Source organism: Polaromonas sp. (assembly GCF_031411155.1).
Taxonomy (GTDB): domain Bacteria; phylum Pseudomonadota; class Gammaproteobacteria; order Burkholderiales; family Burkholderiaceae_C; genus Polaromonas.
This window is the reverse complement of sequence record NZ_JANOAL010000108.1, coordinates 1-42758: the sequence shown is the minus strand read 5'-3', so window position 1 is coordinate 42758 and position 42758 is coordinate 1. Positions and strand designations below refer to the sequence as shown.

The following is a 42758-nucleotide window of genomic DNA, read 5'->3' as shown; positions in this document are numbered from 1 at the left end:
CTTCGCACAGGAATGGGTGGTGGCTGGCGCGAATTTGGCGGATGGCATCCAGGAAGGTGAATGGAACGGCGAACGGCTGTTCCAGACCGCGAAGTTCGGCACCGAAATGCAGTACCAGCATCTGGTGTTCGAGGAGTTTGCGCGCACCGTGCAGCCCAACGTCGACCTGTTCTTCGCGCCGACCCAGGTCTATGACGCCGATCTCGATCCTTCAATCGTCGCCGAGTTCGCGCATACCGTCTACCGCTTCGGCCACTCGATGCTGACCGAGACGGTGGACCGCTTCGACCCCGGCTTCAACGTCGTCGGCGACGGCAATCCGACTGAAGTGGGCGATCAACAGACCGGCCTGATCGCGGCTTTCCTGAACCCGCTGGCCTACGTTGCCAGCGGCCCCACGCCAGAGCAGGCCACCGGCGCCATCATCCGCGGTCTGACCCGCCAGGTGGGCAACGAGATCGATGAGTTCGTGACGGAGGCCCTGCGCAACAACCTGGTCGGCCTGCCGCTCGACCTTGCCGCGCTCAACCTCGCGCGCGGCCGCGATGCCGGCATTCCGTCCCTGAACGCCGTGCGCCGTGACATCTACGGCCAGACTGGCGACAGCAACCTCAAGCCCTACACCAGCTGGGCCGACCTGGTGCAGCACCTGAAGCACCCGGAATCGCTGATCAACTTCATTGCGGCCTATGGCACGCATGCCTCTATCACCAGCGCCACGACGCTGGCGGCCCAGCGGGCAGCGGCGACCCTGCTGGTTCTCGGCGGCGCCGGCGCGCCGGCCGACCGCCTCGACTTCCTGAACTCGACCGGCACCTATGCCAGCCTGGCAAGCGGAGTGACAACCACTGGTGTTGACGCCATCGACCTGTGGATTGGCGGCCTGGCCGAGGAAAAAATGCCCTTTGGCGGCATGCTCGGTACCACCTTCAACTTCGTGTTCGAGAACCAGCTCGAAAAGCTGCAGGATGGCGACCGTTTCTATTACCTGGAGCGCACGGCCGGCCTGGCCTTCAATGCCGAGCTGGAAAGCAATTCCTTCGCCAAACTGATCATGGCGAACACCAATGTGACGCACCTGCCCGGCGTCGTCTTCACGACGCCGACCTTCACGCTCGAACTTGATTTGACCCGGCAGTTCAACGCGAACGTGGCCAATCTTCCGGGTGCGGACGGCATCCTGTTTGACAATCCGCTGACGCTGATTGATGAGAGCGCCGACAACGTCGCGACGCCTCGTCAAGACCCTCTCGGCGGAACGCCACTCACGCCGCTGGTGATACGGAACAACCCGAACACCGTCGGTGCTGACACGGATTACCTGCAGTACACCGGCGAAGACCATGTTGTGCTGGGCGGCACCGCCGGCAATGACATCCTCATCTCCAGCATCGGCGACGACACGGTCTGGGGCGACGAAGGCAATGACCGCATCGACGGCGGCTACGGCAATGACCAGCTGCGCGGCGGCGCCGGCGACGACATCATCACCGACCTGGGCGGTGACGACAACATCCAGGGCGGCGACGGCAACGACGTGATCCAGGGCGGCAACGGCATCAACCTGATCATTGGCGGCTTCGGCAGCGACTTCATCATTACCGGCGAAGACGCCTCGGAAGCCATAGGCGGCCAGGGCAATGACTTTATCCTGGGCAGCAAGGCCAACGAGCAGGACATGGGCAACGAGGGCGATGACTGGATCGAAAAAGGCACCTCCGACGGCGCGCCTGGCGACAACTTCGACCCGCTCGGCAACGACCGGATCGTCGGCAACGACGTCTTCATCGGCGACGGCGAGAACGACAAGTTCAACGCCGAGGGCGGCGACGACATCATGATCGGCAAGACCGGCTTCGGTGACCGCTACATAGGCGGCTCCGGCTATGACTGGGCCGACTTCAAGGACAACCCGAGCGGCGTCTACATCGACATCAGCAATATCTTCTTCGACCAGCCGGTGATGCCGAGTTCGGCCACGCCGCTTGCCCGGTTCGACATCGTGGAAGGCCTTTCGGGATCGGCGGCGGCTGATGTGCTCAATGGCGATGATTCCGACGCGGTCTCCTTGCGCCTCGCGGGCGCCATGGGCAGCGTGCTGACCAATGTCGCCCTCATCAACAACATGCAGGGCTTCCTCAACAGCATGCTTGGGGGGACGGCCTTGGCACCCGTGACCTTCTTCGATGGCGGCAACATCATCCTGGGCGGCGCTGGCAGCGACATGATCCAGGGCCGCGGCGGTGACGACCTCATCGACGGCGACAACTGGCTCAATGTGCGCATCAGCGTGCGTGCCGGGCACGACGCGAACGGCCCGACCGGCGGCGAGATCGCCTCGTTCGACAGCATGACCAACCTGACGCTGCAGCGAAACATGCTCAACGGGACCTGGAACCCCGGCCAGCTGCAGATCGTGCGCGAGATATTGACGGCGGCTGGCCCTGACTTCGACACCGCGGTGTTCGCCGGCAACCGGGCGGATTACACGATCACGACCGTCGGCGGGGTGACCACCGTGACCGACAACGCCGGCAACGACGGCACCGACCATCTCGCGCATATCGAGCGGCTGCAGTTCGCCGATCAAGCGCTCGTCCTGGGCGGCGTGAACACCGCGCCTGTCGGCGCGCTGACGGTCACCGACAGCACCCCCGCCAGCCCCCTGCGGGTCGGCGACACCCTGAGCGTTTCGGCGAACGGGGTGACAGATGCGAACAACATTGTGCTGGTCACCAACCCGACCGGCGCGATCTCCGGGCCCGTCGCCTACTTCTGGCAGGTCGATCTGGGCACGGGCGTTTTTGAAGACATTGTCAGCGTCAGCGCCGGAGCGGCCGAGCGCGCGCACGGCCCGAGCTTCACGCCCGGCGCCGCCGAGCTGGGGTTCTCGCTGCGTGTGCGGGCCGTCTACAAGGACGCCAATGGCGTGCTGGAACAGGTTTTCTCGGCGCCAACCGCAGCGGTCGCACCGGCCAACCGGCCACCGGTCATCACCTCGCTTGCCGGCGCCCCGACCGCCGCGGTGTCGATTGCCGAGAACACGGCCGCGGTCACCACGGTGACGGCGACCGACGCTGACCTGGATCCGCTGACCTACAGCATCGTGGGCGGGGCCGACGCCGCGAGGTTCACACTCAATGCCACGACACACGCACTCAGTTTCGTGACGGCGCCCGATTTCGAGGCACCGACGGATGCCGGCCCCAACAACGTCTACGACGTCATCGTGCAGGTCTCCGACGGCAGCGCCGTCGACACCCAGGCGATCGCGGTCACTGTCACGAATGTGCCGGGCGTGACCCGGATCGGCACGGCGGGTCCGGATACGCTGACGGGGACAAACGAGGAGGACACCCTCATCGGCCTCGCCGGCAACGACATCCTCATCGGGCTGGGCGGCAACGATGTGCTGGACGGCGGTGATGGCAACGACACGCTCAATGGCGGCACCGGTGCCGACAACATGACGGGCGGTGCCGGCAACGACACCTATGTTGTTGACAACCTTGGCGACGCGACGATAGAGACGGGGGCCGTGGGGTCCGGTACCGACACGGTGCAAAGCGCTATCAACTGGACGCTGGGCGCCAATGTCGAGAACCTGACGCTGACCGGCGCCGCGGTCAGCGGCACCGGCAACGGCCTGAACAACGTGCTGACCGGTAACGCTTTAGCCAATACGCTGAGCGGTGGCGCGGGCAATGACACGCTGAACGGCGGCGCGGGCGCCGACAGCATGACGGGCGGCGCTGGCGACGATAGCTATGTCGTTGACAACCTTGGCGACGTGACGATCGAGGCGGGGGGCGTGGGCTCGGGCACCGACACGGTGCAAAGCGCTATCACCTGGACGCTGGGCGCCAATGTCGAGAACCTGACGCTGACCGGCGCTGCGATCATCAATGGCACCGGCAACGCCGGGAACAACGTGCTGACGGGTAATGCTGCAGCCAACACACTCAGTGGCGGCGCCGGCCTCGACACGCTAAGTGGGGGCGCCGGCAACGACATCCTCAATGGGGGCACCGGCACCGACACGCTCAATGGCGGTCTGGGCAACGACACCCTCAACGGCGATGCCGGCGTCGACATCCTCAATGGCGACGCGGGCAACGACACCCTCAATGGCGGCGCCGGCCTCGACATCCTGATGGGCGGCATCGGCAACGACACCTATGTGGTTGACAACACCCTCGACCTGTTGATCGAGGGCGCGGCGGCGGGGACCGATCTGGTGCAGAGCTCGGCCAGTTGGACGCTGGGCGCCAATCTGGAGAACCTGACGCTGACCGGCGCCACGGCCATCAACGGCACCGGCAATGGACTGGCCAACACGCTGATCGGCAACAGCGGCGCCAACACCCTGAACGGCGCAGCCGGCAACGACAGCCTCAACGGGGGCTTGGGCAACGACATCCTGGTGGGTGGGGCGGGCACTGACAGCCTGACAGGCGGCGCCGGCGCCGACCGGTTCACCTTCAACGCGACGGGCGATTCGGTGGTGGGGCTTGGGCGCGACACCATCATCGACTTCGCCACGGGTGACCTGATCAATCTCGGTGGAATCGATGCCAACCTGAACGTAGTGGGCAACGATGCTTTTTCGTTCATCGGTACGCTGGGATTCTCTGCCGCCGGACAGTTGCGCTACAGCGTCGTTGCGGGGCAAACGGTGATCGAAGGCAACGTGGGCGGGGACTTGCTGCCTGACTTCCAGATTGCCCTGGTGGGCACGCCCACGCTGGTTGCTGGAAGCTTCATGCTCTAGCCAGACACAAGGCGCTCGTGCGCTGCTGTCTTGCACTAGCCACGGCAGCGAACCAAGGCCTCGCCCGCATGGGCGGGGCCTTTTTTTCGGCAAGGGCCTATCGCGCCAGGCCGGACCCCGGCGCGGGTCCGCGGGCCCGGCGTGGGTTAAAGCACGGGGTTTGTGATTTGCCCGTTTCCGAGCCCATGCGTGACCGCTGCATGCGCTTCGTGGCTCCACTCGTACCAGCCACCGTCATAGACACTGATGCGCTCCCAGCCCATCAGCCACGCATAGAAAAAAGCCACCGAAGCGCGCCAGCCGGTGCCGCAATAAAACGCCGTCTGCAGGCCGGGGTGCAGGCCCTCATCGCGCCAGAACCGGCTGATTTCTTCGGCCGGCTTCATCGTGCCATCGGGGCTATGGAAGTCACTCATGTTGTTCACATCGGTGCCCTGGCCGGCCCGGCCCCAGCGCGCGCCGGGAATGTCGCCTTTAGCCAGGATGTAGCGGTAGCCCGAGGTCTTGCCGCTAAATTCATCCCAGGTCCGGATGCTGGCCAGCGCGCCATCGGCCTGCCGCAGCAGCGCCTTGGCCTGGTGGGCGTTGACCAGGTAATGCGGGCAGCCCGGAAAAACGGCGCCAAAGCGGGTCACGGGCGGGTAGTGCCGCGGCGCGCCGTGCGCGCACGGCAGGCCGGCGCGCCGCCAGGCCGCGAAGCCGCCATCAAGCAAACGCACGTCCGTGACCCCGGCATACAGCATCAGGTGCGCGGCGCGCGCCGCCGCCGTCATGTTGCGGCCATACAAAATGACCGTGGTGTCGTGGCGAATGCCCAGGCCCAGCAGCAGCCGCAGCAGCGCCGCGTCGTCCACCTTGTTCCAGAACCGTCCGTCTTCCAGCCGCTGCGTGTCCAGATAGGCGGCGCCGGGGATGTGGCTGCGCCCAAACGCCTCGGGCGCGCCGCAGTCCACCTCGAGCAGACACCAGTGGCTGGCCGGTGCAGCGCGCACCGCCTGGCCCGCCAGCAGGCAGGCCAGCCAGCGGGGCGTGATGAGCTGTTGCCAGCGCGGGAGGTCGTCGCGAAAGTGGGGCACGGGATGGCGTTGGGGCAGGGATCAGCGCTGAGGCGATGCCCGAGCCTTGAAAGAGAGGGTCAGGGGTGGATTTTCTCACGCGGGGCGCGGGCGAGGCGGCGCCCACCCGGTCAGGAATGCAGAACCAGCGCCAAATTTATGATAAATCAGGCCGCTAGCCCAGGTAGTACGTGCATGGATAGCTATCAATTTGATAGTAGATGCTTCATCGCCGGCCCGCTGCGATGACCCTCGCACAAGGGTGCCAATGCGCCCGATTTGCCTGCAAACCGAAGAAGGCATAAAGTCATATCTCACCAAGGATCATCATGGCAACCAGCAGCATTCTCGGCGGCCAGCACCTTCCCGGACACGTCCGGGGCAAGGACACCAACGCACTCGGCCCCAGCGACAACTCCGACAGCGGCAGCGATGCCCAGGGCGCCTACGGCGACGACGAAATGGACAGCGACAGTGACGCCGTGGGCACCGGCGAACGCGCCTCGGTCGGCGCCGGCATGGACCCGTCCGACGCCGACATCCTGCCCGACCATATCGAGGGGGAAGAAGACGAATCGGTACTGGATGACACTTCCGATGATCTCGACGCGGTGGCCGACGTGCATGACCTGGCGGCGGACGAGCCCGATGACGAGGAAGGCGAAGAGTAGGGCGCGTTCGCGTGTGTGCTGAAGGGTTGGGGCCATGTGCGGGTTCGGGTAGGCCACGCCGCTGCCGGTATAAACCGCCGATCGCTAAACCAGAACGCCCGCCATGATCACGCTATACCAGTACGAGCCTGCCTTTGGCCTGCCCAACGCCAGCCCTTTTTGCATGAAACTGGAAACCTGGCTGCGCATGGCCGGCTTGCCGTTCGAGGCGCCGCCGGTCAATCTGCGCGACCTGGGCAAGGCCCCCAAAGGCAAGATGCCCTACATCGAGGACGGCGGCAAAACCTTTGCCGACTCGACACTCATCATTGAGCACCTGAAGCTGGCTTATGGCGACCGCCTTGATGGCTGGCTCAGTGCCGAGCAACAGGCGGTCGCGCTGGCGTTTCAGCGCCTGATCGAAGAAAACCTGTATTGGGCCTTGCTTCACACCCGCTGGGCAGAGCCCGCAGGCTGGGCGCAAACCCGGGTCGCTTTTTTTGCCAAAATGCCGCTGCCCTTGAAATGGTTGGTGCCCACGCTGGCGCGGCGCGGGCTGCTGAAGCAGATGCACGGCCACGGCATGGGCCGGCACAGCGAAGCCGAGATCCACGCCATCGGCCAACGCGACATCACGGCGCTGTCAGACTTTCTGGGCGACAAACCCTACTTCATGGGCAACGAGCCCTGCTCGCTCGACGCCACGGCTTATGCGTTTTTAGCCAACCTGATCGGGCCCCCTGTCGAATCGGCGCTGAAACAGCATGCCCTGACGTTTGCACCACTGCCGGCCTATTGCCAGCGCATGCGCAGCCGGTATTACCCGGACGCCGCTGTGTGATTGCGGCTCTTGGCCAGGCAGGTGCGCAGGGCCGCAAGCCAGTTTGCCAAATGGATTGGCATGAACTTGGCTCTCCCTGCAAAACGGGGAACAACCTCGCACCCGCCCCACCGGGCCAGCCCGGGCCTTGCTCAAAATTGTGGCGTCCAAGCCCAAAGCCATAGCGGCGCTGCATGCGTGATGACCCGGACGCGTGGTTGCAGATGCTATTACTTTAATAGCTGCATGCGCACGCGTTTATTGGGCTAGAGGCCTGTTCTATTCCTAAAACGGGTTTTCAGAGGCTGCGCGAGATTTTTTGCCGGTTGTGGCGGGGTTTTTATGCATTGAATCCACCGCCAGCACCTCAAAGAATCTTCATCCGCCTGGCCTCCCCAGTCAGCTCCGCCCGAAAATCCGGATGCGCAATGCCTATCAGCTCCCGCGCGCGCTGCCCCGCCGACTTTCCGCGCAACTGGGCCACGCCGTACTCGGTGACGACGTAGTTGATGTCGTTCTTGCTGGTGCTGACGTGGGTGCCGGGGCTGAGCACGGGGACTATGCGTGAAATGCTGTCGTTTTTGGCGGTCGAGGGCAGGACGATGAAGGCCTTGCCGCCGCGCGAGCGGTTGGCGGCGCGCACGAAGTCGGACTGGCCGCCGGTGCCCGAATACGGCGAAAAGCCCAGGCTTTCGGAGCCGCACTGCCCGAGCAGGTCGATCTGCAGGGTGGCGTTGATGGCGATCAGCTTGTCGTTCTGGCCCGCCAGCGCGGGGTCGTTGGTGAAGTCCACCGGGTGGATTTCCAGCGCCGGGTTGCGGTCCATGAAGCGGTAGAGCTTGCCGGAGCCGAGCGCAAAGGTGGCCACCATTTTTCCGGGCAGATAGTTCTTGCGCCGGTTCGTGACAGCGCCGCTCTCCACCAGCGTCAAAATGCCGTCGCCAATCATCTCGGTGTGAATGCCCAGGTCGTGCTTGTGCGTGAGTTGCATGACGACGGCGTCGGGGATGCCGCCGTAGCCGATTTGCAGGGTCGAACCGTCGTCGATCATGTCGGCAACGTACTTGCCGATGGCCTCCTGCACCGGGCCTATCTTGGGCAGCCCGACTTCGAGCACCGGCTCGCTGCTTTCGACCAGGGCCGCGACCTGCGAGACATGCACATGGCAGTTTCCATAGGCAAAGGGCACGTTGGGGTTGACCTCCAGCACCACGGCCCTGGCCTTGGCGATGGCGGCCAGGGTGTAGTCGGTACCCAGGCTGATGGAAAAATAGCCGTGGGCGTCCATGGTCGAGGCCATGCTGAAGACGACGTCGGCGGGAATCTGCCCGCGTTCGATCTGGCCCGGTATTTCCGAGAAGTAGCCGGGAATGAAATCGATCCAGCCCGCCTGGCCGCCGGCGCGGGTGGCCGCACCGTAAAAGAAGGCGACGTGGCGGATGTGATTTACCGTCTCCGGGTCGATGTAGGCGTATTTGCGCATCGCCAGGATCTGCGCCACCTTCACGCCCTCAAAATCGCGGCGCTGCTCCGACAGCGCGCTCAAGAGCGCCGGCGGCTCGCCGACACCGGTGGGCACGATGATGAAGTCACCATTGCGCACCTGGCGCACCGCATCCAGAGCGGCCATGCGTTTTTGAAGGTACAGCGCCTGAATCGACATGCTCTTTTCCCCTGCGGCGCCGTACAGGCGCCTGATGGCTGATCATAGGGTCAAGAGCGGGTGCTGCTGTCAGCGTTTTTCAGCGTTTTCAGCGCTTTCTGGATGCGGTCGTCGTGCCAGGGTCACCGTGATGGTTGGCGGCCTCCAGGTTGGCTTCCACCATCTCCAGCGCCTTTTTGGCGGTGCCCTGGGCGGTTTCTATGGCCATCTGACTGGCGCTGACGGCGTTCATGAACATCACCGCCATCGGTTCGGTGGCGGGCATGCTTTTTTCAACGCTGTCAATCACGGCGCCGCACGACTTGACGATGTCGGCACCGGTTTCGGCGGCGATGGTGTAGGCCTGGCTGCGGTAGGACACATACTTCATCAGCATGGGCTGGAACAGGCTGGTCTGCAGGGCCAGCAATTGCTGCGGGTCCTTGGCGCCCAGCATGGCCTGGGCCTGGCTGAGGCTTTCAAACACGGTCGCCTTGGCGGCGGCCAGGTTCAATTCCACCAGCCGGTGGAATCCGTCTATCGCGTGGCTGGTCATGCCTTCCAGCGCTTTCACGTTGGCCTTGCCGGTCTTGGCAAGTTGTTCGGCGGTAGGGCTCATGTCGCTCTCCTGAGTTACTGGGTTACTGGGGGGTATTCAATCGAGGTCCGCCTGGCGATAGCTCTTGCCGACCTGGGGTGTTTTGTGTGGCGGGGGTCAGATTCTAGGTGTGCTCCCGCGCCGGTTTGTAACCTGATGCATGTGGTCCGGCCAGTGAGCTGCCCGTACCATGGGCCAGCCGGCGCGGCGCGGCCCACAGCTTGCCGATGTTCTTACAAACAGACGCAGTTGTCGGGCCAAAGGGTGCGGCGTGGCGGGCTACAGCGTGGCCATGTCCACCACGAAGCGGTACTTGACGTCGTTTTTCAGCATGCGCGCATACGCCGTCTCGATCTGGTCCATGCGGATCGATTCGATGTCTGACACGATGCGGTGCCGGGCGCAAAAATCAAGCATTTCCTGGGTTTCGCGAATGCCGCCAATCAGCGAGCCGGCCAGGTGCCGGCGTTTCATGATCAGCCTGAACACGCTGGGCGAGGGGTGCGGGCTGGCGGGCGCGCCGACCAGGGTCATGGTGCCGTCGAGCTTGAGCAAGGCCAAAAACGGGTCCAGGTCATGCGGCGCGGCGACAGTGTTGAGGATGAAGTCCAGGCTGGCGGCATGCGCGGTCATTTCATCGGCGTTTTTTGACACCACCACTTCCCTGGCGCCCAGGCGCAGCGCGTCATCGCGCTTGCCGGCGCTGGTGGTGAACAGCACCACATGCGCGCCCATGGCGGCGGCAATCTTCACGCCCATGTGGCCGAGTCCGCCCAGGCCGACGATGCCGACCTTGTGGCCGGGCCCGACCTGCCACTGGCGTAGCGGTGAATAGCTGGTGATGCCGGCGCACAGCAAGGGGTGCCACGCCGGCCAGCTCGGCCTCGGGGTGCGAAATGCGCAGCACAAATGATTCGCGCACCACCAGGTGGCTCGAATAGCCGCCAAAGGTGTTGGCGCCCGTGCCCTGTTCGGGGCCGTTGTAGGTGCCGGTAAAGCCGTTGTCGCAGTACTGCTCCAGGCCGTCGGCGCAGGGCTGGCAATGCTGGCAGCTGTCGACCATGCAGCCCACGCCGACCAGGTCGCCCACCTTGAAGCGGGTGACCAGCTCGCCGACCTGGCTGACGCGGCCGACAATTTCGTGGCCGGGCACCGAGGGGTAGAGCGTGTTGTGCCACTCATTGCGTGCCGTGTGCAGGTCGGAGTGGCAGACGCCGCAGTAAAGAATGTCCAGCGCGACATCAAGCGCGCCAGGGGTGCGGCGTTCGAATGTGAAGGGCGCCAGCGGGCTGCTGGGCGAGGTAGCGGCGTAAGCCTGGACTTGGGGCATGGGGATTCCTGCGGGCGGAGTGTTGCCCATGCTAGCGCTTTTCAAAAAAGAAAGTGGGCCGCAAGCGGCCCACTTTTGCTGGCCATCCATCCGGTGACTACCTCAGACCCCGGCGGAGCGCCTGGCAAAACCGTCACTGTGGTGCGGGAATCACCACCAGGTTGCTGTTGGTTTGCGGTTGAACGCGCACTGCGCTGCCGTCTGCCGGCACGACCACGGTCTCGACCTGGCGCACCACGCCGCCACCGGCCACGCTGCCCTGGGTCTGGCCGTAGCCGACGATGCGCGCCTGGCAGGCAATCAGGTCCTCGCCGCTGAACACGTCGCAGCGCTTCATGGCATTGGCGCCAAACCGGCCGCCCGAGTTGTCGAGCTGGCCCGCGCGTTTGGCGGCATTGGCGTTTCTGACCTCGGTGATGCAGGTCGCCTGGCTTTGCTGGGTGCTGCCGTTCATGCAGGCAGCCAACTCGCTTTGGGCGTTGCCGGTGGCGTCAATGCCGGTGGTGCCCGAACGAACCTGGGCGGTCGCCGCGCCAAGCGTCAGCAGGGTGGCGACGCCGCAGCAGGCGGTGGCCTTGATCGTGCTTTTAACCAGGCGGTGAATCCGTTGGTAAGGCAGCACGTTGCGCAGGGGGGTCATCAGCATCATGTCAAACTCCTTGCTTGATACTCTATGACTGCAGTCTGGCCCGCCGCGCGGCACCCGCGTGAAAGGAAAAACTCCCGCCAGGCCGTGTCCCCTGCCGATTGCGACTGTAGGACAGGGCTTTCATGGGGCCGGATTTTGCGAGCCACCGGCACTGGCTATGCTATAAAATTAATAGCAGTATATGCTTGTTGTTATTGGGCTAGAGGCCTAAACAACGGTAAAAACCACCACTGGCCCATGAATAATGCGTACTCTTCGTCGCTAGGCGGGCGTGGTGAACTCGGGGCCCTCGTAGGTTTCGGTCATTTTGATCAGTCCGCTGCTGATGTCCGCGGAAACCCTGGCGATTCGTGACCTGACCTCAGCGGATACATCTGCTGCCAGCGACAGCCGCACGGCTTGCGGGTTGGCCAGGCCAACTTTCCGGATGGCCCCGGCGGGGAAGGATTGCTGCCGAAGGTCACGCACCGCTTCAAAAACACCAATGCCGACGTCGGCAATGGCAGAGCCGACAAAGACCCTGGAATCGGTCTGCACCCAGTCGACGACATTGCCAATCTGGCGCGTGCCTTTTTCGCGGCAGGCCTCGGTCACGCCATTGCGTCCAGCGTTGAGCATGGTGAAAATGACATCGGCGCCGTTGGCAATCTGAGCCGAGGCGATGCGCCTGGACAAGGCGTTGTCGTCCTGGTTGCCCGAGAAGTTGGTCAGAAGTTTCACGTTGGGGTTGGTGTCGCGCACGCCAGCCGCGTAGGCAGCGCGTCCCTTGAGTCCCGGGCGCACCCGGATGCCCGACATGTGGCCGACGACGCCTGTGCGCGTTGTCAGCGCCGCAAGCACGCCCCCCAGGTAAGCCGACTCTTCCTGCAGCACGTCATAGCTGGCCATGTTTGCACTCGTGACCGCGCCCTGTGTCACGACAAACCGTACCGAGGGAAACCGGGTCGCAACCTCAACACAGGCCTCGTTGTTTTGGCCGCCATGCGCCACCACCAGGTCCGGCGCCGCCTCTGCCAGCTTGACCAGCGCGGCCGCCAACAGTTCTTTTCTGGGTTGAATGCCGTCGATATAAGTGGTTGTTACGCCCAATTCGGTGCGGGCGCGTTCCAGGCCGCGCCAGCCGGCTTCCATGAAGCCGCGGTCGTCAACCTGACCGGCGAAAAGTGCGCCCACGCGCAGCGGCCTGGCCGATGGTGTCGCGGTCGAGCAACTGGCAAGGAAGGGAGCGACGGACAGAGCCGCCAGGCCCGAGGCGAATCGGCGGCGGGTCGGGTCGGAGAGATGATTGTTGTTCATGCCGGTCAATGTGTAGGGTCGGTCAGATTTTGGGGGGCAATTAAAAAGAGGCTGGCGCCCTCAGTGCGCTTCGGCCTGCCTGGCAGCCTGGATGGTGGCCTCGGTGTCTTCCTTGGCGCCGTTGAAATACAGGTTGAGCAGCACGGCGGCGATGGACGACAGCAGGATGCCGGACTCGATCAGCGGGTGCAGGCCGTGCGGCATCCACTGTTTGAAGTTCGGGGCAATCAGCGGAATCATGCCGATACCGATGGAAATAGCCACGACCAGCGAATTGAAGCGGTTGGTCTTGAAGTCCACGCCGGCCAGAATCCGGATGCCGGTGGCGGCGACCATGCCGAACATCACCAGGCCCGCGCCACCCAGCACCACGGTGGGCAGCGACTCGACCAGCGCCGCCATCTTGGGCAGAATGCCCAGCACGATCAGGATCACGCCGCCGGCGACGCAGACAAAGCGGCTTTTCACGCCGGTGACGGCGACCAGGCCCACGTTTTGCGAAAAGCTGGTGTAGGGGAAGGTGTTGAAAATGCCGCCTATCAGGGTGCCGAGGCCGTCGGTACGCAGGCCGCGTGCCAGGTCTTTCTGGTCGATCTTGCGGCCCGTCATGTCGCTCAGTGCCAGAAACATGCCGGTGGATTCAATCATCACGACAATCATCACCAGCGTCATGGTGCCTATCAAAATAGGGTCAAACACCGGGGCCGCGATTTCAAAAGGCAGCACGATGTCGACCCAGGCGGCCTTGCCGACTTTTTCAAAGGTCATCAGGCCCATGAGGGCCGCCACCACACCGCCGATGACGATGCCAAGCAGCACCGAAATGTTGGCCAGAAAGCCGCGGGCAAACTTGGCAATCAGCAGGATCGACACCAGCACCAGCGAGGCAATGCCGACGCCGGTCAGGTCGGCATATTTGGGGTTGGGCACGGTGGGGACCAGGGCCAGGCCCTTGGGCAGGGGCGGCAGCGACGAACCGGGCGAGGAGGCCGCGGCGGCGGTGTCGGCCAGCCACTTGGCGTGCTCGGGGCTGACCACGCTGGGTGCGGTCGGGCCGACCGGGTTGCCAAAAATCCAGTTGATGCCGACCCGCATCAGGCTGATGCCGATCACGGCGATGATGGTGCCGGTGACCACGGGCGGGAAGAAACGCAGCATGCGGCTGACCATGGGCGCAATCAGGATGGAGATGACGCCCGCGCCAATGATGGAGCCAAAGATCAGGCCGGCGCCGGCCGTGCCCGGGTTGCTGTTGGCCATGGCCACCATGGGCGCTACCGAGGCGAAGGTCACCCCCATCATCACCGGCAGTTTGATGCCGAACCACTGGGTGGCGCCCAGCGACTGGATCAGGGTGATCAGGCCGCAGCAAAAAAGGTCGGCGGAAATCAGCGTGGCGACCTGCTCGGGGCTCAGTTTGAGCGCGCGGCCCACGATCAGCGGCACCGCAACGGCGCCGGCATACATCACCAGCACATGCTGCAGGCCCAAGGCGGTGAGCTTGCCGGCGGGTAGCCGCTCATCTACGGGGTGGACGGTTTGGGTCATGCGTGTCTCCGGTCATGCACTTGGACAAAATGTACACTGAACTGTATACACTTTGAGCGGCTTCTGGCATGGTGGAAAACCCGAGTCCGTCGCGCTGGCCGGATTACGCAGTCTTGACTATTTCGAGGGGAATCAGCGCCGTTCGCAGCCGGTCCTGGACGGGAGGGGCGCCGGGATTCAGGGCCTGCTCCACATGCCCGATGTGGGCCAGCATGCGTTGCCTGGCCAAGGAAAAATCGCCCGACTCCAGGGCCGCCACGATGTCGGAGTGCTCGGCACAGGACTGCTTGGCGTCATGCTGCGACTGGTACAGCGTGGCCACCAGGGTGGTGTGCGCGGTCAGGTCCCGCAGCACATCGCACAGCATGCGGTGGCCCATGCATTCGGCCAGGCAGACATGAAAGTCGGCCAGCAAAAAAGCGCGGGTCGCGGGGTCGGCATCTTCAATCGCCTGCTCTTCCTGCGCGATGTGCTGACGCAGCTTGCGCACCACGGTTTGCAAGGGCTTGCCGTGAGGCTCGGTCTCGCCCATCGCCGAGAGAATGCCGGCTTCGATGATGCGCCGCGCGGAAAAGGCGTCTCGCGCCTCCTCCATCGAAGGCTCCACCACGTACCATCCGCGGCGCGAGCGGACCTCGACGAAACCGCGCGTCTGCAGTTGCATCAGCGCCTCGCGAATCAGCGTCCGGCTGACGTTGAACAGGTCGGCCAGATCCTGTTCACCCAGGCGTGCGCCCGGGGCCAGCCGCTGGGACAGGATGGACTCGACCACGCGCTGGGCGATTTCGGACTGGCTGGCCATGGGTTTGCTTGCGAAAGTGTGTTGGGAAATCAGGCCAGAACGGGTGCTGGCGCGACTTCTGCGTCGAAGTCGTCCTCGGTGGCGGGCACGGGCAGTCCGTCAAGCACCGCGTGGGCCCGTTCACGGTCAATGTCGCCCTCCCAGGCGGCGACTACCACGGTGGCCACGCAGTTGCCGATCAGGTTGCCCAGGGCGCGCGCAATCCCCATGAACCAGTCCACCGACAGCACCATCACCAGGCCGATGGCGGGAATCTCGGGGATCGCCTGCAGCGTAGCCGCGAGCACCACAATGGCCGAACCCGGAACGCCGTGGGCGCCCTTGGAGGTAACCAGGGCCACGGCCAGGATGGTCAGCAGGTGGCTCATGGAGATGGCTGTGTTGGTCGCCTGCGCAATGAACACGGCGGCCAGCGTGATGTAGATCGAGAAGGCATCAAGGTTGAACGAGTAGCCGGTGGGAATCACCAGGCCCACGGTGGAATCGCGAATGCCCATGCGCTTGAGCTTGGACATGACCTGGGGCAGCACGCTGTCCGACGAGGTGGTGGCCAGCACCACCATCAGCTCTTCGCGCAGGTACTTGAGCAGTTTGAAGATGTTGAAGCCGGCCATGCGCAGGATGGCGCCGAGAATCACGAACACGAAGATCAGCACCGCGCCGTAGAACAGCGCCACCAGCATGCCCAGCTGTTTGAGCGAGCCAATACCGTATTTGCCCACGGTGAAAGCAATGGCGCCCAGCACGCCCAGCGGTGCCAGCTTGATCAGGATGCCCATGATCTTGAAGATCACATGCGACAGCGCCTCGATGAAGTTGGTCACCGGTGCGCCGCGCGTGCCCAGCAGTGACAGCGCGCAACCAAACAGGATGGCGAACAGCAGGACCTGCAACACGTCACCGGTGGCAAAGGCGTTGCCCACGGTCGAGGGAATCAGCTTCATCAAAAACTCGACCGTGCCACCACCGGTGAGCTTGCTTGCGTTGTCGGTGTAGGCGCTCATGGCCGCGGCGTCCAGCGTCTTCGGGTCGACGTTCATGCCCACGCCGGGCTCGAACAGGAAGGCCAGCGCCAGGCCAAGCGCCAGCGCGATGGTGGTGACCACCTCGAAGTAAATCAGCGCCTTGACGCCGACCCGGCCCACGCGTTTGAGGTCACCGGCGCCGGCGATGCCGTGCACCACGACGCAGAAGACCAGCAGCGGGATGATCATCTTGATCAGCTTGATGAAGCCATCGCCCAGCGGCTTGAGCTTGATGCCGGCTTCGGGCCAGACAAAGCCGACGATCACGCCGACGACGAGGGCCAGCAGTACCTGGCCAAACAATGACTTGAAAAACTTCGGCATCGCGGTCTCCTTGTAGTAAAAAGTGGTTGGGTACAAGATTCAAATACAAATCTTGCATACAACGAATGTAGGCAATAAGCCGCCAATCAGGCCTAGGGTTATCCCCACTTTATTGCTGACCTGAAGTCACAACTGTTCGGATTGGATCGGCGTAATGGCCCTGATTTGCGCCGGGGGCCGGGGCAATGCAGACGGGCGCCCGGACTGCATTGCAGCGCGGGCGCCCGGGCCGAGGAGTTGCCGCGTTAGCGGTTGGCTGCCGCGCTGGCCACGGCCAGTGCCGTCATGTTGACGACGCGCCGCACGGTGGCCGAGGTGGTCAGGATGTGGGCCGAGGCGGCCGTGCCGAGCAAAATCGGCCCGACGGTGACCCCCTGGCCGCCGGTCATCTTGAGTACGTTAAACAGGATGTTGGCGGAATCCAGATTCGGGCAGATCAGGATGTTGGCCTCCCCGCTGAGGTTGCTTTCCATCAGGGACGCCTGCCGCACTTCTTCCGACAGCGCTGCATCGCCATGCAGTTCGCCGTCGGACTCCACATCGGGCGCCATCTTGGTGAACAGCGCGTGCGCCAGCCGCATCTTGCGCGCCGACGCGCGGTTGGACGAGCCATAGTTGGAGTGCGACAAAAAGGCCACCTTGGGCGGAATGCCAAAGCGCCGCACCTCATCGACGGCCATCAGGGCAATGCTGGCCAGCTGCTCGGCGCTCGGGTCCTCGTTGACGAAGGTGTCGGCGATGAACAGGGTTCGCTTGTCCAGCATCAGTGCATTCAGCGCGGCAAAGCCGAAAGCATCCTTTTTGAGGCCGATAATGTCGCGCACATGTTCAAGGTGGCCGTCATAGCGTCCCACCAGGCCGCACAGCATGGCATCGGCGTCGCCGAGTCTGACCATCAGCGCGGCGATGGTAGTGGTGGAGCGGCGCACCGCCGCCTTGGCTGCGTCGGGCGTCACGCCCTGCCGACCCAGCAGCCGGTGGTAGGTTTCCCAGTACTGGCGAAAGCGCGGGTCGTCCTCGGGATTGACGCATTCCACGTCGTGGCCAAGCCGAAGCCGCAAACCGGCCTTGGCGATGCGGGCCTCGATCACGGCGGGGCGACCAATCAGGATCGGGTGAGCCAGACCTTCGTCGAGCACCAGTTGCACCGCGCGCAGCACCCGCTCGTCCTCGCCCTCGGCGTAGGCCACGCGCTTTTGTGGGCTGGGCACGGTGCGCGCCGCATTGAACAACGGTTGCATGAGCATGCCGGTCGAGTAGACAAAACGCGACAGTTCCTGCCGGTAAGCGGCCATATCCGTGATGGGGCGGGTCGCCACGCCGGAGTCCTGTGCGGCCTGCGCCACCGCTGGGGCGATGCGCAGAATCAGGCGCGAATCAAAAGGTTTTGGAATGATGTAGTCGGGGCCAAACACCAGCTCCTGCCCGACGTAGGCGCGGGCAACTTCCTCGCTGATGTCGGCCTTGGTCAGATCGGCAATCTGGCGCACGCAGGCCAGCTTCATTTCCTCGGTGATCTTGGTGGCGCCGCAATCGAGCGCGCCGCGAAAGATGTAGGGAAAGCACAGCACGTTGTTGACCTGGTTCGGGTAGTCCGAGCGGCCGGTGGCAATGATGCAGTCCGGCCGCACCGCCTTGGCCAGCTCGGGCCGGATCTCCGGCTCGGGGTTGGCCAGTGCCAGGATGATCGGGCTGGCAGCCATGGTCTTGACCATGTCCTGTGTCAGCACGCCCGGCGCCGAGCAGCCCAGAAACACGTCGGCACCGTTGACCGCATCGGCCAGCGTACGCAGGGAGGTTTCCTGCGCATAGCGGCTCTTTGATTCGTCGAAGCCGCCCGCGCGGCCATGGTAGATCACGCCTTTCGAGTCGCAGACATAGACGTTTTCGCGGCGCACCCCCAAGCCCACCATCACGTCCAGACAGGCCAGTGCCGCCGCGCCCGCGCCCGAGACCGCGACCTTGACCTCTTCAATCCGCTTGCCGACCAGTTCCAGGCCGTTGAGCACGGCTGCCGACGAGATGATGGCGGTGCCGTGCTGGTCGTCGTGAAACACCGGAATGTTCATGCGCTCGCGCAGCTTGCGCTCGATGTAGAAACACTCGGGCGCCTTGATATCTTCGAGGTTGATGCCGCCCAGCGTGGGCTCCATGGCAGCGATGATGTCAATCAGCTTGTCCGGGTCGCGTTCGGCCAGTTCGATGTCAAACACATCGATGCCGGCGAACTTCTTGAACAGGCAGCCCTTGCCTTCCATCACCGGCTTGGCTGCAAGCGGGCCGATGTCGCCCAGGCCCAGGACGGCCGTGCCGTTGGTGATGACGCCCACCAGGTTGCCACGCGAGGTGTATTCGGCCGCCAGCGAGGGGTCGGCCTCGATGTCAAGGCAGGGGTAGGCCACGCCCGGCGAATAGGCCAGCGACAGGTCGCGCTGGTTCGACAGCGGTTTGGTCGGGGTGACCGATATCTTGCCGCGCACCGGGCTGCGGTGGTATTCGCGGGCGGCCTCACGCAGGGCCGCTTCGGCGGGGGACAGGGGGGTGGTCATGGTTGTCTCCAGTACATGGTGTTGCTACAGGAAAAGAGGCTACCGCAAAGCCGCGCCTCTTTGTCATCCGTTGGGGGGTGCGGAGGTATTTTTTTTGCAGGCATCCCTGCAGGCAGTCCGGTGCGAACTGCCTCGCGGGGTGCCGGCCTCAGGCCAGCAGGTCGCGCAGGGTGCGTGCCACCACCTTGGTGGCGCGGCGCAGGTCTTCCAGTTCAAGCCGTTCGTCGGCCCGCTTGGCATGCGATTCCAGCACGCTGCGCGGCCCGGCGCCGTAGATCACGCCGGGGATGCCGGCCTCGGCATACAGGCGCACGTCGGTGTACAGCGGCGTTCCCATGGCGGGAATGGGCTGGCCAAACAGCGCTTCACCGTGTTTCTGGATGGCATCGACCAGCGGTTGGTTGCCGGGCAAGGGTTTCATCGAATTGGCCAGCAGCAGTCGCTTGATCTCGACCGTGATGCCCGTGCATTGGGCCGCCGCATCGGCAATCACCTGGCGGATGCTGGCTTCGACCTCGACCGGGTTTTCTTCCGGGATCATGCGGCGATCCAGCTTGAACACCACCTTGCCGGGAACCACATTGGTGTTGGTGCCGCCTTCGATACGGCCGACGTTGAGATAGGGATGCTCGATGCCGTCCACCCTGGAGGTCACCTGCTTGTACCGCGTGTTTTGGGCATAGAGCGCATTGAGAATATGCACGGCGCCCTGCAGCGCGTCGATACCGGTATCGGGAATCGCGGCATGGGCCATCTTGCCGTTGACCGTCACTTCCATCTGCAGGCAGCCATTGTGGGCCGTGACGACCTCGTAGCTGAAACCGGCGGCAATCATCAGGTCGGGCCGGGTCAGCTGGTTGCGCAGCAGCCAGCCTGGGCCCATTTCGCCGCCAAATTCCTCGTCATAGGTGAAGTGCAATTCGACGCTGCCCTTGAGCCTGGCCTTGAGGGACTCCAGCGCGCGCACCGCAAAGGTAAAGCTGGCGAAGTCGGACTTGCTGACGGCAGCGGCGCGGCCGTACAGCTTGCCGTCCACTATCTCGCCACCATACGGGTTCTGGGTCCAGCCTTCACCGGGCGGCACCACATCGCCATGCGCGTTGAGTGCAATGGTGATGCCTTCACCCGGCTCTGAATAGGCGCGGCGCACGATCAGGTTGGTGATCGATTCCATGCCATAGGCCTTGACATCAGCCTGCGGCACGGCATGCTGCTCGGCCTCAAAACCAAACTCCTTGAGCAGTGCGGCCGTGCGTTCGGCGTGCGGCGCATTGTTGCCGGGCGGGGTGTCGGTGGGGACGCGAATCAGCTCTTGCAGAAAGCGCACTTCCTCGTCGAAGTGGGCGTCGATCCAGCTGTCCAGTTTGTCGTAGTCGGTCATGGTGTTTCCGTAGCAAGGTTGTCAAGAAGTTGCTGAAAGGCCTCGACGGCCAACTGCATGTCGTCGCTCGTCGTGCTTTCCAGCGGGTTGTGGCTGATGCCGGCGTTTTCACCGCGCACAAACAGCATGGCCTGCGGCATGACTTCGTGCAGTTTCATGGCGTCGTGGCCGGCGCCACTGGGCATGCGGTACAGCGGCACGCCCAGCGCGTCCACGGCGCGCTCCCAGCGCTGCTGCCAGGCGGGCGCGCTGGGCGCGGCGGCGGCACGCATGGTTTCCTCCAGCCTGAAATGCACGCCGCGCTTCTCGCAGATGCGCTGCAGTTCGGCGCGCACGTCGGCGGCGCAGGCATCGCGCACCTCGTTGGTGGTGGCGCGAATGTCCAGGCTGAAGCGGCAGCGCCCCGGCACCACGTTGATCGATCCATTGGGCACTTCCAGCATGCCGACGGTGGCCACCAGATGCGGCACGCTGCCGCCGCGTTTTTCAACGTAGAGCGCCAGTTCGGCGGCGGCGGTGGCTGCGTCGCGGCGCCTGTCCATCGGCGTGGTGCCGGCGTGGCTGGCCATGCCGACGATTTCGCCGACATAGCGCACGCTGCCGTTGATGGAGGTTACGATGCCCAGCGGCAGATCGATTTCGTTCAGCACCGGCCCCTGTTCGATATGCACCTCGACAAAGCCGAGGTATTTCGAGGCGTCACGCTGCACCCTGGCGATATCGTCAATGCACAGCCCGGCATGCACCATGGCTTCGCGCATCGTCACGCCGTCGGCGTCTTTTTGCTCCAGCCAGCCCATGTCAAAGTTGCCGGTCAGCGCGCCCGACCCGAGAAACACCGCCTTGTAGCGCTGGCCTTCTTCTTCCGCGAAGCCGACCACTTCAAAACCGTAAGGCAGGCGCCGACCCTGCCGGTGCAGTTCGCGCACGCAGGCCATCGGCACAAAGATGCCGAGGCGGCCGTCATACTTGCCGCCGTTGCGCACCGTGTCGTAATGGCTGCCGGTCAGCAGGCGCTTCGCGCCCGGGTCGCTGCCGTGGTAGACGCCGACTACATTGCCGACCGCATCGATCGACACTTCGTCAAAGCCGCAGTCCTCGCGCATCCAGTGCGACAGGCGCTGCGCGCAGGCGCGGTGCGCGTCGGTGAGGTAGGTCACGGTCAGCTCGCCGCGCTCGGCATAGCCGGGGTCGCTGTGCAGGGCCAGCCGTTCCGACCAGTCCCAGATCAGGTTGCCGAGTTCGGGCGTGTGGCCGAACTTGTCCGCCAGCCGGATTTCGGCGATGCGGTGGATGTTGCGCAGGCACTCGGCCCGTTCAAAATCCGGATGGTTGTCGAGTCGCCGTTCAAAGCTGGCAATGATCTCGGCCTTGCTCAGTCCCAGCCCGCGCGGTCCGCGCACCGCCAGCACGAACGGAAATCCGAAGCGGGCGTTGTAGGCGGTGTTGAGCTGCTGGATTTTTGCGAACTCTTCGGGCGTGCAATGGGTCAGCCCGGCCTTGTTCTGCTCATTGCTCGATTCGGCCGTCAGCGAGTTGGCCATCATGGCCTTGCCGGCAAGCTCGGGGTGGGCCCGAATCAGCGCCAGCTGTGCGTCGCGGTCCGCCTGCGCGACCACCTGGGCCATGGCGTGCTTGAGCTGGGGCAGTGAGCGAAACGGGCGCGCCTTGAGCGCCTGTTCGGCAATCCAGGGGGAATGCTCGTACAGGCCGTCCAGCATCTGCGCCGCCTCGGCCAGCGCGGCCGCATTGAGTTGGGGGAGCGTAAGGGGCATGGTCATCCTTGGTAGGGGTGGGTTTGCTTCCAGTGGCGAGCAATATCGATGCGGCGGCAGACCCAGACGCGGTCATGCTTTTGCACATGGTCCAGAAAGCGTTGCAGCGCCACGATGCGGCCGGGCCGGCCCAGCAGGCGGCAGTGCATGCCTATGCTCAGCATCTTGGGCGACTCGGCGCCCTCGGCATACAGCGCGTCGAAGCTGTCGCGCAGATAGGTAAAGAAATCGTCACTTTGCGAAAACCCCTGCGGCAGGGCAAAGCGCATGTCGTTGGTGTCCAGCGTGTAGGGCACGACCAGCTGCGGCACTACCTCGCCGTCGGTTTTTTTGACCTTCATCCAGAACGGCAGGTCGTCGCCGTAGTAGTCGCTGTCGTACTCGAAGCCGCCGTAGTCGGCCACCAGCCGGCGGGTGTTGACGCTGTCGCGGCCGGTGTACCAGCCCAGCGCCCGTTCCCCGGTGAGCTTTTCGATGATGTCCATGCCGACGCGCATGTGCTCGCGCTCGGAGGCTTCGTCCACAGCCTGGTAGCTGATCCAGCGCCAGCCGTGGCAGGCGATTTCATGGCCCAGCGCCTTGAAGGCCGCCGTCACGTCGGGGTGGCGCTGCAACGCCATGCCGACGCCAAACACCGTGAGCGGCAGGCCGCGCTTTTCAAACTCGCGCAGCAAACGCCACACGCCCACGCGCGAGCCGTATTCGTAGATGCCTTCCATGCTCAGGTGGCGCTCCGCAAAGCTGGGCGGGTTGAACATTTCCGACAGAAACTGCTCGGAGCCGGCGTCGCCATGCAGCACCGCGTTTTCGCCGCCTTCTTCGTAGTTGAGGACAAACTGCAGCGCGATGCGCGCCTTGCCCGGCCACTGGGCGTGCGGCGGGTTGCGGCCGTAGCCGATCAGATCTCGGGGGTAGGACGCTGTGGAATCGTAAGTGGTCATGACAAGGCCATGGAAATATCGTTGGTGGGTACCTTGCGGTCAAAGGCAAGGCTTTCTTCGACGTGCATCAAGTGCTCGGTCATCAGGCGAACGGCCAGCGTTTCGTCCCTGGCGGCCAGCGCCTTGACGATTTCGGCGTGCTCGTCGTTGGAGTGTTCGGCCGCGCTGGCGGTCTGGTACATCAGCGTGATCAGGGCGCAGCGCGAGATCAGCTCGCCCAGCAGCTGAGCCAGCACTTCGTTGCCCATGAGTTCGGCCATGCGCACATGAAAGTCGCCCAGCAGTTCGGTGCGCCCCGGCACGTCCTCGCGCTCCACCGCCGTTTTTTCCTGGGCCACATGGTCTCTGAGGGCCTTGATCTTGGCCGGCGTGACGTCACGCACAAAGGCGCGGGCCATTTCGGCTTCCAGCATGCGGCGCACCGCAAACACCTGCCGCGCTTCGATCACCGAAGGCGCCGCAACAAAGGCCCCGCGCGCCGGCTCCAGCCGGATCAGGCGGTTTTGTGAGAGCTGAAACAGGGCCTGGCGCACCAGCGTGCGCGACACGCCGAAGTGATCGGCCAGTTTTTGCTCGGCCAGCTTGGTGCCCGGATGCAGCCTGTGCTCGACGATGGCCTTGGTCAGGGCCTCGACGATGGCATGGGTGGTAGATGATTCCATGAAGTTATCATAGCCCTAATTCCAAAAACTGTATACACTTTTGGTAAACCACTTTTTTGCAATAGTCATCCACCTTAAAGGAATGCCATGGGATTGAGCACACATGTTCTGGACACCATGCACGGCACCCCGGCCGCCGGCATGAAAGTCACGCTGTACACCACGCAGGGCGAGCAGGCCACGCGGGTCAGAAGTTTTGTCCTCAATGAGGATGGCCGTAATCCGGATGGCCTGCTGTATGACAGCGCAAGCCTGCAGACGGGCACTTACCGGCTGGTCTTTGACGTGGCCGGCTACTTCAAGGCCAGGGGCGTGGCCCTGCCGGAGCCGTCTTTTTTGAACCAGGTGACGCTGGACTTTGGCGTGGCCGACACCCGCCAGCATTACCATGTGCCGCTGCTGGTCAGCCCCTGGAGCTACTCGACTTACCGCGGTAGCTGAACGCCGACTCGGGTCGCAAGAGCCCGTCATCCGTGCGTCATGGGGTGGTGTGACAATCCGGGGGTCATCAACTTTTGGCCCTCCCCATGAATGCAAAGTCAACCGGCACCCTGAGCCGCCGCCACGCCATGCTGCTGTCCGCTGGCGCGGTCGCCAGTTTTGTGGCGCCTGCGGCCATGGCGCAGTCTGCGCCGGCAAGCTACCCGGAACGGGCGGTGAAAATCGTCGTGCCGTTTGCCCCCGGCGCCGGTACCGATGCGATGGCGCGCCTGGTGGCGCAAAAGCTCGGTGAAGTCATGAACGCCACCTTTGTGGTGGACAACAAGGCCGGCGCCTCGGGCGCCATTGGCACGCAGTTTGTGGCGCAGGCGCCAGGCGATGGCTACACCCTGCTATTGGCGGCTTCGCCGTTCACCACGGTGGCGGCCTCCTTGCCCAGCGCCAACTACGACCCGCTGCGCCAGTTTGCGCCGGTCGGCATGATCGCCACCGGCCCGCTGGTCTGGGCTGCCAACAGCCAGCTACCCGTCAGCAACATGAAGGAACTGGTCAAGCTGGCCCGGCAAAAGCCCGGCGCACTCAATTACGGCTCGGCCGGCGCGGGCGGCGTCAACCACCTGGTGCTGGAACTGCTGAAGGCGCGCACCGGCACCTTCATCACGCACATTCCGTACCGCGGTGTGGCTCCCGCCACCATGGACATGATTGGCGGGCAAATCCAGCTCGTCACCGGCACCATTCCGGCGCTGCTGCCGTTCATCAAGAACGGCAGCATCAAGCCGCTGGCGGTGACCAGCGCCAAACGTTCCAGCGCCTTGCCCGATGTGCCGAGCATGACGGAGGCCGGCCTGCCCGGCATTGATGTGGTGAACTACTTTGCGCTGATGGCGCCGGCGGGCACGCCCCCGGCCATCATCACGGCGCTGAACAGCGCCCTCAACAAGGTCGTGGCCCTGCCCGAGGTGCTGGCGCGTTTCAAGGCCGATGCGGTGGAGGCGGCGCCCGGCTCACCGGCGCTGCTGGGCCACTTTATCGAGGCCGACTACCGGGCCTGGCGCAACGTCGTCAAAACGCAGAACCTCAAGATAGAGTGAGTAAAGGGGGACTCTCCCCACCAGCAGGGGCCGCGGAACCGGCTCCGCCGGGCCGCAGGCGCAGCGGCCCCCTCGGGGGGCAGGGAGCTACACGAAGTGAGCGACCGTGGGGGCCTAGTCTTGCCCTTCAGTCAGCGTATCGAGCTGAAACTGCCCGCTTTTGTGCCACAGCCAGGTGTCGGTGTAAACCACTTTTCCGAGGCGGGAAGGCGCCGGAAACGGTGAGGCTTGCCGGATGGTGCGCTCGATTTCCGCGATCACCTCCGGCGCGTGGCGTGGCGCCCGCATCCAGTCGAGGCGGGTGACCCGGCCGACCCGGTCTATTTCGACATTGAGCACGCCCACGGCGTACAGCAGCGGCGGCATTTTTCCCTTGTAAATGCGTTCGGCATTGAGGCCGTAAATATGGCTGGCGCCGTCCTGGCGGTAGGCGCGGGGTGAGCTGGCGCCCGAATTGCGGGCCGAGCCTTTGGCGCCCGTCACGGGCCCAACGACCTCAGGCGCCTGGCTGGCGGAGGGCGGCGATACGGGTGCGCTTTTGCAGGCGCTCACGATCGCGGCGGCGGCCGATGACATCAGGGTCAGCAGCCAGAAGCGTCGGGGCATGGGGTCGGGCATGTTATGTCTCCTTTTTGGGGCTGTTCTGACGCGTGGGGTGTCTTTGGAATGCGCGTCCGAACTCCCTTGCTTTAATGTTAAGGTGGCATCGAGGCGGAACTTATTCTGCCCATTATTTCATCCACCTACGCCAGCAATACGTCACCAATGGTATTTAGCAACACCAGCCACTTTACCGAGACCTTTCTACGCCAGCTTTCGCGCGAGCCTGCGGTACTGGTACGGGTGGACACCACCCAGGGTTCCGCGCCGCGAGAGGCCGGCACCTGGATGGGAGTTTTTGCGGATTCGCTGGTCGGCACCATTGGCGGCGGGCATCTCGAATACGAGGCGATTGCCCGCGCGCGCGCGCTGCTGCAAGAAACGGGCGAGGCGCAGGGCGGGCCCGCTCCGGTTCGTTTTGCCCTGGGCCCGGCGCTGGGCCAATGCTGCGGCGGCGTGGTGTACCTCGGTTTTGAGCGCGTCGGCGCCGGGGATGTGCCCGACTTATCGCAACGGCTGGCCGTCAATGAGGCGAGGGCCTTGCAACCGCTGGCCCTGTTCGGCGGGGGCCATGTGGGTCACGCGTTGGTGCAGGTGCTCGTCCGGCTGCCGTTTACCCTGACCTGGATTGACAGCCGCGACGGCATCTTTCCAGACGAAGTGCCGGCCCGCGTGGTGTGCGAGCATTCCGATCCGGTGCAGGCCGCCGTACAGGGCCTGGCGCCGCAGTCGCGGGTGCTGATCATGAGCTTTAGCCATGCCGAAGACCTGGACGTGGTGGCGGCCTGCCTCAAGCGCCAGCGCGAGCGCGCTGACCTGCCCTACATCGGCCTGATTGGCAGCAAAACCAAGTGGGCCACCTTCCGGCACCGGCTCGAAGCGCGCGGTTTTGCTGCCGATGAACTGGCGCAGGTGACCTGCCCCATCGGGGTGCCCGGCATTCTCGGCAAGGAGCCCGAGGTGATTGCGGTGGCGGTGGCGGCCCAATTGCTGCAACTCAACGGCAAGGGTAAACCCGAGTATTAAATAGCTTTGCAGTTGACAAAAACTGTATACACTTTGTCCTGCATGCCGCAGCGGCGCCGGGTCTTCTCAAGGCCTTCGGTTCGCGGCACATTCTGCTTACAGCGCCCGCGGTGGTGAGCAGGCCCCACAAGGACAAGCATGGAAAGCTACCTTCTCGACTGGGCCAATCTGCTGTTGCGCTGGGTTCACGTCATCACCGCCATCGCCTGGGTTGGCTCCTCGTTTTACTTCGTCTTTCTCGACAGCAGCCTGACGCCGCCGGTCGATGACGACCTTAAAAAGCAGGGCGTCAGCGGCGAGCTCTGGGCCGTGCACGGCGGCGGGTTTTACCACCCCGTCAAGTTCGCGGTCAAGCCGCCGCAGATGCCGGCCCACCTGCACTGGTTTTACTGGGAGAGCTACAGCACCTGGCTGTCGGGCTTTGCCCTGTTTACCGTCTCCTACCTCTGGAGCGCCGGCACCTACCTGATCGACAAGTCCCTGATGAACTGGTCGCCTGGCGCCGCCATTGGCGTGGCGCTGTCGTTTCTGGTGGTGTTCTGGATTTTGTACGACGCGATCTGCCAGCTGCTGGGCCAGCGCAAAAACGGCGATGCCATGGTCGGTGCGCTGGTCGCCGTGCTGGTGTGCGTGGCCTCGTGGCTGGCCTGCCACTGGTTTGCCGGGCGCGCGGCCTTTTTGCTGGTGGGCGCCATGATGGCCACCGCCATGAGCGCCAATGTGTTTTTCTGGATCATTCCGGGCCAGCGCAAGGTGGTGGCCGCCATCAAGGCCGGCCAGCCGGTGGAAGCGATTCATGGCCAGCGCGGCAAGCAGCGCAGCGTGCACAACACCTATTTCACGCTGCCGGTGCTGTTTGCCATGCTCAGCAACCACTACAGCTTTACCTGGAGCCATCCGCAAAACTGGCTGGTGCTGATTCTGATGATGCTGGCCGGCGCCGCCATTCGCCAGTTCTTCGTGCTGCGCCATGGCTACAAGCTGGGCCGCAACCGGCATCCGCTGGCCTATGCGCTGGTCGGCGTGACGGTCATTGTCGGCGCGATCTACGGGCTGAAACCCATTGCTACTGAATCGATAGCAGCAACCGCACGTCCTTCGGGGGCTACAGCCAAGAATGACTACCAAACGGTGCAAAAGGTGCTGGAACAGCGCTGCTACCTGTGCCACGGCGAGCAGGTGCAGATGAAAAACGTGCGCCTCGATTCACCGGCGCTGGTCAAGCAGCATGCGCAGTCGGTGTACCAGCAGGTCGTGGTGACCAAAATCATGCCCATGAACAACGCCACCGGCATCACCGAGGCCGAGCGCCAGCAGATCAAGCAGTGGTTTGAGGCCGGCGCCAAAGTCCAGTAGTAGCGTAGCGAGCACTGCATGGCCCCGCGCCGTGCGAGGTGCGCTTACCCGTCAGCCACCAGGCCCGCGGCGCGGGTCGAAGTCTTTTCAAAGTGGCTGGCCACAAAATCGACAAAGGCCCTGACGCGCCCTGACAGCTGATGCCGCTGCGGGTAGACCGCATGAATATCGGCGGGCGGCGTGCGGTAGTTTTCCAGCAGCTGCAGCAGCCGGCCGCTGCGCAGGTATTTGGCAATGTCCCATTCGGCGCGCATCAGAATGCCGTGCCCGTCCAGCGCCCAGTTCACGGCAATTTCCCCGTCATTGGTGCTCAGGTTGCCGCGCACCTTGATGCTCTCGGTGCGTTTGCCCAAGCTCAGGCGCCACACGCCGTAAGCCTCGTCGCCTTGCCGTATGCCGATGCAGTTGTGCTGCGTCAGGTCGTGCGGAACCAGCGGCGTGCCGTGTTGGGCCAGGTAGGCGGGCGAGGCGCACAGCAGGCGGTGATTGGGGGCGATCTTGCGGGCGATGACACGCGCGTCGGGAGGCTCGCCAAAACGGATGCAGACATCAAAGGCGTCCTCGCTCAGCGGGGGCGGATTGACCGTGAGCTGCAGCTGAACCTGCACCTCGGGGTAGCGCCTGGCAAATTGAGAGATCAGCGGCGCGATGTTGCTGCGGCCAAAACCCAGCGTGGCGTTGACGCGAAGCAGGCCCTTGGGCGCTGCCAACGAGCTGGAGACCAGCTGCTCCATGTCGTCAATGTCGGCCAGAATGCGCCGCGCATGCGCCAGGTAGACCTCGCCCTCGGGCGTGAGACTGATGCGGCGCGTGGTCCGGTTCAGCAGCTGCACGCCCAGGCGGGCTTCCATTTGCGCCAGGCGTTTGCTGATGGCTGGCGTGGTGACATCGAGCTCGCGCGCCGTGGCCGAGAAGCTGCCGTAGCGGGCCAGCAGGCTGAAGAAAGCCATCTCGGACGGGGCGGAAGAGGGTGTGGACATGGGGTAAATATTGTTAATTCAAAGTAAACAATGATGTAACTTTATGACCTTCTAATGGATATTGCAAGCGGTAAAGTTCAGGCCTTACTTACTTTCATTTCACAGGAGACAACCCATGAAGACCTACAAAATAGCCTGCATCCCGGGCGACGGCATTGGCAAGGAAGTGGTGCCTGCGGGCCAGACGGTGCTGGAAGCACTGGCCGCTGCCAGCAGCAGCTTTAAATTTGATTTCGAGAATTTCGGCTGGGGCGGCGACTGGTTCCGCGCCCATGGCGAGATGATGCCGCAAGACGGCCTGGACGCGCTGCGCAACAAGGACGCGATCCTGTTCGGCTCGGCCGGTGACCCGCATATTCCCGACCACATCACCTTGTGGGGCCTGCGCCTCAAAATCTGCCAGGGCTTTGACCAGTACGCCAATGTGCGCCCGACCCGCATCCTGCCCGGCATCGACGGGCCGCTCAAGCGCTGCACGCCGGAGCAACTCGACTGGGTCATCGTGCGCGAGAATTCCGAAGGCGAATACTCCGGTGTTGGTGGCCGTGTCCACCAGGGCCACCCGATCGAGGCAGCCACCGACCTGTCGATGATGACGCGCGCCGGTGTCGAGCGCATCATGCGCTACGCCTTCAAGCTCGCCCAGTCACGCCCCCGCAAGCTGCTGACCGTCGTCACCAAATCCAATGCTCAGCGCCATGCGATGGTGATGTGGGACGAAATCGCGGTGCAGATCTCGAAAGAGTTTCCTGACGTGACCTGGGACAAGGAGCTGGTCGACGCCGCGACCGCACGCATGGTCAACCGTCCCGCCACGCTCGACACTTTGGTGGCCACCAACCTGCACGCCGACATCCTGAGCGACCTGGCCGCCGCGCTGGCCGGCAGCCTGGGTATCGCGCCCACCGGCAACATCGATCCCGAGCGCCGCTATCCGTCGATGTTTGAGCCGATTCACGGTTCGGCCTTTGACATCATGGGCAAGGGCTTGGCCAACCCGGTGGGCACGTTCTGGAGCTGCGTGATGTTGCTGGAGCATCTGGGCGAAGCGGCAGCGGCCAAAACCCTGATGGCCGTTATCGAACAAGTCACTGCTGACCCTTCACTCCACACCGGCGACCTCGGTGGCAAGGCCACGACTGACCAGGTGACGCAAGCGGTGTGCGCGCGCATCGCGGGCGTAGCGCAGCGCAAGGCAGCCTGAGCGTCGCACCGCTTCAAAGCGGCCGCGAGCCACTGCGGGTGGGCACCCCTGCCCGCCTTTTATTCACGAGCAGCCACCAAGAGCTGCCGTGTGGCCAGCCACACAAAAAAACAGGAGACAGACATGATTCGCCGTTTTTTCGGAAAGCTTTACGTCCAGGTGCTGATCGGCGTTACTGCCGGCGTTACCCTGGGTGTGTTCGCCCCCCAGCTTGGGAGTGACCTCAAGCCGCTGGGCGACGTCTTCATCAAGCTGATCAAGATGGTGTTTGCGCCCATCATCTTCGCCACGGTGGTGTTGGGTATCGCGCGCATGGAAAACATGAAGGAGCTCGGGCGCGTTGGCGTGCGGGCCCTCATTTACTTTGAGTTGCTTTCGACTTTTGCGCTGGCACTGGGCCTCGTGGTGGTGAACGTGGTCAAGCCCGGTCAGGGCATGAACATTGATGCGACCCAGCTCGATGCCTCGGCCATCGCGAACTACACGGCGTCCGCTGCCAAGCCAACGACTTTTGTGGACTTCTTGTTGAATCTGGTGCCCACCAGCATTGTCGACGCCCTTGCGAAGAACGACATTCTGCAGATTCTGGTGTTTGCGACGTTCTTCGGCATTGCCCTGTCACATGTCGGCCCGCGCGCCAAGCCGGTGGTGGACGTACTGGATTCCTTTACGCACGGCATCTTCTCCGTCGTCGGAATGATCATGCGTCTGGCGCCGATAGCGGCCTTTGGCGCGATGGCCTTCACGGTGGGCAAGTACGGTCTCGGCTCGGTCGTGTCGCTTGGCAAGCTGATGGGCACGATGTACGTGACCTGCTTTCTGTTCGTGGCCATCGTGCTGGGAGCCATTGCCAGGCTTTCCGGCTTTAGCCTCTGGAAGTTTCTGAAATACATCAAGGATGAGATTTTCACGGTGCTGGGCACCAGCTCATCCGAATCAGTCGTGCCGCAACTCATGCGCAAGCTGGAGAACGCGGGCGTCTCCAAGCCGGTGGTCGGTTTGGTGGTTCCGGCAGGCCTGACCTTCAACCCTGATGGTCAGTGCATCTACTACACGATGGCCGCCATCTTCATCGCCCAGGCGACCAATACACCGCTGACGCTGACTGACCAGCTGGTCGTGCTGGGCGTGTTGTTGCTGACCTCGAAGGGATCGGCAGGCGTCACCGGCTCGGGTTTCATCACGCTGGCGGCCACACTGGCCTCCATGGGCAAGATTCCCGTCGCTGGCATGGTGCTGCTGCTGGGGGTTGACCGATTTATGTCGGAGGCCCGTGCGATTACCAACACCATCGGCAACGCCGTCGGGACGGTGGCCATTGCCCGCTGGGTGGGCGCCGTCGACACCGTGCGGCTGAGGGAAGTGCTTGACGGCAAGACTGATCCGGAAGATCTCGACCAACTGTACGAGGATGTGCAGGCGGTGGAGACGGTGAAAGATTTGAACCACTTAGAACCCCGGTTAAGCCGGTAATACCAGGAGACCATGAGATGCGCCGTTACCGCAACGCCAAAATCGTCGCTACGCTGGGCCCCACCAGCAGCGACCGTGCCGCCATCGAAGCCCTGTTCGAGGCCGGTGCCGACGTGTTCCGGCTGAATTTCAGCCATGGAACGCATGAAGACCATCAGCTGAGACTCAATACCATCCGGGCCATTGAGCGCGAGCGCGGACGACCGATCGGCGTGCTGCTGGATCTGCAGGGTCCCAAGTTGCGTGTTGGCACTTTTGCCAATGGCCCGGTCCAGCTCGCCGAAGGTGACAGCTTTCGCCTCGACCTGGACAGCAAGGTGCCGGGTGATGCCAGGCGCGCATCGCTGCCGCACCCCGAGATTTTTGCCGCACTGACCGATGGGACCGACCTGCTGCTCGATGATGGGCGTATCCGCCTGCGCGTGGAACGCCACGGCAAAGACTTCGCCGAGACGCGCGTTGTCAATGGCGGGCTGCTGTCAGACCGCAAGGGTGTCAACGTGCCGGACGTTGTGCTACCCCTGTCCGCGCTGACGGAAAAAGACCGCAGGGATCTGGACTTCGGGCTCACACTGGGCGTCGATTGGATCGCTTTGTCGTTCGTGCAGCGGCCGCAGGATATTGTTGAAGTCAAAGCCATCGTTAAGGGGCGCGCGGCGATCATCGCCAAACTTGAGAAGCCAGCCGCGATCCAGAGCTTGGATGCCATCGTCGAGGAGGCCGATGCTGTGATGGTGGCCCGTGGCGACCTCGGTGTCGAGATGCCGGCCGAACAGGTGCCCTCGCTGCAAAAGCTCATCGTGCGGGCTTGCCGCAAGGCGGGCAAGCCGGTCATTGTTGCTACGCAGATGCTCGAATCGATGGTGACGGCACCCGTGCCAACGCGGGCCGAGGCCTCGGACGTTGCCACCGCGATCTACGATGGAGCTGACGCCGTCATGCTGTCCGCTGAGTCTGCCTCCGGCAAGTACCCGGTCGAAGCGGTGCGGATGATGGACAGCATCATCACGCGGACCGAGGCCGACCCGCACTACCACGAGGCTATCCAGGCATCGCACACCGCGCCACGCCCGGATGCGGCCGATGCCATTGGCTTTGCGATGCGTCACGTCGCGCGCCTGCTCAATGTGCCGGCCACCGTGGCCTACACCAGTTCGGGCTATTCGGCACTGCGCATGGCACGCGAGCGGCCCCGGGTGCCCATTCTCGGCATGACGCCGCGTGTGGCCACCGCCCGCCGTCTGGCGCTGGTGTGGGGCGTGCACTCGGTGCTGTGCCATGAGGTCATGGACGTGCCGGAGATGACTGAAATTGCCAACCAGACGGTGCTCAAGGAAGGCTTCGGCGAGGTCGGGCAGTCCATCGTGATTTCCGCGGGTTTGCCGTTCAATGAGCCTGGCACCACCAATCTGCTGCGCATCTCCCAACTCCAGTGAACCCCATTAATCCGAACAGGAGCAACCTATGACCACCATCAAGCATGTGCAAGGCTATGAGATTCTGGACTCGCGTGGTAATCCCACCGTCGCGGCGGAGGTCATTCTGACCAATGGGACGCGCGGTTTTGCGGCGGCCCCGTCCGGGGCCTCCACCGGATCGCGCGAGGCGCTCGAATTGCGTGATGGCGACGCCCGGCGTTATTTCGGCAAAGGGGTGCTCAAAGCGGTGGCCCATGTCAATGGGGAAATACGGCAGTCCCTGTTGGGTGCCGATGCCCGCGATCAGGCGGCCATCGATCAGCGCATGATCGAACTGGACGGCACCGCGTCGAAATCGCGGCTGGGAGCCAATGCGATCCTTGCCGTATCGCTGGCCAGTGCCAAGGCGGCTGCCGCGTCCGGCGGGCTGCCACTGTACCGGCATATTGCAGGCGGTGGACCGATTCGTTTGCCACTGCCGATGATGAACATCGTTAACGGCGGCGCGCATGCCGACAACAGCGTGGACCTGCAGGAGTTCATGATTCTGCCGGTGGGGGCACCGAATTTCTCGGAAGCGCTGCGCTGGGGCGTCGAGGTGTTTCACACCCTCAAGAGTGTGCTCAAGGGCAAAGGCCTTTCCACTGCCGTGGGTGATGAAGGCGGGTTTGCGCCCGACCTTGCGTCCAACGAGGAGGCGCTGGAGACCATCATGCTGGCCATCCAGCAGGCCGGTTTCAAGCCGGGAAGGGACATCGCTCTCGGATTGGACGTGGCCAGTTCGGAGTTTTACAAGAACGGCCGCTACGAACTCGCGTCGGAGGGCAAGCACTATGACTCGGCTGCCTTTGTGGATTACCTGGCCCGCTGGGTCGATCAGTACCCGATCGTGACAATTGAAGACGGCATGGCCGAAGACGACTGGGAGGGTTGGAAGCTGCTGACCCAGCGCCTGGGGAAGCAGGTGCAGATCGTGGGTGACGACTTGTTTGTGACCAATACCGCGATCTTGCAGCAGGGTATTGACCGGGGTGTGGCGAACGCCATCCTGATCAAGCTCAACCAGATCGGCACCCTGACCGAGACGCTGGCCGCGATCACGCTGGCGAGTCGTGCGGGCTACAGCGCTGTGGTGTCGCATCGTTCCGGCGAGACAGAGGACACCACCATCGCCGATCTCAGCGTATGCACGGCGGCCACCCAGATCAAGACGGGTTCGCTGTGCCGTTCGGATCGCGTTGCCAAATACAACAGACTGCTGCTGATCGAGTCGGAACTGGGGGTGGATGCCATCTATGCAGGCCGTACTGCGCTCACTGCCTCTGGTGCATCCGTCATAGATCCGGGGCGCTAACGGATTTTGAAGCCAGTTGGAGAGTGCGATTGTTAATTTCAGGTTAACAGTGGTTTCACTTCACCTGTATTTCAGCGGTTTAACCAGCGCCTACAGTTCGACCGCTACTGTTATTTTTATTACTCAGGAGACACTCATGCGCAAATCCATCCTTCGTCCTTCATTCCTACCTTCCATCACCGCACTGGTGTTGAGCGTGGCGGGAACCAGCGCCATGGCGCAAGCTACCACGACCGGATCAGGACAGACCTGGCCGAGCAAACCGATCAGCCTGATCGTGCCGTTCCCTGCAGGAGGAACGACGGATGTGCTGGCGCGCGCAGTGGGATTGGAATTGTCCAAAGCGGTTGGACAGCCCGTGATCGTCGAGAACAAACCCGGCGCCGGTGCCACGCTGGGCGCCGATTACGTCACCAAGGCCAAGCCGGATGGCCACACACTGCTGATGGGCGCGGTGCACCACACCATCGCCACCAGCGTGTACCGCAAGCTGCCCTATGACTTTCAGAAGGATCTGGCACCCATCAGCACCGTGGCGCTGGTGCCCAATGTGCTGGTCGTCAACCCGAATGTGCCGGCCAAAAACGTTAAAGAGCTGCTGGCCCTGGCCAAGGCCGAGCCTGGCAAACTGACCTATGGCTCCAACGGCAACGGCACTGGCCAGCATCTCATCGGCGCGCAGTTTGAGGGCATGGCCGGCGTGCAGATACTGCATGTGCCTTACAAGGGCAGCGGTCCGTTAACCGTTGACCTGCTGGGCGGGCAGATCACGATGTCCTTTGACACCATCACGCCCGTGTTGCCGCAAATCAAGTCCGGCAAGCTCAGGGCGCTGGCAGTGACCACCATCAAACGCTCTCCGGCCTTGCCCGATGTGCCCACGCTGGATGAGGCTGGCCTCAAGGGGTTTGACCTTGGCACCTGGTTCGGCATCCTGGCACCGGCCGCTACGCCCAAGGAAATCGTGACCCGGCTGAACACCGAACTGGTGAAAATCATCAACTCGGCGGAGTTTCGCAAGAAAATGGCGGACATCGGCGCCGAGCCGATCGGCAATACGTCCGAGCAGATGGCGCGGCAGATCAAGGACGATACAGAGCGCTTTGCCAAGCTGGTCAAGGATGCCAAGGTCAGTATTGAGTGACCGCGGCCCCCACGTTTGCTGACTACGTGTAGCTTTCTGCCCCCTCCCCAGGGGGCGTCGCTTGTCCGGGACGGCCCTTCGCGGCGCGGAGCCCCCTGCGCTTTTCACCTGTCAGGCATGGTTACCGGCGGGTTACGGCGGCACAATAAAGGCCCTGACGGGGCAGCGGGTGATGTTTGACGCCGCTGCTCGGTATACAGCCCTTCAACTCATTGCCAAAGACCACCGAATGACCGCACCCAACCCCGCCTCGCAGCCGCGCCAGTTTCTGGAGCATCTCTACCACGCGGCCGTGCAACGCGCGCTTCCCCTGCACAACACGGCCGCGTACCTGCCTCAACCGCCCAAGGGAAGAACCATCGTTCTGGGCGCCGGCAAGGCCGGCGGCTCGATGGCGCAGGCGGTAGAGGCCCTCTGGCCCGCTGACGCGCCGCTGGAGGGGCTGGTCGTCACGCGTTACCACCATATTCCACCGCGGCCTGCCGGTTTGAAGCAGCGCATAGAACTGGTCGAGGCGGCGCACCCGGTGCCGGATGCGGCGGGCCTGGCGGCTGCGCAGCGCATTCTGGCCATGACGCAGGGCCTGACTGAAAACGACCTGGTGCTGTGTCTGATCTCCGGTGGTGGCTCGTCTCTTTTGACCTTGCCGGCCGATGGCCTCACACTGGAAGACAAGCAGCGCATCAACAAAGATCTGTTGAACAGCGGCGCCAATATTGCCGAAATGAATTGCGTGCGCAAGCACCTCTCGCGCATCAAGGGAGGCCGCCTGGCTGCTGCCTGCGCGCCGGCGCGCGTGGTCACGCTCACCATCAGCGATGTGCCGGGCGACGACCCTTCGATCATTGCCAGCGGCCCGACCGTGCCTGACGCGACAACTTGCGCCGAGGCGCTGGCCATTCTTAAACGCTACGGCATTGAAGTGCCTGCCGCCTTGCTGGCGCAGCTGGAAAGCGGTGCGCTGGAAACGCCCAAGCCCGGCGACCCGGCCTTCAGCGGCCATGAGGTGCACCTGATTGCCACGCCGCAGCAAAGCCTGGAGGCGGCGGCCGCGGCGGCCGAAGCGGCGGGCCTGGCAGCCTACATCCTCAGCGACGAAATCGAGGGCGAGTCGCGCGAGGTCGGCAAGGTGCATGCGGCGCTGGCCCGCGCCGTGGCCCTCAAGGGCCAGCCGTTTCAAAAACCCTGCGTCATCCTGAGCGGCGGCGAAACCACGGTCACCATCAAAAAGCAGCCCGAGGGCACCGCCAGGGGCAGGGGCGGCCGGGCCGGTGAGTTCTGCATGGGGCTGGCGCTGGCGCTGCAGGGCCAGCCTGGCGTGTATGCGCTGGCCGCCGACACCGACGGCATTGACGGGGTGGAAGACAACGCCGGCGCCTATGTCGCGCCCGACACCCTGCAGCGCGCGCTGGCACAGGGCATGAAGATCGACCCGTACCTTGACCGCAACGACGCCTATGGCTTCTTCGATCCGCTCGGTGATCTGGTCGTCACCGGGCCCACGCACACCAATGTCAATGACTTCCGGGCGCTGCTGGTGCTCTAAAAAACGGTTTCAGGGTGTTTTAGGCCTGTAGCCCAGTCGCAACGCGCGCATTCAGCTATTAAATTAATAGCAACTTGCAGAGCAAGGCCCGCCGCGAAATGGCTCGCAGGCTAGGGCACCCGGGCCAAAGCCTGATCCAGCCGCCCCTTGAAATCGCAATCCGGGTACAGGGTCAGCATCATCTCAAACCCTTCGCCCAGTCGCCGCCGCCAACCTGGCCCCCGGGCATTCACGTCCACCCACAGTTGCGCGATATCGATGGCGTCATGCAGCAGCAGATAGTCCATCAAGGCGGCTGCCTGCGCCAAATCCTTGCGCGCCTTGGTTCGCTGGCCTTGGGGGCGTTCGCCATAAACCAGCAGCTTGTGCAGTGCATAGCGCTGCGGACGCGGGATGTTGACGACGATGGGGCCGCTGCGCGCAAGCAGCGTGCTTCGCACCGGGTCTTGCAAAGACAGTTCCATGAAGCGCAGGGGTTGCATCGTCAGATTCAGACGCGGAACAGTCACGGGTTCGTCGCCGCCCCGGCCTCGTGACGTTAAAAAATCCAGATCAAAGTCGGGTTCATCGGTCTTTTTGAATGACGTGCGCTTCTGGTTGGGCACAAAGCCCATCTGCAGCGATTCAATGGTTTCACGAGTGTCGAGTTTCAGGTTTTCGGGCAGCGCCAGCGAAACGTTGCGTCCGGCATGGGCAAAGTCCAGGTCCAGCGTCGCTGCGCCCGCGCTCCAGCGTACGCCCAAGATGTTCTGGTAAGCCAAAAACGCATGCGTGCCGACGAGAATCCCGCCGGCAGAAAACAGGCCCGCATCTGCAAGACGCTCAATCACGCGCGCATGTTTGGGGGGAATGTCGGCGCAACCCAATTCCACGGCGGCTCTGCCCAGACGTACCAACTGCTGCCGCGCGAGCTTTGCCGCCGGGTCGGCATGGCGTTGGATCAGGGCCCGGGTTGCGTCATCGTCCGGTCCCACATACGACTGGCGCAGTTCGCCATCGGGCGTTTTCACCTGGTAGTACCAGTAGGCGCGGCCAGAAACCACCTTCTTGGCAAACCCCCCCGGCAAGTCAGCAACGCTGCGCTTCAGGTCTGCCTGGCGAGCCGCGTCGTCCAACCCGGCAAAAGCGGTCTGTGCTGCGACTGAATACTCCTGGTAAAGCGTCATTTATACTACCTTTAAATTTTTAGTAGTATAGTTTAATTCGTGCATGAGCGCGGCGAAAAGATCGACCCGTATCTGGACCGCAGCGCCGCCTACGGCTACTTCGACTCGCCGGGCGATCTGGTGGTCACGGAGCCGACGCATACCAATGGCAATGACTTCTAGGTGCAATTGATCTTGCAGGGTACCGCCGCCGCCAGCCAACGGCTTGAGCAGGTCTGAGCACCGGGTGCTGCTTTGTTAAAACACGCAACGATGTGGTTCTGGCTGCATGGGCCGCTTTGGCACGGCTTCAGCCGGCCGGCGCTTGCTGCCGCCCCCGAACTGACGTTGCGCAGGGTGAAGAATGGCTGGTCGTTGCCGGTAACCCTGGCCGGGTCAAGTCCCACCGTGAGGCGCTCGAATTCCGTGTGGTGGCTGGTTGGCGTTGGCTTCGTCAACCTCAGTGACGGCCCCATGGGCGGCAGATATCTTGCCCTCGACCTGCGGCGGCCTACTTGCTAAAATTTAAGGTGGCCGCACGCCTGAGCGCCGGGCGGGCCGTCGCCGATCCACTGGCACTGAAGGAGTAGTCATGGCTTTGCGCATCAACGACACCGCTCCGGACTTCACCGCCGAGACCACGATCCCCTTTCACAACTGGATAGAGGACAGCTGGGCGATCCTGTTCGTCAGGCCGCCGACATGATCTTCGAGCAGATCGCCTCCGGAGGTTGCCAGTCCTACCTGCTGGGCTGCGCCGACACTTGCGCCGGGGCGCTGATCGATCCCGAGGTCAGCCAGATCGACCGCTACCTGGCGCTGGCGTCGCGCGACGCGCTGCGCATCCGGTTCGTGATCGACACGCACACGCATGCCGACCACTTTTCGGCCGCGCGCCAGATTGCCGACCGTCTGGGCGCGATGACGGTGATGCACCTTGCGAGCCCGGCGCCCGGCGTGGACATGCGTGTCGACGACGGCGAGTCGCTTGTGCTCGGCAGGCTGCGGCTGCAGGTGCTGCACACACCGGGCCACACCGCGGACTCGATGTGCCTGGTCGGCGAAGACCGGGTCTTCACCGGTGACACGCTGCTGATCGGTGCCACCGGGCGGACCGATCTGCCCACGGGCGACCCCGAGGCGTTGTACGACAGCCTGTTCGGGCGCCTTCTCAAGCTCGACCCGGCGCTGCAGGTTTACCCGGCCCACGATTACAAGGGCCGCAGCCACTCGACGATCGGCGAGGAGATCGCCGCCAATCCGCGTCTGCAGCAGCGGGACCGGGCGGCGTTCGTCCGGATGATGAAGAGTCTCGACCTGTCGATGCCCATCCACCTGACGGAGGCCCTGCGCACCAACATGAGCGGTGGCAAGACCGTGGCGCAGATGCTGGCCGAGGCTGCCGCTTGCGTGCCGTTCATGTCCATGGCCGAGTTGCGGGCTCGTGTGGAAGCGGCCCCGGCCGGTCTGATCGTGCTCGATGTGCGCGAACGTGACGCCTATGAGGGTGGGCACATTCCCGGCGCGCGGCTGCTGCCGCGCGGCCAACTGGAACTGCGCGTCAACCACGAGCTGCCGGACCCGACGGCCCGCATCGTCACCTGCTGCGATTTCGGCCGCATCTCGACGCTGGCCGCCGCAACATTGCGTACCATGGGCTTTCAGCGCGTGGTTGCGCTTGATGGCGGTATGAAGAGCTGGATCGAGGCCGGCTACCCCGTGCGCGCGGGGCCGGCAGCCTGACTGCGTGCGAGTGGATACAGGCGGCGGTCCCGAGTCACCGACGCGCCTCGCGTGCAGCGCAGCGGCCGCCACTCGCTTCCGATTGAGGAAGAAGCCGAAGCGCCAATGACTGGCCGCTGGCCCGGGCCCGTCCCGGTCAGGACGCTACGGGCGCGGCTTCTGCGACCTGCTGGTCAGCACCAGCGCAATGCCACCCAGGATCGCCGCGGAGGCAGCAGCCAGGCGCGGTGTGATCGCTTCCGACAGGAACAGCACGCCACCCAATGCGGCGATCAGTGGCACCGACAGCTGCACGGTGGCGGCTCGCAGGGCGGAAAGCCTGCTCAGCGCGGCATACCAGATGACATAGCCGATGCCGGAGGTGAGGGCGCCGGAGGCAATGGCCAGCGCGGCCCCGGCCGCATCGGCGTGAGCGTTGGCGGCGAAAAGCAGGCTCAGCCCGAGGGCGAGCGGCGCCGCCCGCGCGAAGTTGCCCGCCGTGGCGGCCAGCGGGTCGGCCACCCCGCGACCGCGCAGCGAGTACACGCCCCACGCCACGCCGGCGATCGCCATCAACGCAGCGCCCAGGGGCGGCGGCGCGGCCACGCCCGGCGACACGAGGTAGACGAATCCCGCAACGGCCAGGGCGAGACCGAACCAGGCGATGGGTTCGAAGCTTTCGCCTGAACGCAGGCCGACGCTGAACATCGTCAACTGAACCGCGCCGAACAGTATCAACGCGCCCGTCCCCGCGGGCAGGCTGAGATAGGCGAAGGAAAAGAACGCGACATAGGCAAACAGCATGACCGCAGCGAGCCAGTCGGCATGGCCGGGCGGGGACTGTTTCGGCCTGAACCGCACGATGACGGCGAGCGTGATCGCCCCGGACACCAGCCTGATGCTGGCGAAGCTGGCCGGATCGATGCCCCTTTGCTGCAAGGCGAGCCGGCACAACAGCGAATTGGCCGCGAAGGCGAGCATCGCCGCCGCGGTGAGGACGACCGTCCGCAGGGTGAGCCGGCCAGCGCGCTCTTCAGGCATGGGTCGCCACCAGGACGACGGCCCAGGACAGCAGCGCGACACCGAGCGGCGTGCTGAGACGCTGGCCCCAGCGAAGGTTCTTTTCGATTGCCATCACGGCTGCCAGCAGGAGCATCCAGCCGAGGCTGCCGGTTCCAAGCGCGAACATCAACAGCATCAGCGCCCAGCAGCAGCCGACGCAGAACAGGCCGTGGTGCACGCCCAGCGCGAACGCGTGCCGCGCCTGCGCCTGCCCGCGCCAGTGCTCGATCACGAAGCTCAAGGGCGTGCGGCACTTTTCCAGGCACCGGTACTTGAGCCTGCTGAACTGGAAGGCGCCGGCCACGGCAATGGTCACGGCGCCGATCAGCCAGCCATGCCAGGCCAATGCAGGTGCGCTGGCGAGCAAGATCAGCACCGCACCGTGAAGTGCATGCGCCAGCAGCCCGAAGGCGCCCCACACCGTCATGTAGCCCAGGCCGAGCAGCATCAGGAGGCGCCCATGGTCCGGGCGCTGGGCCGTTAACCGGTCGAAGGCGTTGAACAGCGGCAAGGTGGTCGGCAGCATCATGGCCGCCGTCATGAGGATCCACGCGGCGGCGTAGAGCACCATGGGCACGACCACATCGCCGGCCGGAACGACACGGCACAGAAACGCCGCCGGACCGGACGCGGTCCAGTCACCGTGCTCGAGATAGCGTCCGTAGGGGCTGCGCGCCCAGGCCCACAACGTCACCCAAGCGAGCGCAACCAGCGCACCCAGGACCGGCAGGAACACGCGACGGTGACGGGCGGCGCTGGTTAGCGCTGGGCCTGCCGTCGGGTTCATTGGGAAACCTTCGCGCTGCGCGCTGCGGTATTCGCCTTGGGAGCGGCCCGGCGGCTCATGCGTCGAAGACGAAGGTGCTCTGCAGGGCGTTGTGGTTCTTGATGTCGAGGTCAATGCCGAGGGCGGCGTTTTTGGATCGATAGGTTGGGGCCTTGCCAACAAACACTGGCGCCCCCGGCACTGTCGAGAACACGGTGTCGGAGAGCGTGGTCAGCCCGCCCATCGCACCACGGTAGGGCTCGAGTTCGGCGAAGTAGTTCTTGCCGATCTCGAGCTGGCCCTTGCCCTCCTCGACGGTGAAGCGGATCGGCGCCCGCTCCACCGACACCACCTCGCCAATCAGCTTGGCGAGGTCGGCGACCGGCCCGCCCGCCTTTCCGGTGTAGACCTTGAGCAGTGCTGCTTCCTGGGCCTTGGAGGCCTTGTCGTCGACGAAGATGGCGGCCCTCCAGTTGCCTTGCAGGATATTGCCCGGGACATGGGCGACGGCCGCGATGGTGTTGCCGCCCACGTCGACGCCATCGACGGTGCCCTTGTCGATGCGCCAGGCGATGATGGTGTCGCAAGTGCCGTTGTCGGGGTCTTCGC

The 42758-nt window shown here is 63.9% G+C and carries 34 protein-coding genes and 2 pseudogenes; 16 read left to right on the top strand and 20 right to left on the bottom strand.

Annotated features, from left to right (window positions below; translation table 11 throughout):
- The first annotated feature begins 19 nt into the window (after window positions 1-19).
- A complete protein-coding gene (locus RMO23_RS07585; protein ID WP_309680080.1) occupies window positions 20-4771 on the top strand; it encodes a peroxidase family protein in 4752 nt (1583 codons plus the stop codon).
- A 146-nt stretch (window positions 4772-4917) separates the two neighbouring features.
- Here RMO23_RS07585 and RMO23_RS07580 read toward each other — a convergent pair whose 3' ends face one another.
- The gene (locus tag RMO23_RS07580) at window positions 4918-5847 is read right to left on the bottom strand and encodes a rhodanese-like domain-containing protein (protein WP_309680078.1); all 930 of its coding nucleotides are present in this window, start codon (window positions 5845-5847) and stop codon (window positions 4918-4920) included.
- A gap of 308 nt (window positions 5848-6155) precedes the next feature.
- Between RMO23_RS07580 and RMO23_RS07575 the strand changes: the two genes are divergently transcribed.
- Both RMO23_RS07575 and RMO23_RS07570 read left to right on the top strand, forming a co-directional pair.
- Entirely contained in the window at window positions 6156-6497 is a 342-nt protein-coding gene (locus RMO23_RS07575; RefSeq protein ID WP_309680076.1) for a hypothetical protein, read from the top strand.
- Window positions 6498-6600: 103 nt separating this feature from the next.
- On the top strand, window positions 6601-7317 hold the full coding sequence (locus RMO23_RS07570) for a glutathione S-transferase family protein (protein WP_309680074.1): 717 nt from the start codon (window positions 6601-6603) through the stop codon (window positions 7315-7317).
- A gap of 346 nt (window positions 7318-7663) precedes the next feature.
- On the opposite strand, the gene RMO23_RS07565 is transcribed toward RMO23_RS07570, so the two are convergent.
- The 13 genes and pseudogenes from RMO23_RS07565 to RMO23_RS07505 form a co-directional block, all read right to left on the bottom strand.
- Window positions 7664-8959: an acetyl-CoA hydrolase/transferase C-terminal domain-containing protein gene (locus tag RMO23_RS07565; RefSeq protein ID WP_309680073.1), complete on the bottom strand. Its 1296-nt coding sequence runs from the start codon at window positions 8957-8959 to the stop codon at window positions 7664-7666.
- Between the two features lie 88 nt (window positions 8960-9047).
- A complete protein-coding gene (locus RMO23_RS07560; RefSeq protein ID WP_309680071.1) occupies window positions 9048-9557 on the bottom strand; it encodes a phasin family protein in 510 nt (169 codons plus the stop codon).
- Window positions 9558-9815: 258 nt separating this feature from the next.
- Window positions 9816-10866: pseudogene (locus tag RMO23_RS07555) on the bottom strand (NAD(P)-dependent alcohol dehydrogenase).
- Window positions 10867-10999: 133 nt separating this feature from the next.
- The gene (locus tag RMO23_RS07550) at window positions 11000-11515 is read right to left on the bottom strand and encodes a hypothetical protein (protein WP_309680069.1); all 516 of its coding nucleotides are present in this window, start codon (window positions 11513-11515) and stop codon (window positions 11000-11002) included.
- Window positions 11516-11776: 261 nt separating this feature from the next.
- Window positions 11777-12811, bottom strand: a complete 1035-nt coding sequence (locus RMO23_RS07545) for a BMP family protein (RefSeq protein ID WP_309680067.1) — start codon at window positions 12809-12811, stop codon at window positions 11777-11779.
- Window positions 12812-12871: 60 nt separating this feature from the next.
- A complete protein-coding gene (locus RMO23_RS07540) occupies window positions 12872-14359 on the bottom strand; it encodes a nucleobase:cation symporter-2 family protein (RefSeq protein WP_309680065.1) in 1488 nt (495 codons plus the stop codon).
- A gap of 103 nt (window positions 14360-14462) precedes the next feature.
- On the bottom strand, window positions 14463-15161 hold the full coding sequence (locus RMO23_RS07535) for a GntR family transcriptional regulator (RefSeq protein ID WP_309680063.1): 699 nt from the start codon (window positions 15159-15161) through the stop codon (window positions 14463-14465).
- Window positions 15162-15190: 29 nt separating this feature from the next.
- Entirely contained in the window at window positions 15191-16510 is a 1320-nt protein-coding gene (locus RMO23_RS07530; protein ID WP_309680062.1) for a C4-dicarboxylate transporter DctA, read from the bottom strand.
- 245 nt (window positions 16511-16755) lie between these two features.
- Window positions 16756-19059 carry an NADP-dependent malic enzyme gene (locus tag RMO23_RS07525; protein WP_309680060.1) on the bottom strand — a complete coding sequence of 768 codons (2304 nt, stop codon included), beginning with the start codon at window positions 19057-19059 and terminating at the stop codon, window positions 16756-16758.
- A gap of 148 nt (window positions 19060-19207) precedes the next feature.
- Window positions 19208-20440: an ArgE/DapE family deacylase gene (locus tag RMO23_RS07520; protein ID WP_309680058.1), complete on the bottom strand. Its 1233-nt coding sequence runs from the start codon at window positions 20438-20440 to the stop codon at window positions 19208-19210.
- A complete protein-coding gene (uraD, locus tag RMO23_RS07515) occupies window positions 20437-22215 on the bottom strand; it encodes a 2-oxo-4-hydroxy-4-carboxy-5-ureidoimidazoline decarboxylase (protein ID WP_309680056.1) in 1779 nt (592 codons plus the stop codon). The genes RMO23_RS07520 and uraD overlap by 4 nt, the downstream gene beginning before the upstream one ends.
- A 2-nt stretch (window positions 22216-22217) precedes the next feature.
- Window positions 22218-23156 carry an allantoinase PuuE gene (gene puuE / locus RMO23_RS07510; protein WP_309680054.1) on the bottom strand — a complete coding sequence of 313 codons (939 nt, stop codon included), beginning with the start codon at window positions 23154-23156 and terminating at the stop codon, window positions 22218-22220.
- Window positions 23153-23818 carry a GntR family transcriptional regulator gene (locus tag RMO23_RS07505; protein WP_309680053.1) on the bottom strand — a complete coding sequence of 222 codons (666 nt, stop codon included), beginning with the start codon at window positions 23816-23818 and terminating at the stop codon, window positions 23153-23155. The genes puuE and RMO23_RS07505 overlap by 4 nt, the downstream gene beginning before the upstream one ends.
- Before the next feature lie 87 nt (window positions 23819-23905).
- Between RMO23_RS07505 and uraH the strand changes: the two genes are divergently transcribed.
- Entirely contained in the window at window positions 23906-24259 is a 354-nt protein-coding gene (uraH, locus tag RMO23_RS07500; RefSeq protein WP_309680051.1) for a hydroxyisourate hydrolase, read from the top strand.
- Window positions 24260-24345: 86 nt separating this feature from the next.
- Window positions 24346-25353 carry a tripartite tricarboxylate transporter substrate binding protein gene (locus tag RMO23_RS07495; protein ID WP_309680049.1) on the top strand — a complete coding sequence of 336 codons (1008 nt, stop codon included), beginning with the start codon at window positions 24346-24348 and terminating at the stop codon, window positions 25351-25353.
- 114 nt (window positions 25354-25467) lie between these two features.
- On the opposite strand, the gene RMO23_RS07490 is transcribed toward RMO23_RS07495, so the two are convergent.
- The gene (locus RMO23_RS07490) at window positions 25468-25971 is read right to left on the bottom strand and encodes a hypothetical protein (RefSeq protein WP_309680047.1); all 504 of its coding nucleotides are present in this window, start codon (window positions 25969-25971) and stop codon (window positions 25468-25470) included.
- Window positions 25972-26118: 147 nt separating this feature from the next.
- On the opposite strand from RMO23_RS07490, the gene xdhC reads away from it, so the two are divergent.
- Together xdhC and RMO23_RS07480 are read left to right on the top strand one after the other, a co-directional pair.
- The gene (xdhC, locus tag RMO23_RS07485; RefSeq protein ID WP_309680045.1) at window positions 26119-26979 is read left to right on the top strand and encodes a xanthine dehydrogenase accessory protein XdhC; all 861 of its coding nucleotides are present in this window, start codon (window positions 26119-26121) and stop codon (window positions 26977-26979) included.
- A gap of 138 nt (window positions 26980-27117) precedes the next feature.
- Window positions 27118-28335, top strand: a complete 1218-nt coding sequence (locus RMO23_RS07480) for a urate hydroxylase PuuD (protein ID WP_309680043.1) — start codon at window positions 27118-27120, stop codon at window positions 28333-28335.
- Window positions 28336-28379: 44 nt separating this feature from the next.
- Here RMO23_RS07480 and RMO23_RS07475 read toward each other — a convergent pair whose 3' ends face one another.
- Entirely contained in the window at window positions 28380-29315 is a 936-nt protein-coding gene (locus tag RMO23_RS07475; protein WP_309680042.1) for a LysR substrate-binding domain-containing protein, read from the bottom strand.
- A 115-nt stretch (window positions 29316-29430) separates the two neighbouring features.
- On the opposite strand from RMO23_RS07475, the gene RMO23_RS07470 reads away from it, so the two are divergent.
- The 6 genes from RMO23_RS07470 (at window position 29431) to RMO23_RS07445 (ending at window position 37454) form a co-directional block, all read left to right on the top strand.
- Complete coding sequence (locus RMO23_RS07470; protein ID WP_309680040.1) at window positions 29431-30519, top strand: tartrate dehydrogenase; 1089 nt, start codon at window positions 29431-29433, stop codon at window positions 30517-30519.
- A 123-nt stretch (window positions 30520-30642) separates the two neighbouring features.
- A complete protein-coding gene (locus RMO23_RS07465) occupies window positions 30643-31992 on the top strand; it encodes a dicarboxylate/amino acid:cation symporter (protein ID WP_309680038.1) in 1350 nt (449 codons plus the stop codon).
- Window positions 31993-32009: 17 nt separating this feature from the next.
- On the top strand, window positions 32010-33428 hold the full coding sequence (pyk, locus tag RMO23_RS07460) for a pyruvate kinase (protein WP_309680036.1): 1419 nt from the start codon (window positions 32010-32012) through the stop codon (window positions 33426-33428).
- A 28-nt stretch (window positions 33429-33456) separates the two neighbouring features.
- The gene (gene eno / locus RMO23_RS07455; protein WP_309680034.1) at window positions 33457-34764 is read left to right on the top strand and encodes a phosphopyruvate hydratase; all 1308 of its coding nucleotides are present in this window, start codon (window positions 33457-33459) and stop codon (window positions 34762-34764) included.
- 214 nt (window positions 34765-34978) lie between these two features.
- The gene (locus RMO23_RS07450; protein ID WP_309680082.1) at window positions 34979-35908 is read left to right on the top strand and encodes a tripartite tricarboxylate transporter substrate binding protein; all 930 of its coding nucleotides are present in this window, start codon (window positions 34979-34981) and stop codon (window positions 35906-35908) included.
- 229 nt (window positions 35909-36137) lie between these two features.
- A complete protein-coding gene (locus RMO23_RS07445) occupies window positions 36138-37454 on the top strand; it encodes a glycerate kinase (protein ID WP_309680032.1) in 1317 nt (438 codons plus the stop codon).
- 110 nt (window positions 37455-37564) lie between these two features.
- Here RMO23_RS07445 and RMO23_RS07440 read toward each other — a convergent pair whose 3' ends face one another.
- A complete protein-coding gene (locus tag RMO23_RS07440; RefSeq protein ID WP_309680030.1) occupies window positions 37565-38620 on the bottom strand; it encodes a nucleotidyltransferase domain-containing protein in 1056 nt (351 codons plus the stop codon).
- A 39-nt stretch (window positions 38621-38659) separates the two neighbouring features.
- Here RMO23_RS07440 and RMO23_RS07435 point away from each other — a divergent pair, with 39 nt between their 5' ends.
- The 3 genes and pseudogenes from RMO23_RS07435 (at window position 38660) to RMO23_RS07425 (ending at window position 40342) form a co-directional block, all read left to right on the top strand.
- Window positions 38660-38782, top strand: coding sequence for a hypothetical protein (locus tag RMO23_RS07435; protein WP_309680027.1), 123 nt, complete (start codon window positions 38660-38662; stop codon window positions 38780-38782).
- A gap of 409 nt (window positions 38783-39191) precedes the next feature.
- A pseudogene (locus tag RMO23_RS07430) lies at window positions 39192-39296 on the top strand (peroxiredoxin); the annotation flags it as partial.
- 5 nt (window positions 39297-39301) lie between these two features.
- Window positions 39302-40342: an MBL fold metallo-hydrolase gene (locus tag RMO23_RS07425; RefSeq protein ID WP_309680025.1), complete on the top strand. Its 1041-nt coding sequence runs from the start codon at window positions 39302-39304 to the stop codon at window positions 40340-40342.
- A gap of 144 nt (window positions 40343-40486) precedes the next feature.
- On the opposite strand, the gene RMO23_RS07420 is transcribed toward RMO23_RS07425, so the two are convergent.
- From RMO23_RS07420 to RMO23_RS07410, 3 genes are all read right to left on the bottom strand, one after another.
- The gene (locus RMO23_RS07420) at window positions 40487-41362 is read right to left on the bottom strand and encodes a DMT family transporter (protein ID WP_309680022.1); all 876 of its coding nucleotides are present in this window, start codon (window positions 41360-41362) and stop codon (window positions 40487-40489) included.
- Window positions 41355-42170 (bottom strand): DUF2182 domain-containing protein, encoded by an 816-nt coding sequence (locus RMO23_RS07415; protein ID WP_309680020.1) that lies wholly within the window; start codon window positions 42168-42170, stop codon window positions 41355-41357. The genes RMO23_RS07420 and RMO23_RS07415 overlap by 8 nt, the downstream gene beginning before the upstream one ends.
- A gap of 55 nt (window positions 42171-42225) precedes the next feature.
- The coding region (locus tag RMO23_RS07410) for a DUF1326 domain-containing protein (protein ID WP_309680018.1) at window positions 42226-42758 on the bottom strand (533 nt) is incomplete at its 5' end.

Coding starts and splice junctions, on each gene's coding strand:
- RMO23_RS07495 (WP_309680049.1), top strand. CDS start 24,346: ATGAATGCAAAGTCAACCGGCACCCTGAGCCGCCGCCACGCCATGCTG.
- RMO23_RS07420 (WP_309680022.1), bottom strand. CDS start 41,362: ATGCCTGAAGAGCGCGCTGGCCGGCTCACCCTGCGGACGGTCGTCCTC.
- RMO23_RS07520 (WP_309680058.1), bottom strand. CDS start 20,440: ATGACCGACTACGACAAACTGGACAGCTGGATCGACGCCCACTTCGAC.
- RMO23_RS07570 (WP_309680074.1), top strand. CDS start 6,601: ATGATCACGCTATACCAGTACGAGCCTGCCTTTGGCCTGCCCAACGCC.
- RMO23_RS07505 (WP_309680053.1), bottom strand. CDS start 23,818: ATGGAATCATCTACCACCCATGCCATCGTCGAGGCCCTGACCAAGGCC.
- RMO23_RS07490 (WP_309680047.1), bottom strand. CDS start 25,971: ATGCCCGACCCCATGCCCCGACGCTTCTGGCTGCTGACCCTGATGTCA.
- RMO23_RS07475 (WP_309680042.1), bottom strand. CDS start 29,315: ATGTCCACACCCTCTTCCGCCCCGTCCGAGATGGCTTTCTTCAGCCTG.
- eno (WP_309680034.1), top strand. CDS start 33,457: ATGACCACCATCAAGCATGTGCAAGGCTATGAGATTCTGGACTCGCGT.
- RMO23_RS07535 (WP_309680063.1), bottom strand. CDS start 15,161: ATGGCCAGCCAGTCCGAAATCGCCCAGCGCGTGGTCGAGTCCATCCTG.
- RMO23_RS07545 (WP_309680067.1), bottom strand. CDS start 12,811: ATGAACAACAATCATCTCTCCGACCCGACCCGCCGCCGATTCGCCTCG.
- RMO23_RS07440 (WP_309680030.1), bottom strand. CDS start 38,620: ATGACGCTTTACCAGGAGTATTCAGTCGCAGCACAGACCGCTTTTGCC.
- xdhC (WP_309680045.1), top strand. CDS start 26,119: ATGGTATTTAGCAACACCAGCCACTTTACCGAGACCTTTCTACGCCAG.
- RMO23_RS07445 (WP_309680032.1), top strand. CDS start 36,138: ATGACCGCACCCAACCCCGCCTCGCAGCCGCGCCAGTTTCTGGAGCAT.
- RMO23_RS07575 (WP_309680076.1), top strand. CDS start 6,156: ATGGCAACCAGCAGCATTCTCGGCGGCCAGCACCTTCCCGGACACGTC.
- pyk (WP_309680036.1), top strand. CDS start 32,010: ATGCGCCGTTACCGCAACGCCAAAATCGTCGCTACGCTGGGCCCCACC.
- RMO23_RS07565 (WP_309680073.1), bottom strand. CDS start 8,959: ATGTCGATTCAGGCGCTGTACCTTCAAAAACGCATGGCCGCTCTGGAT.
- RMO23_RS07465 (WP_309680038.1), top strand. CDS start 30,643: ATGATTCGCCGTTTTTTCGGAAAGCTTTACGTCCAGGTGCTGATCGGC.
- puuE (WP_309680054.1), bottom strand. CDS start 23,156: ATGACCACTTACGATTCCACAGCGTCCTACCCCCGAGATCTGATCGGC.
- RMO23_RS07530 (WP_309680062.1), bottom strand. CDS start 16,510: ATGCCGAAGTTTTTCAAGTCATTGTTTGGCCAGGTACTGCTGGCCCTC.
- RMO23_RS07525 (WP_309680060.1), bottom strand. CDS start 19,059: ATGACCACCCCCCTGTCCCCCGCCGAAGCGGCCCTGCGTGAGGCCGCC.
- RMO23_RS07415 (WP_309680020.1), bottom strand. CDS start 42,170: ATGAACCCGACGGCAGGCCCAGCGCTAACCAGCGCCGCCCGTCACCGT.
- RMO23_RS07540 (WP_309680065.1), bottom strand. CDS start 14,359: ATGACCCAAACCGTCCACCCCGTAGATGAGCGGCTACCCGCCGGCAAG.
- RMO23_RS07560 (WP_309680071.1), bottom strand. CDS start 9,557: ATGAGCCCTACCGCCGAACAACTTGCCAAGACCGGCAAGGCCAACGTG.
- uraD (WP_309680056.1), bottom strand. CDS start 22,215: ATGCCCCTTACGCTCCCCCAACTCAATGCGGCCGCGCTGGCCGAGGCG.
- RMO23_RS07425 (WP_309680025.1), top strand. CDS start 39,302: ATGATCTTCGAGCAGATCGCCTCCGGAGGTTGCCAGTCCTACCTGCTG.
- RMO23_RS07470 (WP_309680040.1), top strand. CDS start 29,431: ATGAAGACCTACAAAATAGCCTGCATCCCGGGCGACGGCATTGGCAAG.
- RMO23_RS07480 (WP_309680043.1), top strand. CDS start 27,118: ATGGAAAGCTACCTTCTCGACTGGGCCAATCTGCTGTTGCGCTGGGTT.
- RMO23_RS07450 (WP_309680082.1), top strand. CDS start 34,979: ATGGCGCAAGCTACCACGACCGGATCAGGACAGACCTGGCCGAGCAAA.
- uraH (WP_309680051.1), top strand. CDS start 23,906: ATGGGATTGAGCACACATGTTCTGGACACCATGCACGGCACCCCGGCC.
- RMO23_RS07550 (WP_309680069.1), bottom strand. CDS start 11,515: ATGATGCTGATGACCCCCCTGCGCAACGTGCTGCCTTACCAACGGATT.